Here is a 56,853-nt window from a genome sequence, read left to right as displayed (position 1 = left end):
CCCCGGACTACACGGAACCGGCCATCAAGTCGTTCTTCCCCGCCCCGATCGAGCCCACCGGGCTGCGGCGCGCGGCCACCGAGACGCGCCTGGTCGTGGGTGAGGGAGACCCGTACTGCTCGATGCCGGCGGCCAAGCAACTGGCCGAGGCGCTGCGCATCGAGGTCGACGTGCTGCCGGGCGCGGCGCACATCAACATCGACGCGGGCTACGGCGAGTGGCCCGCGGTGCTCAAGTGGGTGCGGTCGAAGACGGTGCCGCTCTCACCGCGCTAACCATCACATTCTGGGGGGAACGTGAACACAGCCGAATGGCTGCGTAGCAAGCTGCCCGAACTCATCGCGGAACACGGCGTTGTCGGCGCTCAAGTAGCCGTGCTGCACAACGGAGAGATCGTTGACGCAGTAGCAGGCGTGCTGAACAACGTCACCAACGAGCCGGTGACGTCCGACGCGATCTTCCAGATCGGCTCGATCACCAAGATCTGGACGGCCACGCTGGTTCAGGAACTGGTGAACGAGGGCTTACTGGACCTCGATCGTCCGGTGCGGGAGGTCCTGCCGGAGTTCAAACTGGCCGATGAGCAGGCCGCGAGCGTCATCACGCCACGCCAACTCCTGTGCCACACGGCGGGGTTCGAGGGCGATCTCTACTACGACACCGGCGACGGCGACGACATCCTGGTGAAGTACCTGGAGCGCATGGCCGACACGGAGCAGACGTCTCCGCCGGGTGAGCTGTACGTGTACTGCAACAGCGGGTACGTGGTGCTCGGCCGGATCGTGGAGGTGTTGCGCGGCAAGCCTTTCAACACCGTTCTGCGCGAACGTCTGATCGACCGGCTCGGCATCAACGCTGCCACGCGCCATGCCGAATACGCGGGCCGGCTGCACGCGTCGGGCCACGACGCGATGAAGCCCGTCGAAGAGAAGACGCCCGAGGGAGACACACCGGCCGGCTCGGTGCTCGCCATGAGTGCGCGGGATCTGCTCGCGTTCGTGCGGATGCACCTGGACACCACCGAGTTCGACGCCATGCGGGAAACCCAGGTCGTGCAGCCCGACTTCGGCTTCGGCGGCAGGCAGGGCCTCGGCTGGATCCTGCAGGACTACGACAACGGCCTCACCGGGGTGGGGCACGCGGGACAGACACCGGGCTTTCGGGCCTACCTGTGGGTGATCCCGGAGTCCGGCCTCGCGGTCGCGGTCCTCACCAACGGCGGAACGGCCTTCCCCGTCGCACGGGCGGTGCGCGCGAAGGTGCTGGGAGAGCTGGCGAACGTCACCTTGCGGCAGCCCCCGGAGCCACCCGCCGTCCCCGTGCCGATCGACGTCGACAAGGTCGCGGGGGTCTACCGCGCCCAGCGGGCCGACATCCACGTCGCCGCGGGTGAGGGCGGGCGCGTGAGGATGCGGGCAGCGGCCAGGGATGGCGACGCGCCGGACGTGGTCGAGGAGTACGTGGGATTCCGCGACGACGCGTTGATCGCTGTGGAGAAGGAGGGCGGCTCCCACGAAGTGGTCGTCCTTTGTGGACGTGACGAGAAGGGGAGGGTCAAGTGGCTGCACTGGGGGCGAGTGGCGGTGCGTCGGTGAAGGACTGGATCGAGCGCAGGTTGCCGGAGTTGCTCGAAGAGCACGGAATCGTTGGTGCGCAAGTAGCTGTGCTGAACAACGGTGAGATCGTCGACGCGGCGGCGGGTGTGCGCAACAACGTCACGAACGAGCCGGTCACGAACGACACGCTGTTCCAGATCGGTTCGATCACCAAGGTCTGGACGGCCACGCTGATCATGCAACTGGTCAACGAGGGCCTGCTCGATCTCGACCGGCCGGTGCGCGATGTGCTGCCCGAGTTCAAGCTCGCCGACGAGCAGGCGGCGAAGGTCGTCACACCGCGCCATCTCCTGTGCCACACAGCGGGTTTCGAGGGTGACCTGAAGTTCGAGACCGGCTCGGGCGACGACATGCTTGCGCGGTACGTCGAACTGCTCGCGGACGCCGGGCAGTCCAGCTCGCCGGGCGAGCTCTACTCGTACTGCAACAGCGGCTACGCGGTGCTCGGCCGGATCGTCGAAGTGTTGCGCGGCAAGCGTTTCGCGGACGTCCTGCGCGAACTGGCCGACGAGATCGGGCTGCGGAACGTCGCGGTGGCACGGGCCGAGTACGCCGAGCGTGAGATGGCGGACGGGCACCTGAAGGGCAAGCCGACCACCGAACACCTGCCGGAGTCGTGGCTGGCGGGCGGCTCTGTGCTCGCGATACCCGCCCGCGAGCTGCTCCAGTTCGTGCGGATGCATCTGGGAACCGACGAGTTCGACGTGATGCGGGAGAGGCAGGTCACGCACCCGGACTTCGGTAACGGAGAGTGGTGGTGGGGCCTCGGCTGGGAGCTGTCCAACTACGAGGGCGGCGAGGTGATCGGCCACACCGGTATGACGATGGGGTACGTGTCGGTGCTGCGGGTCGTGCCGGCGGCCGGGGTCGCGGTGGCCGTGCTGTCCAACGGAGGAGAGGCGTTCGGGAAGTTCTTCGCCGCGCTCCTCGAACATCTGCTGGGCGAGCTGACGGACGTGCGCAAACGGAAGTTCGCCGATCTGCCGGCTGATCCGGCTCCGCTGGACCTGGACAAGGTCGTGGGGCACTACCGCTGTTCAACGCTCGACATCCACGTCACGCCAGGCGAAGACGGCCGGGTGAAGGTGCGGCTGGTCGGCCGTGACCCGGTCAGCGCGGCGCTGCTCTCGGCGGATGAATGCGACTACGTGCATCTGAACGACGACATGCTGATCGCCGCGGACGGGAGTGCCGTGCTCCCGCTGGGCGGCCGCGACGAGAACGGCCGCGTCGGCTGGGTGCACTGGGGCCGGGCGGCGATGCGCGTCTAAACCGCGCGCTTCGCGTACTTGGCGAGGAACTGCACGACGTCGGGTGTCACCTTGCGGTAGAGCCCGTCGTCGTGCCCGCCGCCCTTGACCACGCCGACCTCGGGCCGCACCGCGTGCATGAACTGGCGGGTGCCCTCGATGAACCGGTCGCGGTCGCCGATCCACACGCCGAGCGCGGTCGGGCCGGTCGACTTCAGGTGCCGCAGCGGGTCCAGCGAGGCCCACTCACCTTCGTTCTTGAACGCCTTGCGCTTGGCCATCTCCGGCCAGGTGGTGATCAGGCCGGGCGAGATGGCCGCGGCGGCCGCGATCGGGTCGCCGCGCTCAGCCCGGCGCCGCGCGTAGAGCAGTGCGCCGAAGCCGCCCATGGAGACGCCCGTGACGGCGAACGGCTGGCCGTAGCCGCGTTCCTTGAGCCAGCCGGGGAGCTCGTCGAGCAGCATGGCCATCGGGTTGTCGCCGGGGACGTTCTCGTGCCAGTAGTTGTCGCCGCCGTCCACCGCGACGAAACCGAACGCGGGGACGGAGCCCTTCGCGACGGCGGCGGACAGGACCTCGGCGAGGTTGCCGATGGACGCGTGCCGGGCGTCGCCGTGCAGGCCGTGCAGCAGGATCGACATCGGCAGGCCGCGCGGGTTCGCGCCGCTCGGGAGGTAGAAGGCGAGGGTCACGTCGCGGTGGCGGGCGGTCGAGTACACCCGCTCGAAGCGGATCGTCGGCTTGGCGGCCGCCGCGCTGTTGACGCGGTCCGCCGTGGCGATCTGGCGTTCGGTGGCCTCGGAGGACGACGACGACACGTACGTCGCGACGCCGGTGGCTGTCGCGATGACCACGCCGAGCGCCGCGACCAGGGTGCGGCGGCTGTACTTCGGATCCCCCATGCTCACCTCATCGCGTGGGAACCGTTCCTCGTTTCCTTCTAGAGGACGGAACGCACGCGTAATGAGGACAGTTCCCCGTCCGAATAACCCAGCCAGCGCAACACGTGATCATTGTGCGCGCCGAGTGCTGGGACCGCACCCGGTGACCAGTCGAATCCGGCGACCGGAGGCGGCAGCATTCGTGCCGTTCCGCCGGGAACCTGCACGTCAACCCACGTGTCGAGCTGCGGGTGCGTGGGCAGGTCGGTGATCGGCCTGGTCAGCGCGGCCGGCACGTCTGCCGCGTCCAAAGCGGTCAGCAGATCCGCGGAACTCATGCCGGAAAAGGCTTGTTCGAGCAGGTCCTGCAGCTCGGCACGGTGCTCGACGCGAGAGGCCACTGTGGCGAACCTCTCCTCGGCGGCGAGCCCGATCAACCCGCACAACCGCTGCCACTGACCGTCGTTCTGCACGGCCAGATGCACGGCACCGTCCGAACAGGCCACCGGCCCGTACGGCGCGATGCTCGGGTGGTGTGCACCCGACCGCGGGGCGGCGGCACCGGTCCCGGCGGCGTAGAGCATCGGCTGGTGCATCCACTCGGCCATCGCCTCGAACAGCGACAACCGCAATCGCGCGCCCTCACCTGTGCGAGCTTTCTGCAGCAACGCGGCCAGCACCGCGGCCTGCAGCTGCACCCCGGCCGCGATGTCCGCCACCGAGATGCCGGCGCGGGCCATCACGTCGCCCTCGCCGGTCAGCGACACCAGCCCGGCCTCGGACTGCACCAGCGCGTCGAACGCCTTGCGGTCCGCGTACGGACCGTCCCAGCCGTAGCCGGACAGCTCACCGACGATCAACCTCTCCGGCAGGTCCAGGCCGAGCCGCTGCCAGACCCGCGGCGACAGGTTGCACAGCAGCACGTCGGCGCGGGCGACCAGCCGTTCCAGCACCTCACGGCCGTCGGGGTGGTTGATGTCGAGGGACACCGACTCCTTGCCGACGTTCGTCCACGCGAAGTACGACGACACCTCGCCGCACGACGAGTCGTAGTGCCGGGCGAAGTCGCCGACGCCGGGCCGTTCGATCTTGATGACCCTGGCCCCGAGATCCGCCAGCAGCCGCGTCGCGTACGGCACGGCGACGGCCTGTTCGAGGCTCACCACCACGACGCCGTCAAGCGGTCTCAAGCACGCGCTCCCCACCGGTGTAGACGTTCATCGAGTCGCCGCGCAGGAACCCGACGAGCGTCATGCCCTGCTCCTCGGCGAGCTCGACGGCGAGCGACGACGGCGCCGACACCGCGGCGAGCACCGGAATTCCGGCCATCGCGGCCTTCTGCACCAGCTCGAACGACGCTCGCCCGGACACCATCAGCACCGCGCCGCGCAACGGCACGAGGTTCTGCAGCACCGCCCAGCCGAGCACCTTGTCGACGGCGTTGTGCCGGCCCACGTCCTCCCGCACCACCAGCAGCTCGCCGTCCAGGAACAGCCCGGCCGCGTGCAGCCCTCCGGTGCTCTCGAAGACCTTCTGCCGTTCCCGCAACGCGTCCGGGAAGCCCGTCAGCGCCTCTGGCGTGACCCGGACCTCGTCCAGCGCGGGGGAGTAGCGCGTCTTGAGCTTGACGGCGTCCAGCGCGGCCTTTCCGCAGACCCCGCACGACGACGTGGTGTAGAAGTTCCGCTCCACCCCGGTGTCCGGCGGTGGCACCCCGTCGGCCAGTGCGATGTCCAGCACGTTGTAGGTGTTCATCCCGTCCGGCCCGGTGCCCTCGCAGAACCGGGCGATCGAGATGTCCTGCGCGTTCCCGATCACGCCCTCGCTGAGCAGGAAGCCGTGCGCGAGCTCCACGTCCTGGCCGGGAGTGCGCATCGTTACGGCCAACGCCCTGCCGTTGACCCTCAGCTCCAGCGGCTCCTCGGCCGCCAGCGCGTCCACCCGGCGCCGCCGACCGTTCGACGACACCCGCTCGACCGCTCGGCGAACCGTAACTCGGCCCATGTGCACGTCTCCTTCGGACCGCTATGTTTCCCCACGACCAGGCTACGTGGGAGGGATCTCGGGGCATGGACGACGTCGTGATCGTGGGAGGCGGCCACAACGGGCTGGTGGCGGCCGCGTACCTCGCACGGGCGGGGAAGTCGGTCAGGGTGCTGGAGAAGCTGCCGCACGTCGGCGGCGCGGCCGTGAGCGCGTCACCGTGGGAAGGCGTCGACGCCCGGCTGTCCCGGTTCTCCTACCTGGTGTCGCTCTTACCGGACCAGATCGTCGCTGATCTGGGGCTGAACCTCGCGCTGCGGTCCCGTTCCGCGTCGTCGTACACGCCGAACGGCAAGACCGGACTGCTGGTCGAACGCTCGCCCGGCAAGGCGACCGTGGCGTCGTTCGAGGCCGTGTGCGGGTCGCTGGACGACTGGGAGCGGTGGCAGCGCTGGTATGCCGACCTGGAGTCGATGGCTCAGGCGTTGGCGCCGACTCTTTTGGAACCGTTGGTGTCACGTGAACATCTGCGCGTGCACGTCGACGCGGTGGCGCGCGGCCGGTTGTGGGACCAGGTCTTCGAACGCCCGATCGGCGCGACGTTGCAGGAGTTGTTCGACAACAACCTGGTGCGCGGGGTCGTGGCGACCGACGCGTTGATCGGCACGCATTCGTCGCTGCATTCGTTGCGCGCCAACAAGTGTTTCCTCTACCACATCGTCGGCAACGGCACCGGCGAGTGGAAGGTCCCGGTCGGCGGTATGGGTGCCGTCACGGCCGAGCTGGAACGGGCGGCGCGCGAAGCCGGTGCGCAGATCGTCACGGGGGCCGAGGTGACGTCCGTCGAGTCGGACGGCAAGACCGCGTCCGTCGGCTGTGGTGCGGAGACTTTCGAGGCCCGGTACGTGCTGTCCAACGTGGCGCCGTCCGTGCTGGGACGGTTGCGGGGCAAGGAAGTCCACGACGCGCCCGGCTGCCAACTGAAGATCAACATGCTGCTGCGCAAGCTGCCGGAGCTGAAGTCCGGGGTCGACGCGCGGCTCGCGTTCGCCGGCACGTTCCACCTCGACGAGTCCTACGACCAGCTGGAGACCGCGTACCTGGAGAGCGCCGCCGGGCAGGTGCCGTCGGTGCTGCCGGGCGAGATGTACTGCCACTCGCTGACCGACCCGTCGATCCTCGGGCCGTCGTTGGCGGGCCACGAGACGTTGACGTTGTTCGGCCTGCACCTGCCCGCGTCGTTGTTCGAGGGACGCAACTCTGAGCTGCGCGACGAGCTGGTGCGGCGCTACCTCGACCAGCTCAACGTCCACCTGGTCGAGCCGATCCAGGACTGCCTGGCCGTAGATGGGAACGGCCGGCCGTGCATCGAGGCCCGCACGCCACTGGACCTGGAGGAAGAGCTCGGACTGCCGGGTGGCAACATCTTCCACGGAGAGCTCGACTGGCCGTTCGCCGAGACCGACGACGAGGTTGGCAAATGGGGCGTCGAGACCGACGTGGACAACGTCTTCGTCTGCGGTGCGGGCTCCCGGCGCGGCGGCGGTGTCAGTGGCATCGGCGGCCACAACGCGGCGCGAGCGGTTCTCGAACGTATTTGAGACATTTTTGATGACATTGAACGTCATCTCTGGTTACATTTCACGGCGTGGGGGACTTTTACGGGATCGCGGAGATCGCCGACGCCATGGGGCTCAGTCGGCAACTGGTGGCTGTGTGGCGAAAGAGGCGCTCGCACGGCATTCCAGAGCCGGACGCCGAGCTCGCGTCGGGTCCGATCTGGCGCCGCGAAACGGTCGAACCGTGGATCGAGCGCACGCGCGGACGGTTGGGGCTCGCGGGTGCCCGCGAGTCGGCCAGCAGGAGCCTGCGCCTGCGCACGTGCCGGCGGGTGCTGCGGCTGGCCGCGCTGATGTTGGAGGAGCCGCAACGGCCGCGGGTGCTCAACGAGGCCGCTGATCAGCTGCGTGACCTCATCCACGAGGTCGACCAGGCCGCGGACGACGTCGTCGGGGCGTTGCTGCGGGAGCTCATCGAGCCGGTGCGCGACCCGGACGTGCCCGCGGAGCTGTTGCGGGTGCCGGTCATCGAGTCGCTGCCGCTGGTGACCGCCGTCGCACGTAACTCACCAGACTGGTGACGAGGGCGCCCAACGCGGCCAGCGCCATGTCCGCGTGGGCGTCCCACATGTCGCCCTGCTGGCCGTTGTAGGCCTCGGCGACCTCGGGCGCGAGCGTCATCGCGATCGCCCACTCCAGCAGTTCGTACGCCGCGCTCGTCGCGAGCACGATCTCCAACGACCGCAACCACTTCTGCCGCAGCACCGCGGTCAGGCACACGCCGTACGCGAAGTGCACGAGCCGGTCGAAGTGGTTGCGGTCCCAGTCGAACACCTCGGACAGCCGCACGCCGAACAGAGCTTGGGTCCAGTCGTCGTACGGCACGAACGAGTAGATCCACCGCGCCGCGATCGTGTGCAGCGCGAGGAACAGCAGTGCCCACGCCCATTGCGCGGTGTCGAGGCGCTTCCTGAGCAGCCACAACGCCACGAGTGCGACGGCCGTCAACGAACTGTGCAACGCCTGCTCGGCGGGCCACGGCGGGTCGATCCACGTGACCGCCACCAACGCCCCGAACGCCCCCAACAGCCACAGCTGCCCCCTGGTCATGCGGCTTTTATATCAGGATTTATATATCAAGGAACCTTGCTAAAGGTTTATTGATACGCGTACGGTGGTGCCATGACGGACGCTCCCATCACTGACCCCAAAGTTCTCCGGGCGCTCTCGCATCCGTTCCGGTGGAAGCTGATCAACCTGCTCACCGAGCAGGGGCCGAGCACCGCCACGCAGTGCTCGGCGAAGCTCGGTGAGAGTGTCGCCAGCTGCTCGTACCACCTGAACATGCTGGCCAAGTACGGCTTTGTGGCGGAGGTGGAAGGTCCTGGCAGGCAGAAGCCGTGGCGGATCGTCAAGCGGCATCAGATGATCTCGGCCGAAGGACTCGACGACGAGGGCATGATGGCCGCCGAAGCCGCCGAGATGGCCTATCTGGACCAGGAGTTCGAGCGCATCCGCGAGTACGCGCGTCAGCACGAGCATCTGTCGGACGAGTGGCGCGACCACTACGGCGTCATCAGCACGACGACGTTCATGACGCGCGAGGAGTTGCGCGAGGTCCAGCGTGAGGTGCGGGCGTTGCTCGACCGCTACGACGAGCGCGTGGAGAACCCGGAGCTGCGACCTGAAGGCTCTCGGGCGGTGCGCTTCTTCGTGAGTACAACCGTTTCGTCTGAGTAAGTCAGTCCGAGTTGAGGGGATTCGCCATGTTGTCGCACGACCACGCGTTTGCTATCGCGAAGATGAGGCAGGACGAGTTGGAGGCTGACGCGGCCGCCCGGCGGCTCGTTCGCGCACCTGAGGAAGCTGCCGCCAAGCCAGTGGGCAGGGTCGGGAGTGGGCTGCTCGCGTCGGGGCGCCGCCGCTGGAGGCTGTTCGGTCGCGTTCGACCGGCGTAGCGTGTGCACTCGCCGCCGCTGTAAAGGTTTTCACCAAGTTTCACCTCGACCGAGGGGAGAACATCGGTGTTCCGGAGACTCGGCACGGCGGCGATGGCGGCACTGTTGGCTGTGGCAGTGCTGGCGGAACCCGCTCAAGCAGCGGAGTTCAACGTCAAGGACTACGGCGCCGTCGGCAACGGCAGCGCCAACGACACGGCGGCAATCGACAGGGCGATCACGGCGGCGAACAGCGCGGGCGGCGGCACGGTGCGGTTCCCGTCCGGCACGTACCGCTCGCCCAACTCGATCCACATGAAGAGCAACGTGACGCTGCAGCTCGACGCGGGCGCCACGATCATGGGCGCGAGTGGCAGCGGGTACGACAAGCCAGAGCCGAATCCCAACGACAAGTACCAGGACTACGGGCACAGCCACTTCCACAACGCCATGATCTGGGGCGACCGGCTGACCAACATCGGCTTCGTCGGCTCCGGCACGATCGACGGTGGTGGCGCGCTGATCACCGGCAACCCGGACAGCGGGCAGGCCGACAAGATCATCTCGTTGACGCGCTGCGAGAACCTCACGGTCAGCGGCATCAAACTGCGCCGCGGTGGGCACTTCGCGATGCTGATCAACGGCTGCAAGAACGTGGTCAGCGACCGCCTGACGATCGACACCGCGAGCGACCGCGACGGTTGGAACGTCATCAGCACCACGAACGTGACGATCACCAACGGCAACTTCGCGGGCAACGACGACGCGTTGGCGTTCAAGAGCGACTACGCGCTCGGGCAGAAGCTGAGCAACGGCAACGTGAAGGTGTACGACACGAAGCTCAGCGCGGGGTGTTGCAACGCGTTGATGTTCGGCTCGGAGACGTGCGGTGACTTCACCGGCTACGACTTCCAGCGGATCGACATCAAGGGTTCCAACAAGTCCGGGCTTGGGCTCGTGTCGATGGACGGCTCGGTCATCTCCGACGTGCACTACCGGGACATCACCGTCAGCGGCGTGCGGTCGCCGATCATGCTCAAGGTCGGCGCCCGCAAACGCTGCGGGAACAGCCCCGGCGTCGGCACGATCAAGAACATCACCTACGACAACATCACGATCAACGGTGCCTCGCCGTCGTTCAGCCCCACGATCATGGGTGACGTCGACGGTCACGTCACGGACGTGACGTTCACCAACGTCAAGATCAACGTGCCCGGCGGCAACGGCACCATGTCGACCAGCCCGCCGAGCAACGACCGCACCAACTACAACCCGAACAGCATCGGCACGCGGCCCGCGTACGGCTGGTACGTCCGGTATGCCGACCGCATCAAGTGGGTGGGAGGCAGCGCGGTCTCGTTCACCAGCAACGACGGCCGGCCCGCGGTGATCGCCGACAACTCGACGGACCTGCTGTTCGACACGTTCGGCTGGGAGCGCGGCACCAGCAGCCCGACGGATTTCCTGTTCCGCAACACCAACGGGTTCTGCGTCCGCAACAGCGGTTCGCCGCGGGTCCAGAACACCGGTTCGACCGAGAAGTGCGGTGTCAGCAACGACTTCAGCCTCACCGTCGACCCGGCCGCACGGACGATCCAGCCCGGCGAGACCGCGTCGTACGCGATCCGCACGACCGCGACGGGTGCTCCGGGCCCGATCACGCTGGACGCCGAGAACATCCCGGCCAGCGCGGTGGTCCAGTTCAACCCGCAGACCGTGAACCCCGGTGACACCTCGGTGATGACTGTGGCGACGCTGCCGGGCACCCCGCAAGGCACGTCGAACATCACCGTGACCGGCACGGCGGGCGCGATCACGAAGTCCGCCATCGCCAAGCTGACGATCGGTGACGCGCCGGACGAGTTGGTGCTGAGCGGGCTTTCGGTGGCGGACACCGGGAACGCGGCGGACTGGTCGTTGCAGACGAACCTGCGGACCGGCGTCGCGCAGTACGGCGACCGCGACTTCACGTTCAGCTCGGTGCCGGCGGAGGTGGCGGGCGCGCAGTGGGTCCGCACCGCCAACGACTCGAAGTCCGCGACGCAGAACCCGTTGGCGCGCTTCACGATCAACCGCGACGCGGTGGTCTACGTCGCGGTCGACATGCGGCTGGGCAAACGTCCGTGGATGGACGCGCTGTGGCTCGACAGCGGCCTGCAGCTGGTCAACACCGAAGGGTCCCCGAAGACCTTCCGCCTGTACGCCAAGGGCTTCCCGGCGGGAGAGGTCCAACTGGGACCCAACGGTGGTGCCAGCAACTACAGTGTGATCATCAAATAGCTTCCAGCCGCACGATCACCGACTTGGAGGTCGGAGTCCCCGAGATGTCCGCCTTGGAGTCCAACGGCACCAAGGGGTTCGCCTCGGGGAAGTACGTGGCCGCGCAGCCCCGCGCGGTCGGGTACGAGACGATCCGGAACGACTCGGCGCGGCGTTCCACAACGCCCGTCGGGTCGTCCTTCCACTCCGAGATGATGTTGACCATCTGACCGTCGGAGAACCCGAGCTCCTTGATGTCGTCGGGGTTCACGAACACCACGCGCCGGCCGTCCTTCACGCCCCGGTAGCGGTCGTCCAGGCCGTAGATCGTGGTGTTGTACTGGTCGTGGCTGCGCAGGGTCTGCATCAGCAACCGGCCCTCCGGCGCCTCCAGCACCGTCAGCTCGTTCGCGGTGAAGTTCGCCTTGCCGGTCGCCGTGGCGAACTCTCGCGAGTCACGCGGCGGGTGCGGCAGCACGAAACCGTCGGGCTGACGCACGCGCGTGTTGTAGTCCGTGCAACCCGGCACCACGCGAGAGATGTGCTCGCGGATGATGTCGTAGTCCTTCTCGAACGTTTCCCACGCAACGGGGTGTGAGGCACCGAGCGTCTTGCGTGCGAGACGGCAGACGATCGAGATCTCGGACAGCAACTGGTCCGACGCGGGCTTCAACCGGCCACGCGAGCGGTGCACGACCGACATCGAGTCCTCGACCGTCACGAACTGCTCGCCCGAGTGCTGCACGTCGCTCTCGGTGCGTCCCAAGGCGGGCAGGATCAGCGCGGTACGGCCGTGGATCACGTGCGAGCGGTTGAGCTTCGTCGAGACGTGCACGGTCAACGAGCACTGCTCCAGCGCCTTCTCGGTCACCGGGGTGTCCGGGGTGGCGCTGACGAAGTTGCCGCCCATCGCGATGAACACCTTGCCGCGGCCGTGGCGCATGGCGTTGATCGCGTCGACGGTGTCGAAACCGTGCTTGCGCGGCACCGGGATGCCGAACTCGGTCTCCAGTGCCAGCAGGAACTTCTCCGGCATCTTCTCGTAGATGCCCATCGTCCGGTCGCCCTGCACGTTCGAGTGGCCGCGCACGGGGCACAGGCCCGCGCCCGGCTTGCCGATCATGCCGCGCAGGAACATCACGTTCGTGACCTCGCGGATGGTCGGCACGCTGTGCTTGTGCTGCGTGAGACCCATGGCCCAGCAGGCGATCGTGCGTTGCGAGTCGACGAACATGCCGGCCACGCGGGTGATCTGCTCGCGGGTGAGGCCGGTCGCGGTGAGCACACGGTCCCAGTCGAGGTCGCGCACGCTCGCCGCGTACTCCTCGAAGCCGTGCGTGACGCTGGAGATGAACTCCCTGTCGATCTTGTCCCACTCCAGCAGGAGGTGACCGATCGCCTGGAACAGCGCCTGGTCTCCGCCGACCTTGATCTGCACGAACTCGTCGCACAGCGCGGTGCCCCTGCCGACGACGCCGGCGACGTTCTGCGGGTTCTTGAACCGCATCAGGCCCGCTTCCGGCAGCGGGTTCACGGCGATGATCTTCGCGCCGTTCTTCTTGGCGTCCTCCAGCGCGCTGAGCATGCGCGGGTGGTTCGTGCCGGGGTTCTGGCCGACGACCACGATCAGGTCGGCGAGGTCGAAGTCCTTGATCGACACTGAGCCCTTGCCGATGCCGATGGTCTCGTTCAGCGCGGCGCCGGAGGACTCGTGGCACATGTTCGAGCAGTCCGGCAGGTTGTTGGTGCCGAACGAGCGGACCAGCAGCTGGTAGAGGAACGCGGCCTCGTTGCTGGTGCGGCCCGACGTGTAGAAGATCGCCTCATCGGGTGAGGACAGGGCGTTCAGCTCTTCCGCGACCAGCGTGAACGCGGCGTCCCAGCTGATCGGCGTGTAGTGCGTGGCACCGGGCTTGAGGACCATCGGCTCGGTGAGCCTGCCCTGCTGGCCGAGCCAGTAGTCCGTCTTGGTCGCGAGGCTCTCCACCGAGTGCTCGGCGAAGAACGCCGGCCCGATCCGTCGTTTGGTGGCTTCCTCGGCGACGGCCTTGGCGCCGTTCTCGCAGAACTCCGCCATCTTGCGGTGGCCCTGCGGCTCCGGCCACGCGCAACCGGGACAGTCGAAACCTTCACGCTGGTTGAGCAGTCGCAACGTCTTGACGGTGCGCCCGACACCCATCTGCTCGACCGCGCGGTCGAGCGACACGAGCACACCGGGAATACCCGCTGCCCATGTCTTGGGGGTGGTGACTTCGAGCGCGGACTCGTCGACGTCGTGCTGCGGGGGCTTGCTGCTCATGGCTTCATTCTTCGCTGATCGACGTCGGCGCCGCCAGCGCCCCCGAAGAACGCGGCGGCGTCGTCGTCACGGGCCCCAAGGGGTTCAACGGTCCGTGACGGCAATTGTGATCGCCGTCACTCCTGCCCGGCACCTCTGAAAGGGTGATCAATCGCAGGTGTTCTCGGTCGGCACGCTGCTGTCCGTGGTGAAGTACCTGCGGTCGTCCTTCGTGACGCCGTCGTCCGGTGCGGCCGGCTCCGTGAACTGCGGCGCGAGGAACCCGTCCCGTGCCGCCCTGCACGCGATCGAGTACTGGAAACCCGCGGCGTCGGAGGGCCACAGCCCGGCCGGCGTGACCGTGAACGTCACCTGCTGGCGGCTGGCCGCGACCATCTCCATCTGGCTGCGCAGCTTCCCCGGATCCGGCGGCTCGAACGCGTAGGCGAACACGTAGTCGGTCACCACGGCCGGGTAGCCGTTCTTCTGGCCCAGCGTCATCTTCCCGGACACCTTCAGGCCGATCAGCCTCGTGCCCGGCTTGAGCCGGGTGGTCCAGCCGGGGAGGTCGCGGGCCACCTGGTCGCGCACGTCCGGTGCGAGCATCGCCAGGAACCTGTCGGGTTTGTGCTCGCTGATCATCACCGGGTCCGTCCGCGACGCGACGAGGGCCTGCCGCACCTGCTCGTAGACGGGGTCGGGACCCGGCACGCTGATGCCGTCGGCGCCGTCCTGCCACTGCTCGGCAGGCGTGCCGGCGAACGGGATCCGCACGTTCACCGAGGGCGCTTGAGCTCGCAGGTAGAGCCCGAGAAGCACCGCGCCGATGACGAGCAACGCGACGGTGGACACCACCTTGTTGTTCACGAGAACAGCACGTTCGCGGGCCTGTGAAGGTTGCCTGTCGCCGCTGGGGCCTGTATCGAGGTCTGGCTTCGCGATAGCCGGGCCTGAGGCGGCCCCTGGCGGCACGGCCGAACGGCCCACATACAACACCGGTATGCGGACCGCTCGTCCGCACCGCCAGGAACCACCTCAGGCGCGACTCTCATCGAACCCAGACCTCGATACAGGCCCTAGCAGGTATCTCGATTCAAGTCGATACCCCCGCCTCCGTAGACTTGACAGCTGTGACTGAACTCGACACCGCAACCCAGCGTCCTGACCTCCCCGCCGCGTGGACTCCGGCGGAGGTAGAGGCGGAGCTGTACCAGCGGTGGGTCGACCGGCGGTACTTCGAGGCGGACGTCAAGAGCGACAAGCCGCCGTTCACGATCGTGCTGCCCCCGCCCAACGTCACCGGCTCGCTCCACATGGGCCACGCGATGAACCACAGCGTGATGGACGCGCTGTCGAGGCGTCGCCGCATGCAGGGCTACGAGGTCCTGTGGTTGCCCGGCATGGACCACGCGGGCATCGCGACCCAGAACGCCGTCGAGCGCGACCTGGCCAAGCAGGGCATGTCGCGGCACGACCTCGGGCGCGAGAAGTTCGTCGAGCGCGTCTGGGAGTGGAAAGAGGAGTACGGCGGCAAGATCCTCGACCAGATGAAGCGGCTCGGCGACGGCATCGACTGGTCGCGCGAGCGCTTCACCATGGACGAGGGGCTGTCGCGCGCCGTCCAGACGATCTTCAAGAAGATGTACGACGACGGTCTGATCTACCAGGCCGAGCGGATCATCAACTGGTGCCCGCGCTGCCAGACGGCGTTGTCGGACGTCGAGGTCGACCACAGCGAGGACGACGGCGAGCTCGTCTCGATCCGCTACGGCGATGGCGAGAACTCGATCGTCGTCGCGACCACGCGCGCCGAGACGATGCTCGGTGACACCGCGGTCGCCGTCCACCCGGACGACGAGCGCTACCAGCACCTCATCGGCACCGAGGTCGAGCTGCCGCTGACCGGCCGCCGCATCCCGATCGTCGCCGACACGCACGTCGACCCGAAGTTCGGCACCGGCGCGGTCAAGGTCACCCCGGCCCACGACCCGAACGACTTCGAGATCGGCCAGCGGCACAACCTGCCGAACCTCACGATCATGGACGGCCGCGCGACCATCACCGCGCACGGCCCGTTCGAGGGGCTCGACCGGTTCGAGGCGCGCCCGGCGATCGTCGCCGCGTTGCGCGCGGAGGGCCGGATCGTCGCGGAGAAGCGGCCGTACGTCCACGCCGTCGGGCACTGCTCGCGGTGCGACACGGTCATCGAACCGCGCCTGTCGCTGCAGTGGTGGGTCAAGGTCGAGGGCATCGCGGCGGCCGCGTCCGCCGCCGTCCGCGACGGCCGCACCAAGATCCACCCGGCCGAGCTGAACAAGCGGTACTTCGACTGGACCGACAACCTGCACGACTGGTGCATCTCGCGCCAGCTGTGGTGGGGCCACCGGATCCCGGTCTTCTACGGCCCGAACGGCGAGGTCGTCTGCGTCGGACCGGACGACGAGGCGCCCACCGGTGAGGGCTGGCGGCAGGACGAGGACGTCCTCGACACGTGGTTCTCCTCTGGCCTGTGGCCGTTCTCCACGCTGGGCTGGCCGGAGTCCACTGAGGACCTGAAGAAGTTCTATCCGACCTCGGTTCTGTCGACCGGCTACGACATCCTGTTCTTCTGGGTCGTCCGGATGATGATGTTCGGTCTGTACGCGATGGACGAGGTCCAGCCGTTCGACCACGTCTTCCTGCACGGCCTGATCCGGGACCAGTACGGCAAGAAGATGTCGAAGACCAAGGGCAACGGCATCGACCCGCTGGACTGGATGGAGCGCTACGGCGCGGACGCCACCCGGTTCACGCTGCTGCGCGGCACGAACCCCGGTTCGGACATGGCCGTCGCCGAGGAGTGGGCGGCCGGTTCGCGCAACTTCACCACGAAGCTGTGGAACGCCACCCGTTTCGCACTGGCCAACGGTGCGACGGTGGCCCGTCCGCTGCCTGATCGTGCCGAGCTGACGGCGGCCGACCGCTGGATCCTCGACGAGCTCGACGCGTTGGTGTCCACTGTGGACTCCAACTTCGAGGCGTTCCAGTTCTCCCGTGCCTGCGAGGCGCTGTACAGCTTCACGTGGGACGAGTTCTGCGACTGGTACCTGGAGATCGCGAAGGTCCAGATCGCGGACGGCCGCGTCGAGGCCACGCAGTCCGTCCTGGGCCACGTCCTCGACGTCCTGCTGCGCCTGCTGCACCCGGCGATCCCGTTCATCACCGAGACGCTGTGGACCGCGCTGACCGGCGAGGAGTCGCTCGTCATCGCGTCGTGGCCCACCGCTTCCGGCGCCGAGCGCGATGCCGATGCTCTTGCCCAGATCGAGGGCCTGAAGAAGCTGGCCACCGAGATCCGCCGGTTCCGTTCCGAGCAGGGCCTCAAGCCGGGCCAGAAGGTCGCGGGCAAGGTCCGCGGCGCGTGCTGCGTCGGCCTGACCGACCAGGTGCCGTCGGTCCGTTCGCTGACGCGCCTGACCGAGCCGGGCGACGAGTTCACCGTCTCCGCCACCTTGGAGGTCGGCCTGCCCAAGGGCGCGGTGAAGGTCGAGCTGGACCTGTCCGGCGCGATCGACGTCGTGGCCGAGCGCAAGCGCCTCGAGAAGGACCTCGCGGCGGCGCAGAAGGAACTCGACGGCACGACGAAGAAGCTGGGCAACGAGGCGTTCCTCGCCAAGGCGCCCGCCGACGTCAAGGCCAAGATCGAGGAGCGCAAGGCCACCGCCGAGGCCGACATCACCCGCATCAACGAGCGCCTGGCCGCGCTGCCGGAGGCGTAGTTCCGTGGACATCAACCTCGACGAGTTCCTCGACGTCGAGAACGAGCTCAACCAGCGGTGGCCCGAGACCAAGCTCGAGCCGTCGCTGGACCGGATCAAGGCGCTGGCGCACGTGCTGGGCGACCCCCACACGAACTACCCGGTCGTGCAGCTGACGGGCACGAACGGCAAGACGTCGACGTCGCGCATGGCCGATGCGCTCTTCACGCGCATCGGCCTGCGCACCGGCCGGTACACGAGCCCGCACCTGCAGCTCGCGACCGAGCGGATCAGCCTCGACAACCAGCCGATCAGCCCCGAGCGCTACGTCGAGGTCTACCGCGACATCGAGCCGTACGTCGGGATGGTGGACAGCCAGTCCGAGATCCGGATGAGCAAGTTCGAGCTGCTCACCGGCATGGCGTACGCGGCGTTCGCGGACGCCCCGGTCGACGTGGCCGTGGTCGAGGTGGGCATGGGCGGCACGTGGGACGCGACGTCCATCGCGGACGCCCGCATCGCCGTGCTGACCCCGATCGGCCTCGACCACACCGAGTACCTCGGAACCCGCATCGAGGACATCGCCACCGAGAAGGCCGGCATCATCAAGCCCGGCTCGGTCGCGATCGTCGGCGAGCAGACGCCGGAAGCCATGAAGGTCATCCTCGAACGCGTGGCCGCCGTGGACGCCATGGTGGCGCGGTTCGGCAGCGAGTTCGGCGTGGTCTCGCGCGCCGTGGCCGTCGGCGGCCAGCTGGTGACGTTGCAGGGCCTCGGCGGCGTCTACGAGGACATCTTCCTTCCGCTGCACGGCGAACACCAGGCGGCCAACGCGGCACTGGCCCTCGCCGCGGTCGAGGCGTTCTTCGGCGCCGGCCCGGACCGCCAGCTGGACGTGCAGGCCGTCCGCGAGGGCTTCGCCTCCGTGGTCACCCCAGGTCGCCTGGAGCGCGTCCGCTCCGCCCCCAACGTGTTCGTCGACGCGGCCCACAACCCGCACGGCGCCGCGGCCCTGGCTCGCGCCCTGGACTCGGAGTTCGGCTTCCGCAAGCTCGTCGCGGTGGTAGCCGTCATGTCCGACAAGGACGCAGAAGGCATCCTCTCCGCCCTGGAGCCCGTCGTGCAGGAGCTGGTGATCACCACCAACTCCTCCCCGCGCGCCATGGACCCGGACGTCCTGGCCGGCCTGGCCATCCCGATCTTCGGCGAGGACCGCTTCGAGGTCCGCCCGCGGCTCGACGACGCCATCGAGGAAGCCATCCACCTGACCGAGGACGAACTCTCCGGCGGCGGCGTCATCGTCACCGGCTCCGTGGTCACCGCGGGCGAGGCCCGCGCGCTGTTCGGGAAGGAGCCGGCATGAGCGAGGCCCCGGCCCCGTTGAAGAAGGACCCGATGAAGGCGTTCCGGGGCATCATGGCCGGCACGCTGATCCTCGAGGTCATCGTCGTCGCCCTGGCCCTGCCGGTGATCGCCAAGCTGCACGGTGGCGTCACCTCCCTGGCGGGCTGGGTGGCGTTCGGCTTCATCGCGGTGTTCATCGCGATGTGCGCCTTCGTCCGCCGCCCGTGGGCCATCGCCGCCGTGGTGTCGCTGCACGTGCTGCTGATCGCGTCGTGGCTGCTGCTGCCCGCTCTCGGCGTGATCGGCGTGATCTTCGGCCTGGTGTGGGCCTACCTGCTGTGGCTGCGCAAGGACCTGCTCAAGCGGATGGCGGAGGGTCGCCTGCCCGCGCAGCAACAGCAAGCTGGCTGATCACGTCTGGTCGTAGGCCATCAACGCGTCGATGGCCACCCTGGTCCGTCGCTCGGCGTCCGCGAGATCGGACGTGAACTCCAGCCTCGGGTTGGACGTGCTCCGCTGCAGCTCGAGGTTCCACACCGAGCCGTGGCCGGGGATCTCCACCGTGTACTGGATGCGGTCGCTGGACGGGTAGCTCAGCTTGTCGTTGCGCGTGACCTTCCGGCCCTTGTACTCGCCGACCTCTCCGAGTTCGTTCGGCTCGACGAACCAGTCGAATGCCGGATTGCCCGGCTCATAGGGCGAGAGGTAAACGGAAAGCTTGGTGTAAATTCCACTCGCCTTGTGTCCGCGCACCACTATTTGGCAGTAGAACTTGTCGGTGACGAGCCGCGCGACATCCGTTGATCCCAATGCGTCCTTGACGACGTTGTCATTCAGTACGGCGCACCAGTAATAGGGACCCCACTCAATCTCCTTGCCGGTGCCGGCCGTCTCGTTGTTGATCCGCCGGACGTCGAAGAACCCGTGCGGCTCAGGCGCCGCCCATCCCAGGCACCGCGAGTCCTCCATGGCGATGAGCTCAGCGCAGTCCGCCTGAGCACCGGCCGCCGGGGCAGGCGGTGTGATCTTCGGGGCTGCCACCGGCTTGGGTGACGTGCAGGCGGCGAGAAGCATTGCGGTGCTGACGAAAAGCACCAAAGAACGACGCATGTCGCACTTCGTACCCTGTTGCTTGTCCCAATGCCCAGGTGACACTTCGACGTGTTCACCCGAACGTGGTTTGAAGCTGGGACAAGGCCCTGGGCCTCGCGCTATGCTGCTTGGCGCACGATATTCAGGGGAGGGTGCTGGGGATGAGTGGGACCAAAGTCGATCTCGATACACTGCGCGCTGCCATCAAGGAGTACGAGTCGATCAGCCTGGAGCTCGAGAAGGCCTATACGACGGGTGACGCGCTGATCAAAGTCGAGGCTGCGGGGGAGGATCGGCCGAGCGTGGTCTACAACAACTGGGCTGTGACCGCGGGCGCGGCGCACCAGAAGTCGAACGACGAACTGCGCAAGGTGCTGCTGACCCGGATTCAGAACCTGAAGGCCACGCTGGCTCAGTACGAGCAGACCGAGCAGGGCAACAAGGACAACTTCAAGCCGTGAGGACTGAGCAGTTGCGCATCCGAAACATCGTCGCAGGTACCGCCGCACTCGTGTTGCTGGCGGGCTGCGGCACCGGCGGCGGTACCACCGGCACGCCGACGACTGCGACCCAGCCCACTGCCAGTAGCGGCGACAGTGGCGGAGCGCCCAAGGTCTCGAGCCCGCTCAACCTGACGGCCGTCGAGGCCGCACCGTGCAACGCGGTCACGGCGGCACAGTTGACTGCCTACGGCCTGCCCGGTGTCACCGGATCGGTGAACGCCGGCGCTCCAGGTCCCGCCTGCCAGTGGTCCGGCACGTTCACCCCGGCGGCGATGTCCTTGGGCATGGTCGTCCTCCCCTCGGGGACGAGCCTCAACTCCATCTACGCCAAGAAGAGCAAGTACCCCGTCTTCGAGGAGCGGCCCGCGATCCAGGGCCACCCCGTGGCCGTCGCCCTCGCCGTCGACCTGCGCAAGGACGGCAACTGCGAGATCGTCGTCGGCGCGTCAGACGAGCGGGCGATCACCTTCACCTTCCTCAGCGATGAGAAGAGCAAGTACTTCGCGGACCCGTGCGCTGGGGTCACCGAGTTCGCGAACCTGGCAATCACGACGATCAAGGCAGGTGTGAGATGACACGGTCCGTCCCGCCCAGCTGCTATTCGGAGGACAACACCCGCGCGGACGGGCTCTCCGGCTACCAGATCTACACGCAGATGACCAGCGGGCCGGGCACCGCTTCGGCGCAGAACGCGGCGAACAAGGCCTCGGAGTTGGAGCGGACCTACGCCGGTGTCGAGGCACGGCTGAAGAAGGTCGGCGAGACGCTCGGCGAGGCGTGGACCGGGGCGAGTGCGGACGCGGCTCAGGCCGCAGCCAACCCGATCAACCAGGCCATGATCCAGATGCAGGACGCGCTCCGGCAGGCTGACCACTCGCTGTCGAACCAGGTCTACCAGTTCAACTACAACAAGAGTCAGCTCAAGGACATGCCGGAGAAGAAGCCGGACACCGGCTTCTGGGACGACATCTCACCTTGGGACACCGACGCCGAGGACGCCGTCAACAGCTACAACTCCAAAGAGGCGTACAACCGCAAGATCTACAGCGAGTTCCAGAGCGCCAGCAACACCAACCGCGGTGACCTGCCCAAGGAGTTCCCCGGCGTCACGGCGGACACGTTGAACGTCGAGGTCATCAACACCGGCAACGGCAACGGCGAACACAACACGACGAACACCAGCAACACCGGACGACCCACCGGCCACACCGGTGTCCCGAACACCACCGGTTCGCCGCAGGGCACGACCGGCGACACCTGGAACCCGCCCGGCTCTCTGACGGGCGGCCACGACAGCACCACTACCAGTGGCCTGACCCCCGGCGAAGGCACCACCGGCGGCCCCAAGCCCGGTGACCTCACCGGTGGTGGCAAGCCGCCCGCCGGCAGCGTGATCGAACGGCCGCCGAACACGGGCATCCCGCCGATCGGCGTGCCAGGCGGTCCGGGCCTGGGCGGTGGCCCCGGCGGTTCCGGTCGTGGTCCCGGTGGCGGCGCGGGGCGTGGTCCCGGCGGCGGTGGCGCGGGCAAGCTCGGCGGCGGCAGCGGCAGCGGCAGCGGCAGCGGACGGTTCGGCGGCGGTGGCCTCGGTGGCAGCGGTACCGGCACCGGTAGCAGCGCGGGACAGCAGCCCGGCGGCAAGTCCGGGGTGTTCGGCGGCATGGGTGAGACCGGGCCGAACGCCGGTGGTCGTGGTGGCGCCGGCGCGGGTGGCCGGGCCGGCGCTGCCGGTGCGGGCGGTATGGGCGGTCACGGTCAGAAGGGTGAGGGGGAGGACGACCTGGAGCACAAGTCGGCCGACTACCTCATCAACGAGGAGAACACGAACGAGATCATCGGTGACATGCCGATGGTCGCACCGCCGACGATCGGGGGGTGAGCGTGCTGCGCTCGTCCATTCAGCTGTCCGACCTCGCCTTCGACGTGCTGTGGAAGCAGGAGAAGCTGGGGGAGTACCACCCGGCGCTGCACGTCGACTCGCCCGGTGAGACCGAGGACGAGCGCGCGATGATCGAGCGCGACGTCATCGGCGAGCTGCGCAGGGTCGGGCTGGACCACCCGGACGTCCGGGGCACGCTGCACCTGATCGCCAAGGCGGACGAGGACTACTCGGCGTGGATCGCCGTCACGCCGAGCGAGACCAGGCCCGTGGTGGTCGCGGCGAACTCGCAGCACGGTGTGCTCGCCGTGCACGACAACGGGTACGTGCAGCTGCACCCGATCCGGCCGGAGAACGCGCCGGAGGTCCTCGCGATGCAGCTGCCGGACGTGCCGGCCGGTCGCGGCGCGTCGATCAACGTGCACGCGTCGGAGATCAACGTGCACCAGCCGGGCATGGTCTCGCCGTCGATCTCGCTGCGCAAGCTGCTCGCCCAGCCCCGCAAGGGCACGGCGAAGCTCTACGCCGCCAAGCGCAACGGCGAGGGCCGGCAGCGGGCCAAGACCTTCCTCACCACGATCGACTTCGAGGACGGCCGCTGGCTCGTGGTCAAGTACACCGACCAGAACCACCAGACGTGGGTGCACGCCACGCCCGCGTCACGCCAGATCATCACGGACTGGCTCAAGCGCCTCACGTGATCCACGACGTCTGACGGTCGGAGTTCACTTCCGGTTTCAGAACTGGTCAGAACGGCGGACTACAAACCGCGCATGACCTTCGACCGTCGCACGTTGTTCAAGGCAGGCGCACTCGGCACGGCCGCGGCGCTGGTGCCCTCCGGCATCAGCCTCGCCAGGACGGACCGCCCGACCCTCACGCACGGCGTGCAGTCCGGCGACGTCACCTGGGACGCCGGCATCGTCTGGACCCGCGCGGACCGTCCCTCCCGGATGCTCGTCGAAGTGTCCAACGACCCGAACTTCCGCTTCTCCCGCCGCATCCGCGGTCCGTTGCTCACGCCGGAGACGGGTGGCACCGGGCAGGTCAGGGTGTCGGGCCTGCTGCCCGGCCGCACCGCGTACTACCGCGTCACCGCCGAGGACCTGCACGGCCGGACCTGCAGCGAGTCCGTCAGCGGCAGCTTCGGCACCGCCCCGATCGGCCGCGACGAGGTGCGGTTCGTGTGGTCCGGTGATGTCGCGGGCCAGGGCTGGGGCATCAACCCCGACATCGGCGGCATGCCGATCTTCAAGGCCATGGCCGACCGCCGGCCCGACTTCTTCATCCACAGCGGTGACAGCGTCTACTCCGACGGCCCGATGAAGGAGACCGTCGCGCTCCCGGACGGCCGGATCTGGCGCAACCTCGTCACGCCGGAGAAGACCAAGGTCGCCGAGACGCTCGACGAGTACCGCGGCCAGTTCGCCTACAACCTGCTCGACGAGAACCTCAGGCGCTTCGCCGCCCAGGTCCCGATGTTCGCGCAGTGGGACGACCACGAGGTCACCAACAACTGGTACCCCGGCGAGATCCTCGACCTCCCGCAGTACACCGAGAAGCGCGTGGACGTGTTGGCACAGCGCGCTTTCCAGGCGTTCCACGAGTGGATGCCGATCGATCAGCAGCGCGCTGTGGACGGTCGGGTGTACCGGAAGTTCTCCTACGGCCGCAACGTCGAGATCTTCGTGCTCGACATGCGCACCTACAAGGACAAGAACACCGCGCCGAAGGACAAGCCGGGCGTGATTCTCGGTGCGGCGCAAGCGAAGTGGCTCGTCACCGAACTCGCCCGCAGCACCGCCACGTGGAAGATCATCGCGGCGGACCTGCCGATCGGCCTCACCGTCCCGGACGGCACCGACATCGAGGGCGTCGCGAACGGCCTGCCGGGCGCGCCCAACGGCCGTGAGCACGAGATCGCGTGGGTGTTGCGGGAGCTCAAGAACCGGCGCGTCAAGAACACCGTGTGGCTCACCGCCGACGTCCACTACACCGCCGCGCACCACTACTCACCGGACCGCGCGGCCGTGGGCGACTTCGACCCGTTCTGGGAGTTCGTGTCCGGACCGCTGCACGCCGGTGCGTTCGGCCCGAACACGCTCGACCCGACGTTCGGCCCGAAGGCGGAGTTCGTGCACGCCCCACCCGCCGCCAACACCACGCCGCTGGACGGTTTCCAGCACTTCGGCGAGGTCAAGGCGGACCGCCACGAGCTCACGGTCTGGCTGCGCGACGCTACCGGTGCTTCGCTCTGGTCCAAAACGCTCAAGGCCGCCTGACGATCGCCGTAGGGTCGGTGCGTGCCCATCTCGTTCGACACCACCGGCTTCCGTCAACTCGGCCAGAACACCTGGCAGCACGCCAGCGGCGACCAGGCCGAGCTGACCTACTACGGCCTGGTCCCCGACCTGCCCGCCGGGCTGGACGACCTGCCCAAGCTCAGGCACGACCTCGCGCTGATCCACGGCGAGACCGGCTGCCTGATCGAGGCGCACGTCGTCCAGCTCGCCGGGGTGCCTGCGTTGCTGCGGATCGTCAAGATGCCGCTGCCGAACCAGCCGAACGGGCAGGTCTTCGTCTGCTCCTTCACGATCCCCAAGGCGAACTGCAGCGCGGTGTTGCAGCTCGGGGCGCTGGAAAGAGGCGTGACGGGCACGCGCGAGGCCGTGCTGGCGGCCGAGGTCGGGTTCCACAACTGGGTCAAGCCGCACCCGTACGCGCCCGAACTCCAAGGCGTGCTGCCGTTCCACGCGGGCGACGATCCCCGCCACGACGCGAGGTTCCCCGACCACCCGTTGTCGCGCGTGCGCGCGTGGGCGCATCACGTCGTGCGCACGGCACGAGTCGACCCTCAGTTCGCGTCGCTGCCGCCGTTCCAGGTCCAGGCACCACCGCCACCGGTCGCACCCGGCCAGACCCTGGTGACGGCCCTGCCCAGCCTGCCGGTCAAGGACTTCGTCGGCCTGCAGATCGGGGAGCAGACGACGTACTGGCGCATGACGGACCCGAAGCTGAAGGAAATGCTCGGCCTGGGCCTCATGGGCCGGTCACCGCTCGCGGACACCAGGTTCCGCGACATGCTCATGATCGACCTGGAGACCGGGGAAGCGATGATTCCCGACCGCTTCACCACCAACGGCCAGATGACCGCGCACAGCACGCGTCTGGTGCAGGTCACCCTGCCGGAAGCGGACGCCGAGCTCTCCGACGACGACGTCATGGACGCGTTCAAGTGGGCCGGCCGGATGACGGGCGCGGCGGCGGAACGCGGCGAGTACCTGTCGCTCGAACCGATCCAGAACCAGGGCGAGCAGGCGAACCCGCACGTTCTGCTGATCGTGCAGCAGCACGAAGGACAGCAGGTCGTCATCGCCCAGTTCTCGCCGCCACCGGTTGAAGGGCCGCTGGCGGGGTCGCCGAGCCGCAGCGCACCGGCCACCCCGGAGTCGGTCGAGGGCATCGGCGTGATCGCCGGAATGGCCGTCAACGAGTGGCGCTCACATCCGCTCCGGCTGGCGATCACCTACAAGCGTCCGGCCGGCTGATCGCAAATATTTGCAAGGCCCGACGTATTGTTTCCCGCTGATTGTCGTGGTTTCGTGCAGCAACCCTGCAAGAAGTTGCGACAAGGAGGTCGCGATGCGTCGGGTCGTCGCCGCGCTCGCTGCACTGGTTTTGCTCCCCCTGACACCGGTCCAGGCCGTTGCCGCACCACCGCAACGTCTGGCCGTGGGGGAGGTGATGGACATAGCGCCCGGTGTGCGCGACGGGGACGCGAAGCTCGCGTTGCCGCCCAAGCGCGACGACCTGCGGGGCGAGCGCTTCTACTTCGTGATGCCCGACCGGTTCGCGAACGGCGACCCCGGCAACGACCGAGGGCGGAGCAACAGCGCCGAGAACGGGTTCAACCCCGCTGACAAGGGCTTCTACCACGGCGGAGACCTCAAGGGCCTGCGCGGGAAGCTCGACTACCTCGACGGCATGGGCATCACGGCGATCTGGATGACGCCGATGTTCCTCAACCGCTGGGTGCAGGGCGACAGCGCCGGCTACCACGGCTACTGGACCGTCGACTACACCTTGCTCGACCCGCACTTCGGCACCACGCAGGAGATGCGCGACCTGATCAGGGACGCGCACCGGCGAGGCATCAAGGTGTTCTTCGACATCGTCGCGAACCACACCGCCGACGTGATCAAGTACGCCGAGAACAAGACGCAGTACGTCAGCACGGGCGCGCAGCCGTACCTGGACGCCGACGGCAAGCCGTTCGACATCGCGGACTACGCGGGCAAGAAGGACTTCCCGAAGCTCGACCCGAAGAAGTCCTTCCCGTACACGCCGGTCAAGGACGGGCCGACGAAGTTCCCGTTGTGGCTCAACGACACCACGCTCTACCACAACCGCGGCGACTCGACGTTCTCCGGCGAGTCGAGCGAGCAGGGCGACTTCTCCGGCCTCGACGACCTGATGACCGAGCACCCGCGTGTGGTCAACGGCATGAAGGACATCTTCACCAGCTGGATCGACACGCTCGACATCGACGGCTATCGCGTCGACACCGTCAAGCACGTCAACCTCGAGTTCTGGCAGGCGCTCGCGCCGCACGTGAAGCAGTACGCGAACCGCAAGGGCAAGAAGGACTTCTTCGTGTTCGGCGAGGTCTTCGACTCCTCGCCGGAGAACACCTCGAAGTACACGACCACCGGCAAGATGCAGGCCACGCTGGACTTCCCGTTCCAGAGCAGCGCGCTGAGCTTCCTGTCCGGCAAGGGTTCCCAGCGCCTCGGCGAGGTGCTGCTGGACGACGACCGCTACACGGACGCCGACTCCAACGCGTCCTCGCTGCCCACGTTCCTCGGCAACCACGACATGGGCCGCATCGCGTGGATGATCCGCAACGACCGGCCGGGCATCTCGGACGCCGAACTGCTGGAGCGGCTCAAGCTCGGAAACCAGCTGATGTACCTGTGGCGCGGCAACCCGGTCGTCTACTACGGCGACGAGCAGGGTTTCGCGGGCACCGGCGGCGACAAGCTGGCGCGCCAGGACATGTTCGCGTCCAAGACGCCGGAGTACATGGCGGAGCAGCTGGTCGGCTCCGGCCGCACCGGCGCGCAGGACAACTACAACACCTCGCACCCGCTGTACCAGCAGCTCAAGGCCCTGGCCGCCCAGGTGGACCGCGATCCGGTGTGGCGTGACGGCAACCAGGTCCTCCGCTACGCCGACGGTGACGTCTTCGCGTTCAGCCGGATCCTCGGCCGCGAGCACCTCGTCGTCGCCAACGCCGGTACGTCGCCCGCGACCGTGACCGTGCCGGTGTCTTCCACGGCTTTCGAGAACGCGCAGGTTCAGAACGGTCGCGTCACGGTGACCGTGCCCGCGCTGTCGTCGTTGGTGCTCAAGGGAACCAGCAACGTCACGGCGGTGAAGCCGGCGCCGGTGCTGGTCGCCCCGGCCCCGGGAACGGTGCTGGACAAGCGGGTCGAACTCCGTGCGGACGGCATCAGCGCGCCCAACGCGGCGGCCACGTTCGCCGCCCGCGTCGAAGGCACCGGTGACTGGACGGTGCTCGGCACCGACGACGCCGCTCCGTACCGGGTTTTCGCTGACCTGTCGGCACTTCCGGGTGCGGCGGCCGGCAGGCGCGTCGAGCTGCGGGTCGTCGCGAAGTCGGGGGAGATCGGCGCGGACGGCGCGTTCGTGAACCTCGTGGCCGCGCCGCCGGTCCCGGACCCCGGCACGAAGAACCCGGACTGGCTGGTCGTGCACTACGCACGCGACAACTACGACGGCTGGGGCCTGCACGCCTGGGGCGACATCGAGACGCCGGTCGACTGGAACGCGCCGCTGCCGTTCGCGGGCGAGGACGGCTACGGGCGGTTCGCGTGGATCAAGCTGAAGCCGGGCGCGAAGTCGGTCGGGATCATCGCGCACAAGGGCGATGAGAAGGACACGTCGGTCGACCGGTTCGTCGACCCGAGCGTGACGCCCGAGGTGTGGCTGAAGCAGGGCGATGTGGCCGTGCACCCGTCCGAGCAGGCAGCCACCGGCAAGGCCGTCGTGCACTACGTCGGTGACACGACCGGGGCGGTCGTCCGCGTTGCCGGACGGGCTGACGTGCCGTTCACCAACGGGATTGCCGAACTGCCGCCGACCACGGACTTCTCCGTCGTGCGCGGCACGACCGTGGAGGCGTCCGGCAAGTTCACGAGTGGCCACTCGTGGGTCGCTGGCGGGAAGGTGCACGCTACGAAGGCCGCCGCCGAGAACCGGGCGGTGATCCACTACAACCGCGCGGACGGCGACTACACCGACTGGACGATGTACCACTGGACGGGGTCGGCGGAGCCGTCGCCGGGCTGGAACCAGTCGCGGGTGCCGGACGGCCGGGACGCGTATGGCGTCTACTGGTCGGTGCCGCTCGCCGCCGGTGCCGCGGGGCTGAGTTACCTCATCCACCGCGGTGACACCAAGGACCCCGGCCCCGACCAGTTCCTCGACCTGGGGCAGAAGGGGAACGAGGTGTGGCAGTTGCAGGGCAACGAGACCTACCTGCTGCCGTCGAACGCCGGCCCGGCCGCCGATGACGACCTGACCAAGGCCAAGGCGATCTGGATCTCGAAGGACAAAGTCGTCTGGGACGTGCCTTCGGTGCAGTCCGACGGTTACCGGCTCGAATACGGCTCACGGGTGCTGCGGCTGTCGCCGACGACCGAAGAGGTGCCTGCACAGTTCCCGCACCTTCGCGGAAAGCCGGTGTTCGCCGTGCGCGGGTTCGTCGACGAAGCGTTGCGGGACAAGCTTTCCGCCGTGCACGTCGACGCGGGCGGGGCGATCCGGCACCGCACGAGCGTGCAGATCGCGGGCGTGCTGGACGACCGGTTCGCCGCTGCGGCAACGAAACTGACGTTCGGGCCGACGTTCGACCACGACCGCGCGTCGATCCGGTTGTGGGCGCCGACCGCCCGGAACGTGAAGCTGCGCCTGTTCGACCAACCGACCGGCGAGCCGGTGAAGACCGTGCAGCTCAAGCGGGACGACGCGTCGGGCGCGTGGTCCGGTGCGGGCAACTGGAAGAACAAGTACTACCAGTTCGAGGTCACCAACTGGCAGCGCACGGTCGTGGTCACCGACCCGTACTCGGTCGCGTTGTCGGTGAACTCGACGCACTCGCAGTTCGCCGACCTCAAGGACGCCAGGTCCATGCCTGCCGGTTGGTCGAAGGACGTCGCTCGCGGGATGGGCGGCGCGATCACCGAACTGCACGTGCGGGACTTCTCGATCAACGACCAGTCCGTCCCGGAGGAGGAACGCGGCACGTACAAGGCGTTCACGCACTCCGGCTCCGTGGGCATGAAGCACCTCAAGACGCTGGCCGCGGCGGGCATGGACACCGTGCACCTGCTGCCGACGTTCGACATCGCGACGATCCCCGAGAAGCGCTCCGACCAGGCCACTCCGGCCTGCGATCTGCCTTCGCTGACGCCGGATTCGGACCAGCAACAGGCCTGCGTCGGTGCGGTCGCGGGTCGTGATGGCTTCAACTGGGGTTACGACCCGTTCCACTACGACGTGCCCGAGGGCTCTTACGCCACAGCCGACGCGCAGAACGGCTGGGCTCGCTCGAAGCAGTACCGCGAGATGGTGAAGTCGTTGCACGACAACGGCAACCGCGTGGTGGTGGACGTGGTCTACAACCACACGGCCGCGTTCGGCGACGCACCGACGTCGGTGCTCGACAAGGTCGTGCCCGGCTACTACCAGCGGCTCAACCTCGACGGCTCGGTCGCGAACTCCACGTGCTGCGCGAACACCGCGACCGAGAACGCCATGATGGGCAAGCTCGTCGTGGACTCCGTGGTGCGCTGGGCGCGCAACTACAAGGTCGACGGGTTCCGGTTCGACCTGATGGGCCACCACCCGAAGGCGAACATCCTCGCGGTGCGGGCGGCTCTGGACGCGCTGACCGTGCAGAAGGACGGTGTGGACGGGCGCAGGATCGGCGTCTACGGCGAGGGCTGGGACTTCGGCGAGGTCGCCGGCAACGCCCGGTTCGAGCAGGCGACCCAGGCCAACATGGCCGGTACCGGGATCGGGACGTTCAGCGACCGGCTGCGCGATGCCGTGCGCGGCGGCGGGCCGTTCGACGACGACCCGCGCGTGCAGGGCCTCGGTTCCGGACTGGCCGGAGACGTGAACTCGTCGCCCGCCAACGGTGATGTCGCCGCACGGCTGGAGAACTACAGCGACCTGGTGAAGCTCGGCATGGCCGGCAACATGGCCTCGTACCGCTTCCAGTCGACCGCCGGGCCCGTGGTTTCCGGTCGTGACGTGAAGTACAACGGGTCTGCTGCCGGGTACACCGGTCAGCCGTTGGAGGCGGTCACGTACGTCGACGCGCACGACAACGAGACGTTGTTCGACGCGTTGACCTACAAGCTGAAGCCTTCGACGTCCGCTGCGGATCGGGTGAAGATGCAGACCGTCGCGCTGGCGCCGGTGCTGCTCGGGCAGGGCAGGCCGTTCGTGCATGCGGGCACCGAGTTCCTGCGCTCGAAGTCGTTGGACCGCAACAGCTACGACTCGGGTGACTGGTTCAACTCCTACGACCCGTCGTTGCGCGACAACGGTTTCGGTCGCGGGTTGCCGCCCAAGGCCGACAACGAGTCGAAGTGGCCGTACGCGAAGCCGTTGCTGGCCGGGCCGAAACCGTCTTCGGCGGACATGAAGGCCTCGCTGGACGCGACTCTGGAACTGCTGCGGATCCGCAAGTCGTCGCCGTTGTTCTCTCTTGGGTCGGCTGATCTGGTGCAGCAGAAGGTGTCGTTCCCGGCTGCGGCGTCCGGTGTGATCGTCATGTACGTCGACGACACGGTCGGTCCCGACGTGGACCCGGCCCGACGCGGACTGCTCGTGGTGATCAACCCGTACCCGACCGACCAGGCCGTTGCCCTGCCCGTCGGCGACTGGAAGCCGCTGACCAGCGAGAAGAAGGCGGGAGCCGCGCGGTCGGTCGTCGTGCTGGAGCGATAGTCCCGCTCAGAAATAGTTTTGTTCGAGAACAGTTTGGTACCGTAGTACTCATGGGTGCGACGGGGTGTACTGACCTGATGATGCTGCTGCATCGGACGGGGCATGCGCTGGAGACCGAGCTGACGGCGCGGCTCGCGGAGATCGGACTGACTCCGCGAGCCCGCTGCGTGTTGTCCAGCGCGTTGGACGCGGGCCTCACGCAGACCGAGATCGCCGACCTGATCAGCATCGACAAGACGACCATGGTCGTGACCATGGACGCGCTCGAATCCGCTGGTTACGCCGAGCGCCGGCCGTCGCCGACGGACCGCCGTGCCCGCGTCGTGGTCGTGACCGAGTCGGGCCGCGAGATCGTGGCGAAGGCCGACGACCTGTACGAGGAGATCGTCGGCAGCGTGCTGGGCTCGTTGCCGGACGACGAGCGAAACGGCCTGGTGGGCGGCCTGACGCGGCTGATGGAAGGCCGGTTGAGCACGCCCATGCCGTGCGAGAAGCCGCCGCGCAAACGTGCTCTGCGTCATGCCGTTGGGTAAGAGATAGTCCCGTACAAAACTATCTGTTACGGTTCCTCTTATGAACTCAGGGGGACCGAAGACGGATTCGCGCTGGCTCGCGCTGATCGTGCTGTGCGCAGGGATGTTGATGATCGTGCTGGACCAGACGATCGTGAACGTCGCGCTGCCCGCGATCGAAGAAGACCTCAAGTTCGGCCAGGCCGGTCTGGCCTGGGTCGTGAACGCGTACCTGATCGCCTACGGCGGTCTGCTGCTGCTCGCTGGGCGTCTGGGTGACCTGATCGGACACAAGAAGGTGTTCCTGATCGGCCTCGGCGTCTTCACCGTCGCCTCGCTGCTGTGCGGCGTGTCGTTCAGCAGCGAGATGCTGATCGTTTCTCGTTTCGTCCAGGGTGCCGGTGGCGCGCTGGCCACGTCGGTGACGCTGGGCATGGTCGTGACGATGTTCCCGAAGCCGGAGGAGCAGCGGCGCGCCATCGGCGTGTTCAGCTTCGTGGCGGCGGCGGGCGCGTCCATCGGCCTGTTGCTCGGCGGCGTGCTGACCGACGCCATGTCGTGGCACTGGATCTTCTTCGTGAACATCCCGATCGGCATCGTCGCGGCGGTGGCCGCCGTCCGGCTGGTGCCTTCCTCGGTCGGCCTCGGCCTGCGCGAGGGTGCGGACGTGCTGGGCGCGTTGCTGATCGTCGCCGCGGTGATGCTCGGCGTGTACACGATCGTCAAGGCGGAGCACTACGGCTTCGGCTCCGCGCACACCCTTCTGTTGGGCGCCGTCGCGTTGGCGTTGCTGGCGGGATTCGTTGTGCGCCAACGCACCGCCGCGAAGCCGTTGCTGCCGTTGCGGGTGTTCAGGTCGCGCAACGTGACGGGTGCGAACCTCGTGCAGATCTCGATGGTCGCCGGCATGTTCGGACTGTTCTTCCTCGGCACGCTCTACATGCAGCTGGTGCTGCAGTACACGCCGTTGCAGATCGGCCTGGCGTTCATGCCGGTCGCCGGCGCGATCGCGGTGTTCTCCGTGTCGTTGTCGGCACGCCTGAACACCCGGTTCGGCGAGCGGAACATGCTGATCGTGGGCCTGCTGTTCATGCTGGTGGGCATGGTGGTGTTCACGCAGGTGCCGGTCGACGGCTCGTACTTCGCGGACATCCTGCCCGCGGTGGCGCCGCTCGGCATCGGCCTGGGCCTGTCGTTCCCGGCGCTGATGACGCTGGCCATGTCCGGCGCCTCGCCCGACGAGGCCGGCCTGGCCTCGGGCCTGGTGAACACGACCGCGCAGGTGGGCGGTGCGCTCGGGCTCGCGGTCCTGGCCACCACCTCGACCACGTACACGTCGTCGCTGGTGGCGTCCGGTGTGGGGCGGTTGGAGGCGCTGACCTCCGGCTTCCACCTGGCGTTCTGGATCTCCGCGGTGCTCGTGGCGGTGGCGCTGGGGCTGGCGGTGTTCGTGCTGCGGCAGGTCACTGTCGTCCGGGACGGTCAGCCTGTGCTGGTGCATTAGTGGGTTGTTGGCGCTCGGTGCGGGACTTTCGCGCTCCCGTGCCGAGTGCCGGCGTATCCGCGCCGAGCACTGGCGGTCCCGGCGTCGAGCACTGGCGGTCCTGCGTCGGGCACTGGCGTATCCGGGGTCACAGCCCTGCTTAAGCGGGCGGGGTGTGCGCGGTTACGCTTGTCGGCACTTCCCGTGTTTTGACCTGTTTGAGGAGTCACACCGTCGTGTCCGAGCGCACCCTGGTTCTGGTTAAGCCCGATGGCGTTGAGCGTGGTCTTGTTGGCGAGGTGATCGCCCGGATCGAGCGCAAGGGGCTCAAGCTCGCCGCCCTGGAGCTGCGGACGGCGGATCGCGCCACCGCTGAGCAGCACTACGCGGAGCACGATGGCAAGTCGTTCTACAACGACCTGGTCGACTTCATCACCGGTGGGCCGTTGGTGGCGCTGGTGGTCGAGGGCACTCGGGCGATTCCCGCGTTCCGTCAGCTGGCCGGTGGGACCGACCCGGTGGAGAAGGCGACTCCGGGGACGATTCGCGGGGACTTCGGGCTGGAGGTCCAGTACAACCTGGTGCACGGGTCGGACTCGGCGGAGTCGGCTGAGCGCGAGATCAAGATCTGGTTCCCGAACCTCTGAGGTTTTCGGTTCTTTTCGATCTTGTCGGGGCCTCTGAGCAGGTTGAGATGTAGGGGTTCCGAGTTCGGGGGGACGCTTGCGGGAGCGTGCATATGCGCGTGTTTTCCGTAGCGTCCCCCTGTTTCGTTGGCGGGTTCCTGTTGCGTGCTTCCCCTGGGGGACTCGGTCCCCCAGCCCCCCTGCCAATCTGATCAGGGGGGACCCCACCCGGAGCGCATGCGAAAAGCAGCTCGCCTACGGCGTCGCCTTCGCCGTTGCGATCAACCCGTCCGGCGTGGACTGCTTCCCAGGCCGCCGGGGGTGGAGCCGTTGAGGATCGTGTCCTTCGGGTAGCCGAGCGGCAGGTACATGTCCACGGAGTCCCAGCGTTCGTTGCCCACGGCGATTGCGTTGGGCATGCGGCCGTATTCGCGGAAGCCGATGCTCTCGTAGAGCTCGATTGCGCCGTGGTTGTTGCCGCGTGTGCCGAGCATGACGATTTCGATGCCCGCCTCTCGCGCGCGGTCCACCAGGCCCTGCACCACCCGTTTGCCCAGGCCCAGGCCGCGTGCTGAGGGGTGGGCCATGACCTGCTGGATTTCGGCGCGGTGTTGGAAGACGGCGGTGCTGCCGCGTCGCCACAGGCCTACTGCTTGGACGGTGCCGTCTACGGAGGCGGTGGCGAAGGCGGCGTCGTTGTCGCGGACCTGTTTGAGGACGCCGTCCAGCCAGAGGGAGATGCGGTCGAAGGTGGGGGGCTCGTGGTAGCCGACGGCGCCGCCTGCTGCCACCACGTCGTGTACGACGGTGTGGATCTCGGTGCGCAGCTGGTCGGTGGCTTCGGACAGCCATCGCAGTTCGATCTCTGGCATGGGGCGATCGTAATTGCGTCGAGAATTGTCGGACCTGGTCGTTAACGTGGGCTGTGTGGAGAACCTCGTCGAGGCCAAGGCGCTGACCAAGCATTTTGGGACGTTCGAGGCCGTGCGCGGCGTCGACGTCGAGGTGCGCAAGGGGGAGGCGTTCGGGTTTCTGGGGCCCAATGGGGCGGGGAAGTCGTCGACCATGCGGATGATCTCGTGTGTCTCCGGGCGCACTGGTGGGGAACTGAAGGTCCTCGGGATGGATCCGGACGTCGACGGGCCGAAGATTCGGGCTCGGCTGGGGGTGGTGCCGCAGCTGGACAACTTGGACACGGAGTTGACGGTTCGGCAGAACCTGCAGATTTACGGCAGGTACTTCGGGATGTCGCGGCAGAAGTGTCGGGAGAAGGCTGCGGAGTTGCTGGAGTTCGCGCAGCTCTCGGACCGGGCGGATCACGAGGTCGAGCCGCTCAGCGGTGGGATGAAGCGGCGGCTGACGATTGCTCGGTCGTTGGTCAACGATCCGGAGTTGCTGCTGTTGGACGAGCCGACCACCGGGTTGGATCCGCAGGCTCGGCATCTGTTGTGGGACAGGCTGTTCCGGTTGAAGCAGGACGGGGTCACGCTCATCATCACGACCCATTACATGGACGAGGCCGAGCAACTCTGCGATCGGCTCGTGGTGATGGATGGCGGGCGGATCGCGGCTGAGGGGTCGCCCAGCGAGTTGATCGGGCGGTACTCGACCAGGGAGGTGCTGGAGTTGCGGTTCCAGCCGGGGGCCGAGAAGCCGGATCTCGAGCGGTTCGCCGAGCGGGTCGAGGTGTTGCCGGATCGGTTGTTGCTTTACACGCAGGATGGCGAGCACACGCTGGCGAAGGTGCACGAGCACGGCGTGCGGCCGGTGCAGAGCCTTGTTCGGCGCAGTTCGCTGGAGGACGTGTTCCTGAGGCTCACGGGTCGGACGTTGGTGGACTGATGCACACGCTCAGGGGGTCCTGGTTCACCTTCGAGAAGTTCTGGACGTGGTACCGGCGCAACTGGCGGGCCACGGTGGTGTCGAGTTTCTTGACGCCGCTGTTGTTCCTGGTGGCGCTCGGGTTCGGGTTCGGGTCCCAGGTGCGGTCGACGGCGCTGATCGGTGGCGTGTCGTACCTCGAGTACCTCGCGCCCGCGTTGGTCGTGGTCACGGCCATCCAGGGGGCCACGTTCGATTCGACCTACCCGATCCTGTCGCAGTTCATGTGGCAGAAGTCCTTCATCGCGATGGTGGCCACGCCGATCACCCCGGCGCAGGTGCTCTACGGGCAGATGATGTGGGTCGGGTCGCAGCTGGCCGTGCGGTCGACGGTGTTCGTGATCATCGCGGCGGTCCTCGGCGCGGCCGCCGGGCCAGGGATTTTGTTGTCCGTCGTGTTCGCGACGTTGGCGGCGCTGGCGTTCAGTGCGCCGTTGGTGGCCTACAGCGCCACGTTGGAGAAGCCGGACGGCTTCACCACGATCTTCCGGTTCGTGCTGATGCCGATGACGTTGTTCACCGGCGCGTTCTTCCCGGTCAGCCAACTGCCGGACTGGTTGTTGCCGCTGGTGTGGCTGACCCCGGCGTGGCACGGGATCGAGCTCGCCAGGGGGACGACGTTCGGCACCATCGACCTCTTACCGGCGCTGGGGCACATCGCGTATCTCGTCGCGCTGACGGCCGGCGGCATCGCGCTCGGCGTGAAGTTCTTCCACCGGAGGCTGGCGGTATGACGCAGACCCTCGATCGAGAGAAGGCCGCGCCCGCGAGCGTCGGGTTGTTGTGGCGGGTGATCCCGCCCGGGCTCTACGGCCGGAAGGCGAGCATGCTCGTCGAACGGGCGGCGCTCGTGAACCGGCGCGCGTGGTTCGTGCTGGTCGGCGGGGCGTTCGAGCCCTTGTTGTTCCTGTGGTCGCTGGGGCTCGGGTTCGGGCAGATGGTGAGCTCGGTGGCCGGGCCGGACGGGCAGCCGATCGGTTACGCGGCGTTCGTGGCGCCGGCGTTGCTGGCGGCGTCCGCGATGAACGGGGCCGTGTACGACGCGACGTTCAACGTGTTCTTCAAGTTCAAGTACGTGAAGCTGTACGACTCGATGCTCACGACGCCGATGGGGCCGATGGACATCGCGATCGGCGAGATCGCCTGGGCGCTCCTGCGGGGCGGGCTGTACTCGGCCGGGTTCCTCGCGGTGATGCTCGGGATGGGGCTGATCGTCTCGCCGTGGGCGTTGCTCGCGTTGCCGGTGGCGCTGCTCGTGGCGTTCGCGTTCGCGGCGGTGGGCATGGCGGCGACGACGTTCATGCGGTCCTGGCAGGACTTCGACCTGGTACAGCTCGCGGTGTTGCCGCTGTTCCTGTTCTCGACGACGTTCTACCCGCTGTCGGTCTACCCGGGCTGGTTGCAGGTGGTGGTCAGCTGGACGCCGCTCTACCACGCGATCGAGCTCATGCGCGGGCTCACGCTGGGTGTGGTCGGCTGGGGGATGCTCGGTCACGTCGCCTATTTCGCGGTCATGGCCGTTGTGGGAACGGTGGTGGCGGCGCGGCGCCTGGGGAAGTTGTTGCTGGACTGACCGCGATTCGGCGTCACCACCGCACGGCGTTACTCTGGTCGTGTGAGTGTCGAGTCTGTTTTCCCCAGGTTGGAGCCTCTGCTGCCGCGGATCTCCAAGCCGGTGCAGTACGTCGGCGGGGAGCTCAACGCGACCGTCAAGGACTGGGACGCGGCGTCCGTGCGCTGGGCTTTGATGTATCCCGACGCGTACGAGGTCGGCCTGCCCAACCAGGGCGTCATGATCCTCTACGAAATCCTCAACGAGCTGCCGGACGTGCTCGCCGAGCGCACCTACGCCGTGTGGCCGGACCTCGAGGCGCTCATGCGTGAGCACGAGGTTCCGCAGTTCACGGTGGACGCGCACCGGCCCGTCAAGGCGTTCGACCTGTTCGGCATCAGCTTCGCCACGGAGCTGGGCTACACGAACATGCTCACGGCGCTGGACCTCGCGGGCATCCCGCTGCACGCGGCGGACCGCACCGAGGACCACCCGATCGTGGTGGCCGGCGGGCACGCGGCGTTCAACCCGGAGCCCATCGCGGACTTCGTGGACGCGGCGGTGCTCGGCGACGGTGAAGAGGCCGTCCTCGAGATCACCGAGATCGTGAAGGCCTGGAAGGCCGAGGGCTGCCCCGGTGGCCGCGACGAGGTGCTGACCAGGCTCGCCGAGACCGGTGGCGTGTACATCCCGCGCTTCTACGACGTGGAGTACCTGCCGGACGGCCGCATCCAGCGCGTCGTGCCGAACCGCGACCGGGTGCCGTACCGCGTGTTCAAGCGGACCACGATGGACCTCGACGCGTGGCCGTACCCGAAGCAGCCGCTGGTGCCGCTCGCCGAGAGCGTGCACGAGCGGATGAGCGTCGAGATCTTCCGCGGCTGCACCCGCGGCTGCCGGTTCTGCCAGGCGGGCATGATCACCCGGCCGGTGCGCGAGCGGTCGATCGAGGGCATCGGCGCGATGGTCCAGAAGGGACTGGAGGCGACCGGCTTCGAAGAGGTCGGGTTGCTCAGCCTGTCCAGTGCGGACCACAGCGAGATCGCGGAGATCACCAAGGGTCTCGCGGACCGCTACGAGGGCACGAACACGGGCCTGAGCCTGCCCAGCACACGCGTCGACGCGTTCAACATCGATCTCGCGAACGAGTTGTCCCGCAACGGAAGGCGCTCGGGTCTCACCTTCGCGCCCGAGGGCGGCAGCGAGCGGATGCGGCGCGTCATCAACAAGATGGTGTCCGAAGAGGACCTCATCCGGACGGTGTCGGCCGCGTTCTCCAACGGCTGGCGGCAGGTGAAGCTGTACTTCATGTGCGGCCTGCCGACGGAGGAGGACGAGGACGTCCTGCAGATCGCGGAGATGGCGAAGAACGTCATCCGCGCGGGCCGGCAGGCGAGCGGCCGCAACGACGTCCGCTGCACCATCTCGATCGGCGGGTTCGTGCCCAAGCCGCACACGCCCTTCCAGTGGGCCCCGCAGTGCGACCCGGACACGGTGGACGACCGGCTGCGCAAGCTCCGCGAGGCCGTGAACAGCGACCGCAGCCTCGGCCGCAACATCGGCATGCGCTACCACGACGGCAAGCCGAGCCTGATCGAAGGCCTGCTCAGCCGGGGTGACCGGCGCATCGGCAAGGTCATCGAGGCGGTGTGGCGCGACGGTGGCCGGTTCGACGGCTGGAGCGAGCACTTCTCCTACGACCGCTGGACCGCCAAGGCCGCGGAGGCGCTGGAACCGCTCGGCGTCGACCTCGCCTGGTTCACCACCCGCGAGCGCGAGGAGCTGGAGGTCCTGCCCTGGGACCACCTCGACTCCGGGCTCGACAAGGAATGGCTCTGGGCCGACTGGCAGGACGCGCTGGACGAGCGCGAGCAGGACGACTGCCGCTGGACCCCGTGCTTCGACTGCGGTGTCTGCCCTGCGATGGGCACGGACATCGAGGTCGGGCCCACCGGTCGCAAGCTGCTGCCGATCTCCCCGGTCGGTATCGGCTCGCCGGTGCAGAACCCCGCGCTCACGCCGTGACGGCTGCCAGCCCGCCCACCCGTCCCGCCGCTGTGGCGGTGACGGTGGCGGGCTGGCCGAGCGAGTCACCCATGTCGACGGCGATGTCCGCGGTCAGGTAGGCCGCGAGACACGCCGTGCTGTTGGCGTTGGCGACGTCCTCGGGCACGCCGATGGACGGGGCGAACATCCGCGCCACGTACCGGTCCGGCCCTGAGCTGTAGGCGTAGCACCCCAGCAGCCCGAGCTCGTCGGTCACTTCGCGCAGCAGGTCCAGGTCCGGGGTCAACGCCGCAAGGGCGTCGGCCGACGGCACCTCCACGAGCATCCGCGGACGTCCCAGCGTCGCGATCACACCCTTGCCTTCAGTGCCCAGAGCACGAAGGACCGCCTCCTGCTCGGCCGTGCGCGCCGCGCGCACCTGTACGGGTCCGGGGTCGAAGAAGGCCTCGACACCGTGCGGGGTCCGCACCGCGGTTCCGGCGAACGGGCGGCTTCCGGCGCGGAGGATGAACTCGGTCTGCCCGTCGGCGGCGAGCACGGCGAGAGCGGCGACCGTGCCGTGGCCGCAGCCCGGCAGTTCACCCTCCGAGGTGAAGAACCTCAGCGCGTTGCCCGGTCCGATGAACACGGCGTGCGAGGTCCCGTACCGCGTGGGCAGCGCCTGGCGTTCGGCGTCGGTGAAATCGCCGTCCGGCACGACCGTGGTCGGGCTACCACCGCGACCGTCGCGCAGACAGGCGTTGACGATCACTTGGTGACGGCGGCGAGCGCGTCCACGAGACCGTGGCCGTAGAAGGAGTTGTACTCGGAGTAGCCCGTGCAGAACGCGTCCTGCACACCGGTCCCGTTGAGGTCGTAGTCACCGGGACACGGCAGGGTCGCCGCCTGGGCGTTCAGCATGCGTCCCAGCGACACCGCGTCCGTGTTCGGATGCACCGACGCGATCAACGCCGCCACCCCGGCCACGTGCGGTGTCGCCATCGAGGTGCCGCACGAGTAGTCGTAGCCGGACGGCACGGTGGAGAGCACACAACCCGTGGGTGTGCGCGTGTCACCACCCGGCGCCGTCACGTCGATCGCGCCCAGCCCGTACGAGCTGTACCCGGCCTTGGTCCCCGTCGAGTCGACGGCCGACACGCCGACCACGTTCTTGAGCTGCGCCGGCAGCACCACGCAGGTCGAGTCGACCGGACGGGTCTGCGCGTCACCGTTCGTCGGCGACATCGAGTCACGCCCTGGGCGGGACAGGTCCGCCCCGGCGTTTCCGGCGGCGGCGACGGTCAGCACGTTGCGAGAGGTGGCGTAGTCAACGGCCCGACGCACGGCCTCGTAGATCACGCGCTGACCGGGCTCGCTCTGGCACGTGAACAGGTACGGGTCGATGAAGTAGCTGTTGTTGGTGATGGTCATGCCCTGCGCGGCGGCCCACATGAAGCCGCACACCGCGTACTCGGGGTAGATGAAGCCGTCGTCGTCGACGACTTTCACGGACGCGATGCGCACGCCCGGTGCGACGCCCGTGGTGCCACGACCGTCGTCCGCCGCGGCGATGGTGCCGGCGGCGTGGGTGCCGTGCGCGGAGGTCGTCGGGATCCACGCGGAAGGTGACGTGTCGGGCCTACCGGTCAGACACCCCGCGGACAGTTCGGGTGCCAGTGCCTGGGCCAGGTCGGGGTGGTGCGCGTCGACGCCGGAGTCCAGCACGCCCACGACCACGGACTTGGAGCCCGTCGTGACCTCGTGCGCGGCCGGGGCCTTGATGAGATCCATGTCCCACTGCTCGCTGGAACGCACCCCGGACGGCCGGAACAGCTCGGTGTCGTCCTTCTTGCGCTTCACCGACCGCTTGGCGATGCTCTCGGCCTGGGCGCTGTAGGCGCGCTGCGGGCCGATCAGCTTGAGGAACGACGGGTCCGGCGACGTGGCCACCGCGACCCCGATCTCGGGGTAGTAGACCGTCGTGGTGCCGCACGCGCCGGTGATCTCCGCGTTCGCGACCTCAGGGGTCGTGAGCTGCGAGAACACCACCAGGTACCGCAGCAGGGGACCCGGCTGCATGCAGGTGGAGATGTTCGGTTCCGCACCTGCGGGCAGGGACACCGCCAGACACCCGGCCGCGAGCATGGCGGACATCGCCACTGCCCGTGCACGGTGGAGCAGAGGCACCAGGGACCTCCAGGTTGGCAAGGTGTCCAGTCAGCCGGACCGTAGCCACGCGCAACGATCTAGACAAGCTGAACGTTCTGAATCGGGTTCACGGTACCGTCCTACCGGACGAACAGCCTGCGCCGATGGGATCGCTCACCCGTCGGAACACCCATGGGGAGCACCACTGAGCCGCCATCTGCCCAACAACCCGTCGGCCGCGGCCGTGCAGAAACTGCGCCTCCGCTACACCAAGCGGGGGAGGTTGCGTTTCACTTCGCACCGCGACATCGCTCGCACGTTCGAGCGTGCGCTGCGCAGGGCCGGCGTACCCATGGCGTATTCGCAGGGCTTCAGCCCTCACCCGAAGGTGTCGTGGGTCGGCGCCGCGCCGACCGGCGTCGCCAGCGAGGCGGAGTACGTCGAGGTGTCCGTGGTCGAACAGGTCGATCCGGAAGCGCTGAAGATCGCGCTCGACGCGGCCCTGCCGCCCGGTATCGACGTGGTCGACATCGTGCAGGCGCACGGTGGCAATCTCACCGAGCGCATCGACGCGAGCGAGTGGCGGATCGAGCTCGACGGGGTCGAACCCGAGAAGCTCGCGGAGGCGGTGAGCGCCTTCCTCGCGGCCGAGGTCGTCGAGGTCGAACGCCTCACCAAGAACGGCGTGAAGACCCTCGACGTGCGGCCCGCCGTCGTGTCGGCGCTGGTCGAACCACGTTCGAGCGACGCCGGACACGATAAGACCGCATTGTCACAACCGTGTGGGATACTCATGACGGTCGTTCGGCAGGTAACGCCTACCGTCCGACCCGACGACGTGCTGAATGCGCTTCGCGTCGTGGCCGATCTCGTGCCGCCGGTACCTGCGAGAGCAACCCGGATGGCGCAGGGACGGCTCGACGGCGAAGGCAGGCTGGTGGACCCGCTCCAACAGGACAAGGAGTCCTGAAGCAGGAGCGCTGGCGATGCCTTTGGTCTGGTCAACCTGCAACGCAAACAGGAGGAGCGGCGCTGACAGCAGCGTCGTCGTGGGACCTGCGCAAGCGTGCGCCCAGTGAGGCGCCACGCCGCTGCGCGCGAGGCAAGGATTCCCGCCGCGAGCAGCGGTGGAGAGAGACAAGAGAGGCCCCTGCGCGGCCGCGTCCTCACGGGACGCGCCCGGGGGTGGAGGAGCTGCATGTCGAACAAGGACAAGCCTGCCGGTGTCACCGGCGGGCAGGGCGTGGTTGCCGCACGCCCTGAACTGGCGGACCTGCCGGACAAACTGCGGGTCCACGCACTGGCGAAACTGCTGGACGTCAGCAGCAAGGACGTGATGACGGCGCTGGCCGACCTCGGTGAGGTCGCCCGCAGCGCGCAGTCGAGCGTCAGCCGCGACGTCGCGCTGAAGGTCGCCGAGACCCTGGTGGACTGGGACGACGTCGTCACCGGTGAGGTCACCGAGGACTACGAGGCCCCGGCGGTCCCCGCGTTCGAGGCGCCGGCGCTCGCGCCGCTCTTCGCGGCTCCGACGGCGGTGTTCATGCCGCCGCAGCCGATCGAGCGGCCCAAGGCACAGGCGTCGCCGTTCGTCGTCGACGAGCCCGTCGCCGAGGACGAGAAGTCGGTCGGCGAGATCGCCGCGGACGAGCTCGACGCCGCCGAGGCGGAGGCCGACGCCGACGTCGACGGTGATGACGAGGGTGAAGGCCGTCGTCGGCGTCGTCGTGGCCGTCGTGGCCGTGGCCGCGGCAAGGGCACCGACGCCGACTCGGACTCCGAGGAGACCGACGAGGCCCCGGCCGAGGCCGCAGAGGCGCCCGCAGAGGGTGCGGAGGCCGAGGCCGAGGAAGCCGACGACGAGGGTGACGAGGGCTCGACCCGCCGCCGTCGCCGGCGCCGCCGTCGCAAGACCGGCACCGAAGACGAGGTCTCGTCCGAGGACGACCCGCCGAACACGGTCGTGCACGTCCGCGAGTCCCGCGACGCGCGCGACGACAAGGCCGACTCCGAGGCCGCGCAGAGCGAGGTGCGCAGCATCCGCGGCTCCACGCGCCTGGAGGCCAAGCGCCAGCGCCGCCGTGACGGTCGCGAGGCCGGTCGCCGCCGTGCCCCGGTGCTGACCGAGGCCGAGTTCCTGGCCCGCCGCGAGGCAGTGGCCCGCACGATGGTCGTCCGCGAGCGCGGCGACCGCACCCAGATCGGCGTCCTCGAGGACGGCGTGCTGGTCGAGCACTTCGTCACGTCGTCGGGCAGCGGCTCGATCGTGGGCAACGTCTACCTCGGCCGCGTGCAGAACGTGCTGCCGAGCATGGAGGCCGCGTTCATCGACATCGGCCGCGGCCGCAACGCCGTGCTGTACGCCGGTGAGGTCGACTGGGACGCCGCCGGTCTCGAGGGCAAGTCCCGCAAGATCGAACAGGCTCTGAGCAGCGGCGACTCCGTGCTCGTCCAGGTCACCAAGGACCCGGTCGGCCACAAGGGTGCCCGCCTGACCACCCAGATCAGCCTGCCTGGCCGCTTCCTGGTCTACGTGCCGGGCGGCGGTGCCACCGGCATCAGCCGCAAGCTGCCGGACAACGAGCGCAAGCGCCTCAAGGACATCCTGAAGAGGGTCGTGCCCGAGGACGCCGGCGTGATCATCCGCACCGCCTCGGAGGGCATCTCCGAGGAGGAACTGGGCCGCGACGTCACGCGTCTGCAGGCGCAGTGGAAGGTCATCAAGGAGAAGTCCGACAGCACCTCCACCAAGGCGCCGACGCTGCTCTACGAGGAGCCGGACCTGCTGGTGAAGGTCGTCCGCGACCTGTTCACCGAGGACTTCGCCCAGCTCGTCGTCCAGGGCGACGAGGCGTGGGACGTGATCGACTCCTACGTCCGCCACGTGGCGCCGGACCTGCAGGACCGCCTGAAGAAGCACGTCGGCAACAACGACTCGTTCGTCGAGTACCGCATCGACGAGCAGCTGATGAAGGCGCTCGACCGCAAGGTCTGGCTGCCGTCGGGTGGTTACCTGATCATCGACCGCACCGAGGCGATGACGGTCATCGACGTCAACACCGGCAAGTTCACCGGATCGGGCGGCAATCTCGAAGAGACGGTGACTCGCAACAACCTGGAGTCGGCCGAGGAGATCGTCCGCCAGCTCCGGCTGCGCGACATCGGCGGCATCATCGTCATCGACTTCATCGACATGGTCCTGGAGTCGAACCGCGACCTGGTGCTGCGCCGCCTGACCGAGTGCCTCGGCCGCGACCGCACGCGTCACCAGGTCGCCGAGGTCACCTCGCTGGGTCTCGTGCAGATGACCCGCAAGCGGGTCGGCACCGGCCTGCTGGAGGCGTTCAGCCAGACGTGTGAGCACTGCCGCGGCCGTGGCGTCGTCGTGTCCACCGAGCCCGTGCACTCGCACGGCGGTGGTAACGGTGGCGGCCAGCAGCAGCAACAGCCGCAGGGCGGTGGCCGCAAGTCGCGCCGCAACAAGGGTGGCGGCGAGCAGGCGGCCGAGGTGGTCGAGGCGACTGTCGTCGAGGCCGAGCCCGAGGTCGTCGAGCAGGTCGTGGTGGAGCCGGGCGAGCCCGAGGACACCACCGAGGACGTGGTCGCCGCCGACCAGGAGCACGAGGCTCACGGCCGTCGTCGCCGTCGTCGGCGTGGTCGCGACAAGGAGCCGCAGGCGACCGTCGACGCGGTCGTGGTCGAGGAGCAGGCGCTCAACGGTCACGTGCCGCACGAGGTCACCGAGGACCCGGCACCGGTCGAGGTCGAGCCGGTCGTCGAGCCCGCGGCTGTCGAGACCTCGGCGGAGGAGCCTGCCGCCGAGGTCATCGAGGAAACCGCTGAGGAGCTCGTCGAGCCGGTGACGCTGGCCGAGGAGGTCGCGGAGGAGTCCGCCGAGGTCGCGGAGGAGGCCGCCGAGGTGGCCGAGGTCGTCGCGGCCGTGGAGGCGGCCGAGGTGACCGAGGAGCCCGCCGCGCCCGTGGCAGAGGCTCCTGCGGCTCGTCCGCGCCGCCGTGCCGCCAAGCGCCCCGCCGGTGCGCCGGTCGCGCACGAGGTGCCTGCCGCGGTGACCGTCGAGGTGCCGAAGCAGCCCGAGGTCCAGATGCCCGCACCGGTGGTCACCACCACCCGCAGGCGCCGCACCGTGTCGCGGCCCGCGGGACCGCCGGTCAACGAGGGCTGATCGCGAGTACGAGGTGAAACCGGGGTCGCTTCCGAGCGGCCCCGGTTTTGCTGTGTGAGAGAGGGCACAGCCTGCGCAAACGTGATCAGGGCACCCCAGTTTGCTTGTGCTGTACCCACTCCCGTAACCTTGTTGACGGCCCGCCATCCGACGGGTCCTGTCGTGTGCCCCCTCTGCTGTTTTTCAGTGGAAACACTGTCGCGGAGATCGGTGGGCGCATGGCCCGTCACCATCGAGTAGCAGGAGACTTCCGTCCTGATGTACGCGATCGTCAAGACCGGCGGCAAGCAGTACAAGGTCGCTGTCGGCGACATCGTCGAGGTCGAGAAGCTCGAGGGCGAGCCGGGCACCGAAATCTCCCTCCAGGCGCTGCTCGTGGTCGACGGCACTGACGTCACCGCTGACGCGGCCGCCCTGGCGAAGTTCTCGGTTACCGGCAAGCTGGTCGAGCACACCAAGGGCCCGAAGATTCGCATCCACAAGTTCAAGAACAAGACCGGCTACCACAAGCGCCAGGGTCACAGGCAGAAGCTGACCCGCGTCGAGGTCACCGGCATCACCGGTAAGTGAGGACCTGACTTCTCATGGCACACAAAAAGGGTGCGTCCAGTTCCCGCAACGGCCGTGACTCCAACCCCCAGTACCTGGGTGTGAAGCGGTTCGGCGGTCAGGTCGTCAAGGCCGGCGAGATCCTGATCCGCCAGCGCGGCACCAAGTTCCACCCCGGCGTCAACGTCGGCATCGGCAAGGACGACACGCTGTTCGCCCTGCAGCCGGGTGCGGTGGAGTTCGGTATGAAGCGCGGTCGCAAGACCGTCAACATCGTCCCGGTCGCGGTCTGAGGACCGTTTCCGCGACGTAGTTAGACCTTCAGCGAGGGGCGGGACCGGTCTTCCGGCACCGCCCCTCGTTGCTTGTTCAAGACTTTTGAGAGGAAGTAGTTCCGTGGCTCGTTTTGTTGACCGGGTGGTGATCCACGCTGCCGCCGGCAACGGGGGCAACGGCTGCGCTTCCGTGCACCGCGAGAAGTTCAAGCCGCTCGGCGGCCCGGACGGCGGCAACGGCGGCAGCGGCGGCAACGTCGTGCTCGTCGTCGACTCGCAGGTGCACACCCTGCTGGACTTCCACTTCCGCCCGCACGCCTCCGCCACCAGCGGCAAGGCGGGCGCGGGTGCGAACCGCGACGGCGCGAACGGCGAGGACCTGATCCTGCGCGTCCCGGACGGCACCGTCGTGCTGACCGAGGACGGCGAGATCGTCGCGGACCTGGTCGGCGAGGGCACCCAGCTCATCGCCGCCGCCGGTGGCCGTGGTGGTCTCGGCAACGCCTCGCTCGCGTCCAAGGCCCGCAAGGCCCCCGGTTTCGCGTTGCTCGGTGAGCCGGGCGAGACGCGGGACCTGGTGCTGGAGCTCAAGTCCGTCGCGGACGTCGGCCTGCTCGGGTTCCCGTCGGCCGGCAAGTCGTCGCTGATCTCGGTGCTCTCCGCGGCGAAGCCGAAGATCGCCGACTACCCGTTCACCACGCTGGTGCCGAACCTCGGCGTGATCACCGCGGGCGAGACCATCTTCACGATGGCCGACGTCCCCGGCCTGATCCCCGGCGCGTCGCAGGGCAAGGGCCTCGGCCTCGATTTCCTGCGCCACATCGAGCGCACCGCCGTGCTCGCCCACGTCGTCGACTGCGCGACGTACGAGCCCGGTCGCGACCCGATCGCGGACATCGACGCGCTGGAGAACGAGCTGGCGCAGTACACCCCGTCGCTCGGCGGCAACCTGGCCGACCGGCCGCGCGTGGTGATCCTGAACAAGATCGACATCCCGGACGCCAAGGACCTGGCCGACATCGTCCGCCCGGAGATCGAGGCCCGCGGCCTGCCGGTGTTCGAGGTGTCGACGGTGTCCCGCGAGGGACTGCGTGAACTCTCCTTCAAGCTGGCCGAGGTGGTGCGCGAGTACCGCGCCGCTCAGCCGAAGAAGGAATCGACCCGCATCGTGCTGCGGCCGACCGCCGTGGACGACGAAGGGTTCATCGTGACCGAGGACCCCTCGGTCGAGGGTGGCTTCATCGTCAAGGGCGACCGCCCCGAGCGCTGGATCCGCCAGACCGACTTCTCCAACGACGAAGCCGTCGGTTACCTCGCGGACCGCCTGAGCAGGCTGGGTGTCGAGGACAAGCTCGTGAAGATGGGCGCCATCCCCGGCTGCCAGGTCACCATCGGCGACCTGGTGTTCGACTGGGAGCCGACCACGCCTGCCGGTATCGCGATGACGATGACCGGACGTGGCACGGACGCCCGCCTCGAGCGCAACGACCGCATCGGCGCCCACGAGCGCAAGGCCCTGAAGAAGGCCCGCCGCGCGCCCGGTGAGTACGGCGACGACTACGGTGATTTCAGCGAGGAGTAAAACGTGACGGCCCCCGTGGTCTCACAAGCCCGCAACGCGATCGCCTCGGCGAACCGCATCGTGGTGAAGGTCGGTTCTTCTTCTCTGACGACGGCCGAGGGCGGCCTCGATCCGGCGCGTCTCGACGCGCTGGTCGACGCCCTCGCCGCCCGGTGCGCCGCCAGCAGCCAGGTCGTCCTGGTCTCGTCCGGCGCGATCGCCGCGGGCCTGGCGCCGTTGAAGCTGTCCCGGCGCCCGCGCGACCTCGCCACCCAGCAGGCCGCGGCGAGTGTCGGGCAGTTGACGTTGGCGCACGCCTACGCGAACTCGTTCGGCCGCTACTCCCTGACCGTCGGCCAGGTCCTGCTGACCGCCGACGACGTGGTGCGCCGCGCCCACTACCGCAACGCGCAGCGCACGTTCTCGCGGCTGCTGGCCCTGGGTGCGGTCCCGGTCGTGAACGAGAACGACACCGTCGCCACCGAGGAGATCCGCTTCGGCGACAACGACCGGCTCGCCGCCCTGGTGGCGCACCTGGTCGGCGCCGACGCGTTGTTCCTGCTGTCCGACGTGGACGCCCTCTACTCCGGCGACCCGCGCAAACCCGGCGCGGTCCGCATCTCCGAGGTCACCTCGGCGTCCGATGTGGATGGTGTGCAGGCTGGGACCGTCGGCGCCTCAGGACTGGGCACCGGTGGCATGGCCTCGAAGCTGGCGGCCGCCCGGCTGGCCTCGTCCGCGGGCATCCCGGTACTGCTGACCGGCGCCGCCGAAGCACAGCGCGCTCTCTCGACCGCCGACGTCGGCACGGCCTTCGCCGCCACCGGCTCCCGCCTCACCGCGCGCCGCTTCTGGCTCGGCTACGCCACCGACGCGAACGGCCGCCTGCACCTCGACGACGGCGCGGTCGCCGCGGTGGTCGGCCGGCGCAGGTCGTTGCTGGCTGCCGGAATCACCGGTGTGGACGGCGACTTCGAGGCGGGCGACGTCGTGGAACTGGTCAGCCTGGCGGGCGAGGTCGTGGCCCGCGGTGTGGTCGGCTACGACTCGACGGAGTTGCCGTCGTTGATCGGCCGCAAGAGCCACGACCTGCCGGCGGAACAGCGCCGCGAGGTCGTGCACGCCGATGACCTGGTGCCGCTGACTAGGTGAGTTCGGCGCCCTTCGTCTCAGGCAGCGTCAGGACCACCAGGAACGTGATCACCGCGGCCACCGTGACGTACCAGAAGAAGACCGTGCCGCCCACGGCCTGGATGACCAGCGGCGCGGTCCCGCCGAACAGCGCGACGGTGAGGTTGTACCAGGCGCCGATGCCGAGCCCGCGCAGTTCGGTCGGGAACAGCTCGCTCATGATCGCGGGCGCGATCGACGTGAGTGCTGTGTACAGGCCGAGCCCGACGCAGAACACGATCACGAGGTTCGCCAGGCCGGGTTTGACCAGTGTGGACAGCGGTACGACCAGCAAGGCCATCGCGCCGGACCACACGAGCATCTGCGGTTTGCGGCCGTAGCGGTCGGCCAGCCACCCCATCGGGTACTGCAGCGCGATGAACACCACCGTGCCGACCGACAGCGCGAGGAACACGTCCATGTCGTTGGCGCCCTTGGTCTTCACCGCGAACGGCGTCAGCGCGGAGAAGAACGTGTAGAAGCTCAGCGTCGACAGCAGCGTGATGCCGATGAGCTGACCGACGGCCTTCGGGTGTTCCTTGAGCGTCATCAGCAACGGGCTGCGCAGGCTTTCGGCCTTCGCCTTGTTCTCCTCGAACTGCTCGGTCTCCTTGAGCTCCCGTCGCAGCCACAGCCCGATCAGGCCGAGCACACCGCCGATCAGGAACGGCACGCGCCAGCCGTAGGAGGCCATCGCCGCCTTGTCGAGGTTGCGGGACAGGAAGAACCCGAGCAGCGACGCGATCAGCACCGCCGCACCGGTCGAGATGTAGAAGAACGACGAGTAGCGGCCGCGGTGGGCGGCGGGCGCGATCTCGGCGAGGTACGCCGACGCGTTCGACACCTCGCCGCCGAGCGCCATGCCCTGCGCGATGCGGGCGAGCACCAGCAACACCGGCGAGAGCCAGCCGACCTGCTCGAACGTCGGCAGCAGCCCGATCGCGACCGACCCACCGGACATCAGCACGATCGTCAGCAGCATCGCGGTGCGGCGGCCCTTGAGGTCCGCGAACCGGCCGAGCAGATACCCGCCGAGCGGACGGAAGAAGAAGGCGAGCGCGAACGTGGCGAACGTGCTCAGCAGCGCCGCGGTTTCGTTGCCGGAAGGGAAGATCTGCGTCGCGAAGTAGATGCTGAACGCGGTGTAGATGCCCCAGTCGAACCACTCCACCGCGTTGCCCGCGCTTGAGGCGACGAGCGTGCGTACGGGCAGTCGATGCGTCTCCGATGTAACCGCCATGGACGCACCCTGACACACTCAGCGGCGTGCGATCTATGGGTTTGGTGACCTTGGTTGTCCGTGACTACGACGAGGCGATCCGCTTCTACGTGGACGGTCTCGGGTTCGCGTTGGTGGAGGACCTGCCGCAGGACGGCAAGCGCTGGGTTGTGGTTTCCGCAGGTGGTGGGGCGTCTTTGTTGTTGGCGCAGGCCTCCTCGGAGGAGGAGAAGGCACGAGTCGGCGACCAGACCGGTGGCCGTGTCGGGTTCTTCCTCACCACCGACGACTTCGACCGCGACCACGCGCGCATGACCGCGTTCGGCGTGAAGTTCCTGGAGACGCCTCGCGACGAGGTCTACGGTCGCGTGGCCGTGTTCGAGGACCTCTACGGCAACCGCTGGGACCTGCTTCAGCCCACCCGCGCCTGACCGGGGGAGACCCCGACGATCCGTTTGAACGCCCGGCTGAACGCGGCCTCCGACTCGTAACCGAGGCCGCGTGCGATCTCGCTGACCGTGGTGTCGCGGTCTTTGAGGCGGTTCATCGCGACGTGCATGCGCCACCGCGTGACGTATCGCATCGCCGGTTCGCCGACCAGGTCCGTGAACCGTGCCGCGAACGCCGACCGTGACATCGCGGTTTGGTGCGCGAGGCGTTCGACGGTCCACGGCTGTGCGGGGTCACGGTGGATCAACGCCAGTGCCTGCCCGATCTGCTGGTCCTGCAACGCACCCAACCAGCCGGTGCGCGCCGCCGGGTCGTTGGCGAGCCACGAGCGGATCGTCTGGATCACCAAGACGTCCGCGAGTCTGGTGATGACCGCTTCGCCGCCAGGACGCAGGTTGCGTGCCTCGGCGGCCATCAGGTCGATGGTGGCGCGCATGTCGTCGGCTTGGCGGACGTACAACACGTGCGGCAACACTTTGATGAGGTGCTTCGCCGCCGGGTGGTCGAAGCGGACCGCACCACACACGAGATGCGTCACGGCGCCACCGTCGCCATGTTGCAGGATCGCGTAGCTGTCGGTCTCGAACGTGTGCGGCAGCGTTGTGACGAGAGGCGTTTCCGCACCTGAACCGCTGAACAGCCGATGGCCCTCACCGCCGGGCACGAGCAGCACGTCGCCGGGTTCGAGTGACGTGATCTTGCCGCCGACCTCGATCTCGCAGCTGCCGCTGGTGAGGACGTGGAACCACAGGCAGTCCGTCATGTCGGGCATCGTGAGGCCCCACGGCTCGGTGAGCTCGGTCCGGCAGTAGAAGGTGCCGGACATCCTCATCAGGTGCAGGGCCTCGCCCAGCGCGTCCGTCATGGTGTTGATTCTGGACGAACGAGCAAGTTTGCGCGACGAAATGTCATTGAGAGTCCGGCCTTCGCGGGACACAGTGAGCGTCATGGGGATAATCACGCTGATCGCAGTCGCCGCGTCCGGCCTGATGGCCGGCCTGTTCTTCGCCTTCTCCACCGCCGTCATGCCGGGCCTCGCCGACCTGCCGGCCGAGCACGCCCGCGGTGCGATGCGCCGGATCAACGTCCGCATCCAGAACCCGCTGTTCCTGCTGGTGTTCCTCGGCAACGTCGTGTTGTGCGGCATCGAGGTCTTCGAGGGCAGGATCGTGGGCGGACTGCTCTACATCGTCGGCTGCTTCCTGCTCACGATGGCCGTCAACGTGCCGATGAACAACCGCCTCGAACGCACCGACGACGCCTACTGGCCCGAGTACCTGCGCAAGTGGACGCTCTGGAACCACGTACGCGGCGTCGCGTGCCTCGGCTCGACGGTCATCCTCCTACTCGGATTCTGAGGCCGTGCTTCGGGCGCATCGCGGCGACGCTGGTGGGTGTGAGGCGCTGGGGGAGCAGTTCAGGTTTCGGCCGCTGCAGCAACGCTTTCAGCATCACGGTCAACTCGGTCGTCGCGAGCCCGGCCCCGATGCACCGGTGCGGTCCGCCGCCGAACGGCAGGAACTCGTGCGGCGCCGGCTTGTGTTCCCACCGGTCCGGGTCGAACCGCAGCGGATCCGGCCACACTTCGGCCAGTCGATGCGTGACGTACGGGCTGTACAGCAGGAACGTGCCTTCCTTGATCTTCTTGCCGACGAACTCGAACGGCTGTGCGGCCACCCGTGCCGAAATCACCGCGGGCGGATACAGCCGTAGCGTCTCGTTGACGACGTTGGCCAGGTAGTCGTCGTCCTCTCTTGCGCGCTCCCAAACCCCGTTGTGCCGCAACAGGTTGAATACCGCCCACGCCATTGCGCCGCTGGTCGTCTCGTAGCCCGCTGCGATCAGCGTGACGACCTGGTCGCGCACTTCGAGGTCGCTCAACCCGTCGCTCTGCACGAGAGAGGTGAGCACGTCTCCGGCCGTGTTGCCCTGACGCGTTTCCTCGATCGCCTTGTAGACCCGCGCGTCAACGGCTCTGCGCGCTCTCATCGCGTTGCGCCAAGCCGGTGCTTTTGTCTTTCGCAGCAAGGTGACCACCGCTGGGTTGCGGTCGATCAGGTTGATCAGCAACTGCAGGTGCGCGCCGAAGAACTCCGCGTCCTGGGCCAGCTTCTCGCCGAACAACGCGTGGATCGTGCTGCGCCGGATCGCCCGCCGGAACTCCTGGTAGACGTCCACCGTCTCGCCTGGCCGCCACGCGTCGAGCGTGGCCTCCGCGTTGGCCCGCATGACCGGCACGTGGTTCGCGATCTGCCGGTGCGCCAACGCGGGCTGCACGTGCCGGCGCCGCCGTTTGTGGTCCTCGCCGTCGCTGACGATCAACGACGTGGGCCCGTCCACCGGCACCAGCACCTGGAACGCCCGCTCCATCTCGAACAGCTCGGAGTTGGCGAACACGAACCGGTTGGCCTCCGGTCCGAGCAGGTAGGTGTACGGCCCCATCCGCACCACGGGCCCGAACCTCCGGTGCAGGGCGCCGAGAAGATCTGCCTGCCGGAACCGCACGACCTCCGGAATCATGGTCAGGACAGTGCCACACCGCGCCGGTGCACGGTCCGCGATGTCGTTAGTTGGTCCGGCGGCCGTTCGGCTCACTTCGCTACGCGTTCGGGTGAAGTTCGTGTCGCCGCGAACTGGAGTGCGAGACCCTTTCGCCGGGTCGGGGACCCTCCGCACGGAAGGCATCCTCGATGTCCCGAGCCAGGCTCGCGACGGCGCTCACCATCGGTTTGATGGGTGCGAGCGTCGTGATCGCTCCACCGGCACTCGCCGACCACTTCGTCTCGAAGACGTTCCACCCGACCGGGGGCGAACAGACCTACACGATCCCCGCAGGCGTCACGAAACTGCGCGTGGTGGCCATCGGCGGACGCGGCGGCAAAGGTGCCGACGGCGGCGACAACTCGGCCCCGAGCGGCAGACCGGGCTACCGGGCGACGGCCGACCTCGTCGTTCCCGCGGGTGTCACCCAGCTGGTGGTCGGCGTCGGCCAGAACGGCGGCGACGGCAGCGGCGCGACCGGCGGTGACCCCGGCTTCGGCGGCGGCGCGTCCGGCGGGTTCGGCACACCGTTCGCGGGCGGTGCCGGCGGCGGGGCGAGCGACGTGCGGATCTGTTCGGGATGCGACCGCGTGGTCGTCGCGCCCGGTGGCGGAGGTGGCGGCGGACGTTGCTTCGCGATCGGCTGCATCTCGGGCAGCGATGGAGGCAACGCCGGTGCGGGTAGCGGTGGCACACCCGGAATCCCCGGACCAGGCGGCTTCCCCGGCTTCCCCGGCATCTTCGGGCTCGGCGGTGTCGGTGCACCCGGCAACCCCGCGACCGCCGGCGGTGGCGGCGGGGGAGGAGGCGGCGGTGGCTGGTTCGGTGGCGGAGGCGGCGCGTCGGGCTTCCAGGCGCCGACCCCGTTGATCGTCGCGGTCGACGGCGGTGACGGCGGCAACGGCTCCGGACGCGCGGGCGCGGGAGTGTCGAACTTCGTGCTCGAAGAGACTTCCGACGAGCCGTCGGTGACCATCAGCTACCTCGTCGAGTCCACGACGATCGCCTACACCGGCCCGGCCTCCGGCTTCACCGGCGACCCGGTGACACTCTCCGCCCGCCTGACCGCTGCGAGCGGCCCGGTGGCCAATGCTCAGCTGGTCTTCCGCCTCAACGCCAACGAAACCTGCGCCGGCACGACCAACTCGGCCGGTGTCGCCTCCTGCTCGATCACCCCGGGCGAGGTCGCGGGCACCTACCCGTTGGCGATCGGCTACGGCGGCGACGTGGTGCACCAGCCGTCGAGCACAGAGGTCCAGTTCGAGGTCACCCGCAAGCCGACCACGCTCACCTACACCGGTGCCCTGACCGGCGACTTCCACGACCCCGCAACGGTTTCCGCCCGCCTCACCGTGACCGGATCCGGCTCCCCCGTCTTCGCCCAGCCCGTGGTGTTCAAACTGAACAACACCGAAACCTGCACCGCCGTGACCGATCTTGACGGCGTGGCGTCGTGCTCCCTCACGCCTGGCGAACCCGCGGGCACATACCCGTTGACCGCGTCGTTCGCGGGCAGCAAGGGCCTGCTTCCTTCTGGCGCAAGCGCCGATTTCGTTGTCACCAAAGAAGAAACCAGCTTGGCTTACATCGGTGACGCCACCGTCGCCAACGCCGAACCCGCCCGCCTCGCGGCCAAACTCGTCGAGGACGACGGCACCCCCGTCGCCGGCCGCAGTGTGGAACTCAACCTGGGCGCACAATCCTGTGTGGACACAACGGATCCCGCCGGTGTGGCGGAATGCGACATCCCTTCTGTCGACCAACCCCTGAACGCCGCCGCAACCGTGCCCGTGACAGCGACCTTCACCGGCGACCAGTTCTACGAACCCAGCCAGGCGTCCACCACAGTCGGCCTGCAGCACATGACCGGCCGTGGTTTCGGCTTGTCCGGCAGCGCGCTAGGCCTGACAGTGACGCCCACGCCCGACACAGGTGAGGTCCGCGTAGCCCGCGCCACGACCACCGCACCGCCGTGTGTTGCCAACGTGCCCGTGGGCGCCCGCGCGCTGTGCACGTCGGTCGTAACAACACTGGCTCCCGGCACCTCAACCGCCCGCGCGTCTGTTGCGGAACTAGGCATCGGCATCGTCGCCCTGCGGGACGTGGTGGCAACCTCACGCAGCACCTGCGGCGGCGCGACCGGCAACGTGACCATCGGCGCACTGACCGTCGCCGGCCTCCCGATCACCGTCAGCACGGCCCCCAACACCACCATCCCGCTGCCCGGCGGCAAGATCGTGATCAACGAACAGGCGCACGTCCCCGGCGGCCTCAAGGTCAACGGCGCGCACATCACCCTGCCCGGCGTGGACCTGGTCGTGTCGTCCGCGACCTCCGCCATCCACAACTGCTAGCAGCTCACTGAGGCGGCCGACCAGCCGGCCACCAGGGCGCGTCGGTGCGCAGGGGATACCCGCGCACCGGCGCGAACTCCCGGCGCGACACCCGCACCAGCCCCACCAGCCAGCCCACGCCGACCACCGAGATCAGCGCAAGCCCGAGCCACGTCAACACGGCGAACAACCGCGCGTGCTCCTGCCACGGCTCACCGGTCACCACAACCGTGACGACGACAGCGATGCTGTTCATCGAATCCCACAACGCATGCAGCAACGACACTCCGAGATAAGCCCAAAGCAACCGCCTGGTGAGCATGAAGTGCTCGCGAACACTGCGCGAGAACAACACCCCACCAAGAATCGCCGTCCACAACCCATGCCCGAACGGCGCCAGCAGACCGCGCAACAACTCCGTAGTGACCAGGTCCATCAACGACAGCCCGTTCTCGGTCAACGTGGCCGTGAGCGCATACCCGGCCGACTCGAACGCGGCGAACCCGAACCCGACACTGGCCCCGAGCACCAGCCCGTCCCTTGTGGACTTGTGCATCAGATGCCGGGACAGCAGCGCCAGCGCGGCCAGCTTGACCGCCTCTTCGATCAGGCCGACGCCCACGAACAGCCACGGCGACGGGTGCAGCAGATAGGTCTCCAGCAGCGACGCGCCCAGGACACCGAGGACGCCGCCTACCGCGAACGTCCGGAACACGATTTCGCCGGTCACCTCGCCGGAATGGCCGCGTTCGAACGCCCAGACCACGAACGTCGCCGGGACCAGGAAGCTGCCCAGGAGCACGATGGTGGGGATCAGGTTGGCGTTCTCGGTGATGTACGTGATTGCGACTGTTGCCAGCCAGAGGGCCAGGCCCATCAGGAACATCCGCAGCCAGGACTTGCGGGTGCGCGGGGCGGTAGGCATCACCATGGGCGGGAGTTTCTCGCTCGCGGGTGTTGGGGTTCAAGTTGGGGGGCGGGTCTGGTTGCGCGGGCTGGTCGCGTTGGCACCGTGCGGGTCGGC

General features: G+C 68.2%; 47 protein-coding genes. 33 read left to right on the top strand and 14 right to left on the bottom strand.

What is annotated here, in order from left to right; all coding sequences use genetic code 11:
• The 3 genes from B0F77_RS36685 to B0F77_RS36675 form a co-directional block, all read left to right on the top strand.
• Positions 1 to 275, top strand: a 275-nt coding sequence (locus tag B0F77_RS36685; protein WP_211294215.1) for an alpha/beta hydrolase, incomplete at its 5' end; no start/stop codon positions are given.
• Between the two features lie 21 nt (positions 276 to 296).
• Positions 297 to 1,595, top strand: a complete 1,299-nt coding sequence (locus B0F77_RS36680; RefSeq protein WP_086667638.1) for a serine hydrolase domain-containing protein — start codon at positions 297 to 299, stop codon at positions 1,593 to 1,595.
• On the top strand, positions 1,559 to 2,887 hold the full coding sequence (locus B0F77_RS36675) for a serine hydrolase domain-containing protein (protein WP_086667637.1): 1,329 nt from the start codon (positions 1,559 to 1,561) through the stop codon (positions 2,885 to 2,887). Before B0F77_RS36680 ends, B0F77_RS36675 begins: the two co-directional genes overlap by 37 nt.
• Here B0F77_RS36675 and B0F77_RS36670 read toward each other — a convergent pair.
• Genes B0F77_RS36670 through fdhD form a run of 3 tightly spaced genes read right to left on the bottom strand, consistent with a single transcriptional unit; the run spans position 2,884 to position 5,751 of the window.
• On the bottom strand, positions 2,884 to 3,768 hold the full coding sequence (locus tag B0F77_RS36670) for an alpha/beta hydrolase (protein ID WP_086667636.1): 885 nt from the start codon (positions 3,766 to 3,768) through the stop codon (positions 2,884 to 2,886). The genes B0F77_RS36675 and B0F77_RS36670 overlap by 4 nt on opposite strands.
• A 38-nt stretch (positions 3,769 to 3,806) precedes the next feature.
• Positions 3,807 to 4,937 carry a CaiB/BaiF CoA transferase family protein gene (locus B0F77_RS36665; RefSeq protein ID WP_086667635.1) on the bottom strand — a complete coding sequence of 377 codons (1,131 nt, stop codon included), beginning with the start codon at positions 4,935 to 4,937 and terminating at the stop codon, positions 3,807 to 3,809.
• Positions 4,924 to 5,751 carry a formate dehydrogenase accessory sulfurtransferase FdhD gene (fdhD, locus tag B0F77_RS36660; protein WP_086667634.1) on the bottom strand — a complete coding sequence of 276 codons (828 nt, stop codon included), beginning with the start codon at positions 5,749 to 5,751 and terminating at the stop codon, positions 4,924 to 4,926. The genes B0F77_RS36665 and fdhD overlap by 14 nt, the downstream gene beginning before the upstream one ends.
• A gap of 65 nt (positions 5,752 to 5,816) precedes the next feature.
• On the opposite strand from fdhD, the gene B0F77_RS36655 reads away from it, so the two are divergent.
• Together B0F77_RS36655 and B0F77_RS36650 are read left to right on the top strand one after the other, a co-directional pair.
• Positions 5,817 to 7,331, top strand: coding sequence for a phytoene desaturase family protein (locus B0F77_RS36655; RefSeq protein WP_086667633.1), 1,515 nt, complete (start codon positions 5,817 to 5,819; stop codon positions 7,329 to 7,331).
• Between the two features lie 47 nt (positions 7,332 to 7,378).
• Positions 7,379 to 7,870: a hypothetical protein gene (locus B0F77_RS36650; RefSeq protein ID WP_086667632.1), complete on the top strand. Its 492-nt coding sequence runs from the start codon at positions 7,379 to 7,381 to the stop codon at positions 7,868 to 7,870.
• Here the strand turns inward: B0F77_RS36650 and B0F77_RS36645 are convergent.
• Complete coding sequence (locus B0F77_RS36645) at positions 7,815 to 8,399, bottom strand: DUF2238 domain-containing protein (protein WP_086667631.1); 585 nt, start codon at positions 8,397 to 8,399, stop codon at positions 7,815 to 7,817. The genes B0F77_RS36650 and B0F77_RS36645 overlap by 56 nt on opposite strands.
• A gap of 72 nt (positions 8,400 to 8,471) precedes the next feature.
• Here B0F77_RS36645 and B0F77_RS36640 point away from each other — a divergent pair, with 72 nt between their 5' ends.
• Both B0F77_RS36640 and B0F77_RS36630 read left to right on the top strand, forming a co-directional pair.
• The gene (locus B0F77_RS36640; RefSeq protein WP_086667630.1) at positions 8,472 to 9,029 is read left to right on the top strand and encodes an ArsR/SmtB family transcription factor; all 558 of its coding nucleotides are present in this window, start codon (positions 8,472 to 8,474) and stop codon (positions 9,027 to 9,029) included.
• 284 nt (positions 9,030 to 9,313) lie between these two features.
• A complete protein-coding gene (locus B0F77_RS36630; protein WP_245849121.1) occupies positions 9,314 to 11,506 on the top strand; it encodes a glycosyl hydrolase family 28 protein in 2,193 nt (730 codons plus the stop codon).
• Here the strand turns inward: B0F77_RS36630 and B0F77_RS36625 are convergent.
• Together B0F77_RS36625 and B0F77_RS36620 are read right to left on the bottom strand one after the other, a co-directional pair.
• Positions 11,499 to 13,784, bottom strand: coding sequence for an FdhF/YdeP family oxidoreductase (locus B0F77_RS36625; RefSeq protein ID WP_086667628.1), 2,286 nt, complete (start codon positions 13,782 to 13,784; stop codon positions 11,499 to 11,501). The two genes, B0F77_RS36630 and B0F77_RS36625, sit on opposite strands and share 8 nt — an antisense overlap.
• A 147-nt stretch (positions 13,785 to 13,931) precedes the next feature.
• Complete coding sequence (locus B0F77_RS36620) at positions 13,932 to 14,630, bottom strand: hypothetical protein (RefSeq protein ID WP_086667627.1); 699 nt, start codon at positions 14,628 to 14,630, stop codon at positions 13,932 to 13,934.
• Positions 14,631 to 14,893: 263 nt separating this feature from the next.
• On the opposite strand from B0F77_RS36620, the gene B0F77_RS36615 reads away from it, so the two are divergent.
• Genes B0F77_RS36615 through B0F77_RS36605 form a run of 3 tightly spaced genes read left to right on the top strand, consistent with a single transcriptional unit; the run spans position 14,894 to position 19,255 of the window.
• Positions 14,894 to 17,521 (top strand): valine--tRNA ligase, encoded by a 2,628-nt coding sequence (locus B0F77_RS36615; protein WP_086667626.1) that lies wholly within the window; start codon positions 14,894 to 14,896, stop codon positions 17,519 to 17,521.
• 10 nt (positions 17,522 to 17,531) lie between these two features.
• Positions 17,532 to 18,863, top strand: coding sequence for a bifunctional tetrahydrofolate synthase/dihydrofolate synthase (gene folC, locus B0F77_RS36610; RefSeq protein ID WP_086667642.1), 1,332 nt, complete (start codon positions 17,532 to 17,534; stop codon positions 18,861 to 18,863).
• Positions 18,860 to 19,255, top strand: a complete 396-nt coding sequence (locus B0F77_RS36605; protein WP_086667625.1) for a DUF4233 domain-containing protein — start codon at positions 18,860 to 18,862, stop codon at positions 19,253 to 19,255. Before folC ends, B0F77_RS36605 begins: the two co-directional genes overlap by 4 nt.
• Here B0F77_RS36605 and B0F77_RS36600 read toward each other — a convergent pair whose 3' ends face one another.
• Positions 19,256 to 19,954, bottom strand: coding sequence for a hypothetical protein (locus tag B0F77_RS36600; protein ID WP_143467098.1), 699 nt, complete (start codon positions 19,952 to 19,954; stop codon positions 19,256 to 19,258).
• Positions 19,955 to 20,097: 143 nt separating this feature from the next.
• Between B0F77_RS36600 and B0F77_RS36595 the strand changes: the two genes are divergently transcribed.
• The 10 genes from B0F77_RS36595 (at position 20,098) to ndk (ending at position 34,002) form a co-directional block, all read left to right on the top strand.
• Positions 20,098 to 20,397, top strand: a complete 300-nt coding sequence (locus B0F77_RS36595) for a PE domain-containing protein (RefSeq protein WP_086667623.1) — start codon at positions 20,098 to 20,100, stop codon at positions 20,395 to 20,397.
• Positions 20,394 to 21,014 carry a DUF3558 domain-containing protein gene (locus B0F77_RS36590; RefSeq protein WP_086667622.1) on the top strand — a complete coding sequence of 207 codons (621 nt, stop codon included), beginning with the start codon at positions 20,394 to 20,396 and terminating at the stop codon, positions 21,012 to 21,014. Before B0F77_RS36595 ends, B0F77_RS36590 begins: the two co-directional genes overlap by 4 nt.
• Positions 21,011 to 22,318 (top strand): PPE domain-containing protein, encoded by a 1,308-nt coding sequence (locus tag B0F77_RS36585; protein ID WP_086667621.1) that lies wholly within the window; start codon positions 21,011 to 21,013, stop codon positions 22,316 to 22,318. The genes B0F77_RS36590 and B0F77_RS36585 overlap by 4 nt, the downstream gene beginning before the upstream one ends.
• Positions 22,315 to 23,019, top strand: coding sequence for an ESX secretion-associated protein EspG (locus tag B0F77_RS36580; RefSeq protein ID WP_086667620.1), 705 nt, complete (start codon positions 22,315 to 22,317; stop codon positions 23,017 to 23,019). Before B0F77_RS36585 ends, B0F77_RS36580 begins: the two co-directional genes overlap by 4 nt.
• 72 nt (positions 23,020 to 23,091) lie before the next feature.
• Positions 23,092 to 24,600, top strand: coding sequence for an alkaline phosphatase D family protein (locus tag B0F77_RS36575; RefSeq protein WP_086667619.1), 1,509 nt, complete (start codon positions 23,092 to 23,094; stop codon positions 24,598 to 24,600).
• Positions 24,601 to 24,621: 21 nt separating this feature from the next.
• Entirely contained in the window at positions 24,622 to 25,866 is a 1,245-nt protein-coding gene (locus B0F77_RS49310; RefSeq protein ID WP_211294214.1) for a hypothetical protein, read from the top strand.
• Positions 25,867 to 25,960: 94 nt separating this feature from the next.
• Entirely contained in the window at positions 25,961 to 31,360 is a 5,400-nt protein-coding gene (pulA, locus tag B0F77_RS36565; RefSeq protein ID WP_086667618.1) for a pullulanase-type alpha-1,6-glucosidase, read from the top strand.
• A gap of 50 nt (positions 31,361 to 31,410) precedes the next feature.
• Positions 31,411 to 31,893, top strand: coding sequence for a MarR family winged helix-turn-helix transcriptional regulator (locus B0F77_RS36560; RefSeq protein ID WP_211294213.1), 483 nt, complete (start codon positions 31,411 to 31,413; stop codon positions 31,891 to 31,893).
• 40 nt (positions 31,894 to 31,933) lie between these two features.
• Positions 31,934 to 33,376 (top strand): DHA2 family efflux MFS transporter permease subunit, encoded by a 1,443-nt coding sequence (locus B0F77_RS36555; protein ID WP_086667616.1) that lies wholly within the window; start codon positions 31,934 to 31,936, stop codon positions 33,374 to 33,376.
• A 215-nt stretch (positions 33,377 to 33,591) separates the two neighbouring features.
• On the top strand, positions 33,592 to 34,002 hold the full coding sequence (ndk, locus tag B0F77_RS36550) for a nucleoside-diphosphate kinase (protein WP_045316836.1): 411 nt from the start codon (positions 33,592 to 33,594) through the stop codon (positions 34,000 to 34,002).
• Positions 34,003 to 34,262: 260 nt separating this feature from the next.
• On the opposite strand, the gene B0F77_RS36545 is transcribed toward ndk, so the two are convergent.
• Positions 34,263 to 34,853 (bottom strand): GNAT family N-acetyltransferase, encoded by a 591-nt coding sequence (locus tag B0F77_RS36545; RefSeq protein WP_086667615.1) that lies wholly within the window; start codon positions 34,851 to 34,853, stop codon positions 34,263 to 34,265.
• Positions 34,854 to 34,908: 55 nt separating this feature from the next.
• Between B0F77_RS36545 and B0F77_RS36540 the strand changes: the two genes are divergently transcribed.
• From B0F77_RS36540 to B0F77_RS36525, 4 genes are read left to right on the top strand one after another with little or no spacing between them, the layout of a single operon-like run.
• Positions 34,909 to 35,823, top strand: coding sequence for an ABC transporter ATP-binding protein (locus tag B0F77_RS36540; protein WP_245849119.1), 915 nt, complete (start codon positions 34,909 to 34,911; stop codon positions 35,821 to 35,823).
• Positions 35,823 to 36,596, top strand: coding sequence for an ABC transporter permease (locus B0F77_RS36535; protein WP_086667613.1), 774 nt, complete (start codon positions 35,823 to 35,825; stop codon positions 36,594 to 36,596). Before B0F77_RS36540 ends, B0F77_RS36535 begins: the two co-directional genes overlap by 1 nt.
• Positions 36,593 to 37,435, top strand: coding sequence for an ABC transporter permease (locus B0F77_RS36530; protein WP_086667612.1), 843 nt, complete (start codon positions 36,593 to 36,595; stop codon positions 37,433 to 37,435). Before B0F77_RS36535 ends, B0F77_RS36530 begins: the two co-directional genes overlap by 4 nt.
• Before the next feature lie 42 nt (positions 37,436 to 37,477).
• On the top strand, positions 37,478 to 39,439 hold the full coding sequence (locus tag B0F77_RS36525; protein WP_086667611.1) for a TIGR03960 family B12-binding radical SAM protein: 1,962 nt from the start codon (positions 37,478 to 37,480) through the stop codon (positions 39,437 to 39,439).
• Here the strand turns inward: B0F77_RS36525 and B0F77_RS36520 are convergent.
• Positions 39,429 to 40,172: a PhzF family phenazine biosynthesis protein gene (locus tag B0F77_RS36520; RefSeq protein WP_086667610.1), complete on the bottom strand. Its 744-nt coding sequence runs from the start codon at positions 40,170 to 40,172 to the stop codon at positions 39,429 to 39,431. The two genes, B0F77_RS36525 and B0F77_RS36520, sit on opposite strands and share 11 nt — an antisense overlap.
• Positions 40,169 to 41,587: a S8 family peptidase gene (locus B0F77_RS36515; protein WP_245849117.1), complete on the bottom strand. Its 1,419-nt coding sequence runs from the start codon at positions 41,585 to 41,587 to the stop codon at positions 40,169 to 40,171. Before B0F77_RS36515 ends, B0F77_RS36520 begins: the two co-directional genes overlap by 4 nt.
• A 205-nt stretch (positions 41,588 to 41,792) precedes the next feature.
• On the opposite strand from B0F77_RS36515, the gene B0F77_RS36510 reads away from it, so the two are divergent.
• The 6 genes from B0F77_RS36510 to proB all read left to right on the top strand — a co-directional run bounded on the left by B0F77_RS36510 (position 41,793) and on the right by proB (position 49,268).
• Entirely contained in the window at positions 41,793 to 42,518 is a 726-nt protein-coding gene (locus B0F77_RS36510; protein WP_086667609.1) for a TIGR03936 family radical SAM-associated protein, read from the top strand.
• Positions 42,519 to 42,746: 228 nt separating this feature from the next.
• Positions 42,747 to 45,731, top strand: a complete 2,985-nt coding sequence (locus tag B0F77_RS36505; RefSeq protein ID WP_086667608.1) for a translation initiation factor IF-2 N-terminal domain-containing protein — start codon at positions 42,747 to 42,749, stop codon at positions 45,729 to 45,731.
• Between the two features lie 258 nt (positions 45,732 to 45,989).
• The gene (gene rplU, locus B0F77_RS36500) at positions 45,990 to 46,301 is read left to right on the top strand and encodes a 50S ribosomal protein L21 (protein WP_030479431.1); all 312 of its coding nucleotides are present in this window, start codon (positions 45,990 to 45,992) and stop codon (positions 46,299 to 46,301) included.
• Between the two features lie 14 nt (positions 46,302 to 46,315).
• Positions 46,316 to 46,573, top strand: coding sequence for a 50S ribosomal protein L27 (gene rpmA / locus B0F77_RS36495; RefSeq protein ID WP_086667607.1), 258 nt, complete (start codon positions 46,316 to 46,318; stop codon positions 46,571 to 46,573).
• Positions 46,574 to 46,676: 103 nt separating this feature from the next.
• Entirely contained in the window at positions 46,677 to 48,137 is a 1,461-nt protein-coding gene (obgE, locus tag B0F77_RS36490; RefSeq protein ID WP_086667606.1) for a GTPase ObgE, read from the top strand.
• Positions 48,138 to 48,140: 3 nt separating this feature from the next.
• Positions 48,141 to 49,268, top strand: a complete 1,128-nt coding sequence (gene proB / locus B0F77_RS36485) for a glutamate 5-kinase (protein WP_211294212.1) — start codon at positions 48,141 to 48,143, stop codon at positions 49,266 to 49,268.
• Here proB and B0F77_RS36480 read toward each other — a convergent pair.
• Positions 49,261 to 50,526: an MFS transporter gene (locus tag B0F77_RS36480; protein ID WP_086667605.1), complete on the bottom strand. Its 1,266-nt coding sequence runs from the start codon at positions 50,524 to 50,526 to the stop codon at positions 49,261 to 49,263. The genes proB and B0F77_RS36480 overlap by 8 nt on opposite strands.
• A gap of 35 nt (positions 50,527 to 50,561) precedes the next feature.
• Between B0F77_RS36480 and B0F77_RS36475 the strand changes: the two genes are divergently transcribed.
• Positions 50,562 to 50,936 (top strand): VOC family protein, encoded by a 375-nt coding sequence (locus B0F77_RS36475; RefSeq protein WP_211294216.1) that lies wholly within the window; start codon positions 50,562 to 50,564, stop codon positions 50,934 to 50,936.
• Here B0F77_RS36475 and B0F77_RS36470 read toward each other — a convergent pair.
• Positions 50,918 to 51,820, bottom strand: a complete 903-nt coding sequence (locus tag B0F77_RS36470; protein ID WP_086667603.1) for an AraC family transcriptional regulator — start codon at positions 51,818 to 51,820, stop codon at positions 50,918 to 50,920. The two genes, B0F77_RS36475 and B0F77_RS36470, sit on opposite strands and share 19 nt — an antisense overlap.
• An 82-nt stretch (positions 51,821 to 51,902) precedes the next feature.
• Between B0F77_RS36470 and B0F77_RS36465 the strand changes: the two genes are divergently transcribed.
• Positions 51,903 to 52,313 carry an anthrone oxygenase family protein gene (locus B0F77_RS36465; RefSeq protein ID WP_086667639.1) on the top strand — a complete coding sequence of 137 codons (411 nt, stop codon included), beginning with the start codon at positions 51,903 to 51,905 and terminating at the stop codon, positions 52,311 to 52,313.
• On the opposite strand, the gene B0F77_RS36460 is transcribed toward B0F77_RS36465, so the two are convergent.
• Complete coding sequence (locus tag B0F77_RS36460; RefSeq protein ID WP_086667602.1) at positions 52,291 to 53,475, bottom strand: cytochrome P450; 1,185 nt, start codon at positions 53,473 to 53,475, stop codon at positions 52,291 to 52,293. The genes B0F77_RS36465 and B0F77_RS36460 overlap by 23 nt on opposite strands.
• A 212-nt stretch (positions 53,476 to 53,687) precedes the next feature.
• On the opposite strand from B0F77_RS36460, the gene B0F77_RS36455 reads away from it, so the two are divergent.
• Positions 53,688 to 55,850 carry a choice-of-anchor P family protein gene (locus tag B0F77_RS36455; protein ID WP_143467094.1) on the top strand — a complete coding sequence of 721 codons (2,163 nt, stop codon included), beginning with the start codon at positions 53,688 to 53,690 and terminating at the stop codon, positions 55,848 to 55,850.
• A 4-nt stretch (positions 55,851 to 55,854) separates the two neighbouring features.
• On the opposite strand, the gene B0F77_RS36450 is transcribed toward B0F77_RS36455, so the two are convergent.
• Positions 55,855 to 56,760 (bottom strand): PrsW family intramembrane metalloprotease, encoded by a 906-nt coding sequence (locus tag B0F77_RS36450; protein WP_086667600.1) that lies wholly within the window; start codon positions 56,758 to 56,760, stop codon positions 55,855 to 55,857.
• Positions 56,761 to 56,853: the final 93 nt, after the last annotated feature.

It is taken from the genome of Lentzea kentuckyensis (assembly GCF_002150765.1).
GTDB classification, from domain to species: domain Bacteria; phylum Actinomycetota; class Actinomycetes; order Mycobacteriales; family Pseudonocardiaceae; genus Lentzea; species Lentzea kentuckyensis.
Note: the sequence above shows the minus strand (reverse complement) of the source record. Positions and strands in the feature narration are given on the sequence as shown.

What these genes read in the sequence shown, in the direction of transcription:
- fdhD (WP_086667634.1), bottom strand. Translation starts at nt 5,751, where the DNA reads ATGGGCCGAGTTACGGTTCGCCGAGCGGTCGAGCGGGTGTCGTCGAAC.
- B0F77_RS36605 (WP_086667625.1), top strand. Translation starts at nt 18,860, where the DNA reads ATGAGCGAGGCCCCGGCCCCGTTGAAGAAGGACCCGATGAAGGCGTTC.
- B0F77_RS36465 (WP_086667639.1), top strand. Translation starts at nt 51,903, where the DNA reads ATGGGGATAATCACGCTGATCGCAGTCGCCGCGTCCGGCCTGATGGCC.
- B0F77_RS36640 (WP_086667630.1), top strand. Translation starts at nt 8,472, where the DNA reads ATGACGGACGCTCCCATCACTGACCCCAAAGTTCTCCGGGCGCTCTCG.
- rpmA (WP_086667607.1), top strand. Translation starts at nt 46,316, where the DNA reads ATGGCACACAAAAAGGGTGCGTCCAGTTCCCGCAACGGCCGTGACTCC.
- B0F77_RS36475 (WP_211294216.1), top strand. Translation starts at nt 50,562, where the DNA reads ATGGGTTTGGTGACCTTGGTTGTCCGTGACTACGACGAGGCGATCCGC.
- B0F77_RS36545 (WP_086667615.1), bottom strand. Translation starts at nt 34,853, where the DNA reads ATGCCAGAGATCGAACTGCGATGGCTGTCCGAAGCCACCGACCAGCTG.
- B0F77_RS36670 (WP_086667636.1), bottom strand. Translation starts at nt 3,768, where the DNA reads ATGGGGGATCCGAAGTACAGCCGCCGCACCCTGGTCGCGGCGCTCGGC.
- B0F77_RS36585 (WP_086667621.1), top strand. Translation starts at nt 21,011, where the DNA reads ATGACACGGTCCGTCCCGCCCAGCTGCTATTCGGAGGACAACACCCGC.
- B0F77_RS36600 (WP_143467098.1), bottom strand. Translation starts at nt 19,954, where the DNA reads ATGCGTCGTTCTTTGGTGCTTTTCGTCAGCACCGCAATGCTTCTCGCC.
- B0F77_RS36595 (WP_086667623.1), top strand. Translation starts at nt 20,098, where the DNA reads ATGAGTGGGACCAAAGTCGATCTCGATACACTGCGCGCTGCCATCAAG.
- B0F77_RS36450 (WP_086667600.1), bottom strand. Translation starts at nt 56,760, where the DNA reads ATGGTGATGCCTACCGCCCCGCGCACCCGCAAGTCCTGGCTGCGGATG.
- pulA (WP_086667618.1), top strand. Translation starts at nt 25,961, where the DNA reads ATGCGTCGGGTCGTCGCCGCGCTCGCTGCACTGGTTTTGCTCCCCCTG.
- B0F77_RS36560 (WP_211294213.1), top strand. Translation starts at nt 31,411, where the DNA reads ATGGGTGCGACGGGGTGTACTGACCTGATGATGCTGCTGCATCGGACG.
- B0F77_RS36505 (WP_086667608.1), top strand. Translation starts at nt 42,747, where the DNA reads ATGTCGAACAAGGACAAGCCTGCCGGTGTCACCGGCGGGCAGGGCGTG.
- B0F77_RS36480 (WP_086667605.1), bottom strand. Translation starts at nt 50,526, where the DNA reads ATGGCGGTTACATCGGAGACGCATCGACTGCCCGTACGCACGCTCGTC.
- rplU (WP_030479431.1), top strand. Translation starts at nt 45,990, where the DNA reads ATGTACGCGATCGTCAAGACCGGCGGCAAGCAGTACAAGGTCGCTGTC.
- B0F77_RS36655 (WP_086667633.1), top strand. Translation starts at nt 5,817, where the DNA reads ATGGACGACGTCGTGATCGTGGGAGGCGGCCACAACGGGCTGGTGGCG.
- B0F77_RS36535 (WP_086667613.1), top strand. Translation starts at nt 35,823, where the DNA reads ATGCACACGCTCAGGGGGTCCTGGTTCACCTTCGAGAAGTTCTGGACG.
- B0F77_RS36645 (WP_086667631.1), bottom strand. Translation starts at nt 8,399, where the DNA reads ATGACCAGGGGGCAGCTGTGGCTGTTGGGGGCGTTCGGGGCGTTGGTG.
- B0F77_RS36625 (WP_086667628.1), bottom strand. Translation starts at nt 13,784, where the DNA reads ATGAGCAGCAAGCCCCCGCAGCACGACGTCGACGAGTCCGCGCTCGAA.
- B0F77_RS36555 (WP_086667616.1), top strand. Translation starts at nt 31,934, where the DNA reads ATGAACTCAGGGGGACCGAAGACGGATTCGCGCTGGCTCGCGCTGATC.
- B0F77_RS36470 (WP_086667603.1), bottom strand. Translation starts at nt 51,820, where the DNA reads ATGACGGACGCGCTGGGCGAGGCCCTGCACCTGATGAGGATGTCCGGC.
- B0F77_RS36460 (WP_086667602.1), bottom strand. Translation starts at nt 53,475, where the DNA reads ATGATTCCGGAGGTCGTGCGGTTCCGGCAGGCAGATCTTCTCGGCGCC.
- B0F77_RS36575 (WP_086667619.1), top strand. Translation starts at nt 23,092, where the DNA reads ATGACCTTCGACCGTCGCACGTTGTTCAAGGCAGGCGCACTCGGCACG.
- B0F77_RS36530 (WP_086667612.1), top strand. Translation starts at nt 36,593, where the DNA reads ATGACGCAGACCCTCGATCGAGAGAAGGCCGCGCCCGCGAGCGTCGGG.
- B0F77_RS36455 (WP_143467094.1), top strand. Translation starts at nt 53,688, where the DNA reads ATGGGTGCGAGCGTCGTGATCGCTCCACCGGCACTCGCCGACCACTTC.